This window comes from Gryllotalpicola koreensis (genome assembly GCF_039538185.1).
GTDB classification, from domain to species: Bacteria; Actinomycetota; Actinomycetes; order Actinomycetales; family Microbacteriaceae; genus Gryllotalpicola; species Gryllotalpicola koreensis.
This window is the reverse complement of sequence record NZ_BAABBW010000003.1, coordinates 566,705-615,969: the sequence shown is the minus strand read 5'-3', so window position 1 is coordinate 615,969 and position 49,265 is coordinate 566,705. Positions and strand designations below refer to the sequence as shown.

The 49,265-nt window shown below is 70.0% G+C and carries 46 protein-coding genes (1 of these 46 cut by a window edge); 25 read left to right on the top strand and 21 right to left on the bottom strand.

Annotation, left to right across the window (positions count from 1 at the left end; translation table 11 throughout):
• Window positions 1-131 (top strand): integrase core domain-containing protein (locus tag ABD708_RS11555; RefSeq protein ID WP_344754540.1); only part of this gene is annotated, 131 nt, incomplete at its 5' end.
• A gap of 7 nt (window positions 132-138) precedes the next feature.
• Here ABD708_RS11555 and ABD708_RS11550 read toward each other — a convergent pair.
• Complete coding sequence (locus ABD708_RS11550) at window positions 139-1,623, bottom strand: amidase (RefSeq protein ID WP_344754500.1); 1,485 nt, start codon at window positions 1,621-1,623, stop codon at window positions 139-141.
• A gap of 149 nt (window positions 1,624-1,772) precedes the next feature.
• Entirely contained in the window at window positions 1,773-2,531 is a 759-nt protein-coding gene (locus tag ABD708_RS11545; protein WP_344754498.1) for an SDR family NAD(P)-dependent oxidoreductase, read from the bottom strand.
• A gap of 146 nt (window positions 2,532-2,677) precedes the next feature.
• Here ABD708_RS11545 and ABD708_RS11540 point away from each other — a divergent pair, with 146 nt between their 5' ends.
• Window positions 2,678-3,556 carry an AraC family transcriptional regulator gene (locus ABD708_RS11540; RefSeq protein WP_344754496.1) on the top strand — a complete coding sequence of 293 codons (879 nt, stop codon included), beginning with the start codon at window positions 2,678-2,680 and terminating at the stop codon, window positions 3,554-3,556.
• Between the two features lie 2 nt (window positions 3,557-3,558).
• Here the strand turns inward: ABD708_RS11540 and ABD708_RS11535 are convergent, their stop codons facing one another.
• Entirely contained in the window at window positions 3,559-5,289 is a 1,731-nt protein-coding gene (locus ABD708_RS11535; RefSeq protein WP_344754494.1) for a cation:proton antiporter, read from the bottom strand.
• 165 nt (window positions 5,290-5,454) lie between these two features.
• On the opposite strand from ABD708_RS11535, the gene ABD708_RS11530 reads away from it, so the two are divergent.
• The 3 genes from ABD708_RS11530 to ABD708_RS11520 are packed head-to-tail and all read left to right on the top strand — an operon-like array spanning window position 5,455 to window position 10,885.
• Complete coding sequence (locus tag ABD708_RS11530) at window positions 5,455-6,759, top strand: MFS transporter (RefSeq protein ID WP_344754492.1); 1,305 nt, start codon at window positions 5,455-5,457, stop codon at window positions 6,757-6,759.
• 23 nt (window positions 6,760-6,782) lie between these two features.
• On the top strand, window positions 6,783-9,053 hold the full coding sequence (locus tag ABD708_RS11525) for a beta-glucosidase family protein (protein ID WP_344754490.1): 2,271 nt from the start codon (window positions 6,783-6,785) through the stop codon (window positions 9,051-9,053).
• Window positions 9,050-10,885, top strand: coding sequence for a glycoside hydrolase family 3 protein (locus ABD708_RS11520; protein ID WP_344754488.1), 1,836 nt, complete (start codon window positions 9,050-9,052; stop codon window positions 10,883-10,885). Before ABD708_RS11525 ends, ABD708_RS11520 begins: the two co-directional genes overlap by 4 nt.
• A 25-nt stretch (window positions 10,886-10,910) precedes the next feature.
• On the opposite strand, the gene ABD708_RS11515 is transcribed toward ABD708_RS11520, so the two are convergent.
• Complete coding sequence (locus tag ABD708_RS11515) at window positions 10,911-11,495, bottom strand: TetR/AcrR family transcriptional regulator (protein WP_344754486.1); 585 nt, start codon at window positions 11,493-11,495, stop codon at window positions 10,911-10,913.
• Between the two features lie 99 nt (window positions 11,496-11,594).
• Between ABD708_RS11515 and ABD708_RS11510 the strand changes: the two genes are divergently transcribed.
• Entirely contained in the window at window positions 11,595-12,572 is a 978-nt protein-coding gene (locus ABD708_RS11510; RefSeq protein ID WP_344754538.1) for a zinc-binding dehydrogenase, read from the top strand.
• Window positions 12,573-12,663: 91 nt separating this feature from the next.
• Window positions 12,664-13,362 (top strand): TetR/AcrR family transcriptional regulator, encoded by a 699-nt coding sequence (locus ABD708_RS11505; RefSeq protein ID WP_344754484.1) that lies wholly within the window; start codon window positions 12,664-12,666, stop codon window positions 13,360-13,362.
• Here ABD708_RS11505 and ABD708_RS11500 read toward each other — a convergent pair.
• Genes ABD708_RS11500 through ABD708_RS11485 form a run of 4 tightly spaced genes read right to left on the bottom strand, consistent with a single transcriptional unit; the run spans window position 13,352 to window position 18,216 of the window.
• Window positions 13,352-14,134 (bottom strand): N-acyl homoserine lactonase family protein, encoded by a 783-nt coding sequence (locus ABD708_RS11500; protein ID WP_344754482.1) that lies wholly within the window; start codon window positions 14,132-14,134, stop codon window positions 13,352-13,354. The genes ABD708_RS11505 and ABD708_RS11500 overlap by 11 nt on opposite strands.
• Complete coding sequence (locus ABD708_RS11495) at window positions 14,131-15,477, bottom strand: MFS transporter (RefSeq protein WP_344754480.1); 1,347 nt, start codon at window positions 15,475-15,477, stop codon at window positions 14,131-14,133. Before ABD708_RS11495 ends, ABD708_RS11500 begins: the two co-directional genes overlap by 4 nt.
• A gap of 32 nt (window positions 15,478-15,509) precedes the next feature.
• Window positions 15,510-17,294, bottom strand: coding sequence for a bifunctional sugar phosphate isomerase/epimerase/4-hydroxyphenylpyruvate dioxygenase family protein (locus ABD708_RS11490; protein ID WP_344754478.1), 1,785 nt, complete (start codon window positions 17,292-17,294; stop codon window positions 15,510-15,512).
• Between the two features lie 16 nt (window positions 17,295-17,310).
• Entirely contained in the window at window positions 17,311-18,216 is a 906-nt protein-coding gene (locus tag ABD708_RS11485; RefSeq protein ID WP_344754476.1) for a shikimate dehydrogenase, read from the bottom strand.
• 153 nt (window positions 18,217-18,369) lie between these two features.
• Between ABD708_RS11485 and ABD708_RS11480 the strand changes: the two genes are divergently transcribed.
• From ABD708_RS11480 to ABD708_RS11465, 4 genes are read left to right on the top strand one after another with little or no spacing between them, the layout of a single operon-like run.
• Window positions 18,370-18,765, top strand: a complete 396-nt coding sequence (locus tag ABD708_RS11480) for a GntR family transcriptional regulator (RefSeq protein ID WP_344754474.1) — start codon at window positions 18,370-18,372, stop codon at window positions 18,763-18,765.
• 9 nt (window positions 18,766-18,774) lie between these two features.
• Complete coding sequence (locus tag ABD708_RS11475) at window positions 18,775-19,728, top strand: ABC transporter ATP-binding protein (protein WP_344754472.1); 954 nt, start codon at window positions 18,775-18,777, stop codon at window positions 19,726-19,728.
• Window positions 19,725-20,501 carry a hypothetical protein gene (locus ABD708_RS11470; RefSeq protein ID WP_344754470.1) on the top strand — a complete coding sequence of 259 codons (777 nt, stop codon included), beginning with the start codon at window positions 19,725-19,727 and terminating at the stop codon, window positions 20,499-20,501. Before ABD708_RS11475 ends, ABD708_RS11470 begins: the two co-directional genes overlap by 4 nt.
• A gap of 10 nt (window positions 20,502-20,511) precedes the next feature.
• The gene (locus tag ABD708_RS11465; protein WP_344754468.1) at window positions 20,512-21,276 is read left to right on the top strand and encodes a hypothetical protein; all 765 of its coding nucleotides are present in this window, start codon (window positions 20,512-20,514) and stop codon (window positions 21,274-21,276) included.
• Between the two features lie 167 nt (window positions 21,277-21,443).
• On the opposite strand, the gene ABD708_RS11460 is transcribed toward ABD708_RS11465, so the two are convergent.
• Genes ABD708_RS11460 through ABD708_RS11450 form a run of 3 tightly spaced genes read right to left on the bottom strand, consistent with a single transcriptional unit; the run spans window position 21,444 to window position 23,297 of the window.
• Entirely contained in the window at window positions 21,444-22,028 is a 585-nt protein-coding gene (locus ABD708_RS11460; RefSeq protein ID WP_344754466.1) for a GNAT family N-acetyltransferase, read from the bottom strand.
• Between the two features lie 9 nt (window positions 22,029-22,037).
• Window positions 22,038-22,727, bottom strand: a complete 690-nt coding sequence (locus ABD708_RS11455) for a uracil-DNA glycosylase (RefSeq protein ID WP_344754464.1) — start codon at window positions 22,725-22,727, stop codon at window positions 22,038-22,040.
• A gap of 3 nt (window positions 22,728-22,730) precedes the next feature.
• Window positions 22,731-23,297: a phosphoribosyltransferase gene (locus tag ABD708_RS11450; protein ID WP_344754462.1), complete on the bottom strand. Its 567-nt coding sequence runs from the start codon at window positions 23,295-23,297 to the stop codon at window positions 22,731-22,733.
• A 195-nt stretch (window positions 23,298-23,492) separates the two neighbouring features.
• Here ABD708_RS11450 and ABD708_RS11445 point away from each other — a divergent pair, with 195 nt between their 5' ends.
• From ABD708_RS11445 to ABD708_RS11435, 3 genes are all read left to right on the top strand, one after another.
• Window positions 23,493-24,656 carry an acyl-CoA dehydrogenase family protein gene (locus tag ABD708_RS11445; RefSeq protein ID WP_344754460.1) on the top strand — a complete coding sequence of 388 codons (1,164 nt, stop codon included), beginning with the start codon at window positions 23,493-23,495 and terminating at the stop codon, window positions 24,654-24,656.
• Window positions 24,657-24,741: 85 nt separating this feature from the next.
• Window positions 24,742-26,202: an MFS transporter gene (locus ABD708_RS11440; RefSeq protein WP_344754458.1), complete on the top strand. Its 1,461-nt coding sequence runs from the start codon at window positions 24,742-24,744 to the stop codon at window positions 26,200-26,202.
• 197 nt (window positions 26,203-26,399) lie between these two features.
• Window positions 26,400-27,323, top strand: coding sequence for a hypothetical protein (locus ABD708_RS11435; RefSeq protein ID WP_344754456.1), 924 nt, complete (start codon window positions 26,400-26,402; stop codon window positions 27,321-27,323).
• A 142-nt stretch (window positions 27,324-27,465) separates the two neighbouring features.
• On the opposite strand, the gene ABD708_RS11430 is transcribed toward ABD708_RS11435, so the two are convergent.
• Window positions 27,466-28,245, bottom strand: coding sequence for an SDR family oxidoreductase (locus ABD708_RS11430; RefSeq protein WP_344754454.1), 780 nt, complete (start codon window positions 28,243-28,245; stop codon window positions 27,466-27,468).
• Between the two features lie 47 nt (window positions 28,246-28,292).
• On the opposite strand from ABD708_RS11430, the gene ABD708_RS11425 reads away from it, so the two are divergent.
• From ABD708_RS11425 to ABD708_RS11400, 6 genes are all read left to right on the top strand, one after another.
• On the top strand, window positions 28,293-29,369 hold the full coding sequence (locus ABD708_RS11425; RefSeq protein WP_344754452.1) for an acyltransferase family protein: 1,077 nt from the start codon (window positions 28,293-28,295) through the stop codon (window positions 29,367-29,369).
• A gap of 129 nt (window positions 29,370-29,498) precedes the next feature.
• On the top strand, window positions 29,499-30,827 hold the full coding sequence (locus ABD708_RS11420; protein ID WP_344754448.1) for a bifunctional o-acetylhomoserine/o-acetylserine sulfhydrylase: 1,329 nt from the start codon (window positions 29,499-29,501) through the stop codon (window positions 30,825-30,827).
• A gap of 49 nt (window positions 30,828-30,876) precedes the next feature.
• Window positions 30,877-32,082, top strand: coding sequence for a homoserine O-acetyltransferase MetX (gene metX / locus ABD708_RS11415; protein ID WP_344754444.1), 1,206 nt, complete (start codon window positions 30,877-30,879; stop codon window positions 32,080-32,082).
• A gap of 16 nt (window positions 32,083-32,098) precedes the next feature.
• On the top strand, window positions 32,099-33,265 hold the full coding sequence (locus tag ABD708_RS11410; protein WP_344754442.1) for a sensor histidine kinase: 1,167 nt from the start codon (window positions 32,099-32,101) through the stop codon (window positions 33,263-33,265).
• A complete protein-coding gene (locus tag ABD708_RS11405) occupies window positions 33,262-34,428 on the top strand; it encodes a hypothetical protein (protein WP_344754440.1) in 1,167 nt (388 codons plus the stop codon). The genes ABD708_RS11410 and ABD708_RS11405 overlap by 4 nt, the downstream gene beginning before the upstream one ends.
• A 22-nt stretch (window positions 34,429-34,450) precedes the next feature.
• The gene (locus ABD708_RS11400; RefSeq protein WP_344754438.1) at window positions 34,451-35,098 is read left to right on the top strand and encodes a response regulator; all 648 of its coding nucleotides are present in this window, start codon (window positions 34,451-34,453) and stop codon (window positions 35,096-35,098) included.
• A gap of 2 nt (window positions 35,099-35,100) precedes the next feature.
• Here ABD708_RS11400 and ABD708_RS11395 read toward each other — a convergent pair whose 3' ends face one another.
• The 4 genes from ABD708_RS11395 to ABD708_RS11380 are packed head-to-tail and all read right to left on the bottom strand — an operon-like array spanning window position 35,101 to window position 38,628.
• On the bottom strand, window positions 35,101-35,739 hold the full coding sequence (locus tag ABD708_RS11395; protein WP_344754436.1) for a DUF2510 domain-containing protein: 639 nt from the start codon (window positions 35,737-35,739) through the stop codon (window positions 35,101-35,103).
• 51 nt (window positions 35,740-35,790) lie between these two features.
• Window positions 35,791-37,065, bottom strand: a complete 1,275-nt coding sequence (locus ABD708_RS11390; RefSeq protein ID WP_344754434.1) for an MFS transporter — start codon at window positions 37,063-37,065, stop codon at window positions 35,791-35,793.
• A 40-nt stretch (window positions 37,066-37,105) separates the two neighbouring features.
• On the bottom strand, window positions 37,106-37,420 hold the full coding sequence (locus tag ABD708_RS11385; protein WP_344754432.1) for a thiamine-binding protein: 315 nt from the start codon (window positions 37,418-37,420) through the stop codon (window positions 37,106-37,108).
• Entirely contained in the window at window positions 37,417-38,628 is a 1,212-nt protein-coding gene (locus tag ABD708_RS11380; RefSeq protein WP_344754430.1) for a glycosyltransferase 87 family protein, read from the bottom strand. The genes ABD708_RS11385 and ABD708_RS11380 overlap by 4 nt, the downstream gene beginning before the upstream one ends.
• Before the next feature lie 282 nt (window positions 38,629-38,910).
• Between ABD708_RS11380 and ABD708_RS11375 the strand changes: the two genes are divergently transcribed.
• The gene (locus ABD708_RS11375) at window positions 38,911-39,765 is read left to right on the top strand and encodes an endonuclease domain-containing protein (protein WP_344754428.1); all 855 of its coding nucleotides are present in this window, start codon (window positions 38,911-38,913) and stop codon (window positions 39,763-39,765) included.
• Window positions 39,766-39,838: 73 nt separating this feature from the next.
• Here ABD708_RS11375 and ABD708_RS11370 read toward each other — a convergent pair whose 3' ends face one another.
• The 3 genes from ABD708_RS11370 to ABD708_RS11360 are packed head-to-tail and all read right to left on the bottom strand — an operon-like array spanning window position 39,839 to window position 43,863.
• On the bottom strand, window positions 39,839-40,330 hold the full coding sequence (locus ABD708_RS11370) for a hypothetical protein (RefSeq protein ID WP_344754426.1): 492 nt from the start codon (window positions 40,328-40,330) through the stop codon (window positions 39,839-39,841).
• Window positions 40,317-42,398, bottom strand: coding sequence for a primary-amine oxidase (locus tag ABD708_RS11365; RefSeq protein WP_425553283.1), 2,082 nt, complete (start codon window positions 42,396-42,398; stop codon window positions 40,317-40,319). The genes ABD708_RS11370 and ABD708_RS11365 overlap by 14 nt, the downstream gene beginning before the upstream one ends.
• Entirely contained in the window at window positions 42,352-43,863 is a 1,512-nt protein-coding gene (locus tag ABD708_RS11360; RefSeq protein WP_344754422.1) for an APC family permease, read from the bottom strand. Before ABD708_RS11360 ends, ABD708_RS11365 begins: the two co-directional genes overlap by 47 nt.
• Before the next feature lie 171 nt (window positions 43,864-44,034).
• On the opposite strand from ABD708_RS11360, the gene ABD708_RS11355 reads away from it, so the two are divergent.
• Together ABD708_RS11355 and ABD708_RS11350 are read left to right on the top strand one after the other, a co-directional pair.
• Entirely contained in the window at window positions 44,035-45,534 is a 1,500-nt protein-coding gene (locus ABD708_RS11355; RefSeq protein ID WP_344754420.1) for an APC family permease, read from the top strand.
• Window positions 45,531-46,193, top strand: a complete 663-nt coding sequence (locus tag ABD708_RS11350; protein WP_344754418.1) for a helix-turn-helix domain-containing protein — start codon at window positions 45,531-45,533, stop codon at window positions 46,191-46,193. Before ABD708_RS11355 ends, ABD708_RS11350 begins: the two co-directional genes overlap by 4 nt.
• 95 nt (window positions 46,194-46,288) lie before the next feature.
• Here ABD708_RS11350 and ABD708_RS11345 read toward each other — a convergent pair whose 3' ends face one another.
• Entirely contained in the window at window positions 46,289-47,152 is an 864-nt protein-coding gene (locus ABD708_RS11345) for an ADP-dependent NAD(P)H-hydrate dehydratase (RefSeq protein WP_344754416.1), read from the bottom strand.
• Between the two features lie 23 nt (window positions 47,153-47,175).
• Between ABD708_RS11345 and ABD708_RS11340 the strand changes: the two genes are divergently transcribed.
• Complete coding sequence (locus ABD708_RS11340) at window positions 47,176-47,802, top strand: HAD family hydrolase (protein ID WP_344754414.1); 627 nt, start codon at window positions 47,176-47,178, stop codon at window positions 47,800-47,802.
• Window positions 47,803-47,848: 46 nt separating this feature from the next.
• The gene (locus ABD708_RS11335; protein ID WP_344754412.1) at window positions 47,849-48,928 is read left to right on the top strand and encodes an NADH:flavin oxidoreductase/NADH oxidase; all 1,080 of its coding nucleotides are present in this window, start codon (window positions 47,849-47,851) and stop codon (window positions 48,926-48,928) included.
• A gap of 94 nt (window positions 48,929-49,022) precedes the next feature.
• Here ABD708_RS11335 and ABD708_RS11330 read toward each other — a convergent pair whose 3' ends face one another.
• Window positions 49,023-49,265 carry the end of a hemolysin family protein gene (locus tag ABD708_RS11330; protein ID WP_344754410.1) on the bottom strand. 795 nt of this gene lie beyond the right edge of the window, so the window shows 243 of its 1,038 coding nt (coding positions 796-1,038); the start codon falls outside the window, past its right edge; it ends in the stop codon at window positions 49,023-49,025.

Here is a 49,265-nt window from a genome sequence, read left to right as displayed (position 1 = left end):
ACTCGACCACGCAACGCGACGAGGCGCTACCGGCCTGGCTGCACTTCTACAATCACCACAGAGCCCACTCCGCCCTCGGAGGCAAGCCACCAGTCACCAGACTGACCAACCTCCCCGGACACCACACCTAGCGGAGCCTCACCACACCGGCGGACGGCGGAAGCGCCAGCGGAACGTCCGTTCCAGCTGCGCGCTGAGCGCCAGCAGGGTGCGCTCACCGCCCGGCCGCCCGATGAGCTGAACGCCCATGGGCAGGCCGGCCGGCGCATCCGCCGTCGGCTCGGTCTGGTGGACGGGCACGGTGATGGCGGGCAGTCCTGAGACGTTCACCATCGAGGTGAACGGCGTGTAGCGGCACTGCTGCTCGAAGTTGCGCGCCGGGTCGTTCTGGTCGTACCAGCCGTTCGGCCGCGGCGTCATCGCCAGCGTCGGAGTGACGATCGCGTCGAAGGCGGCGAAGCGCGCGATGAAGCTCCGTTCGAACGCCCGCAGCGCACGCAGGCCTTCGGCCAGCCGCCGCGCCGAGAGGGCGCGGCCCTCCGCGACGAGCCACTGGGTGAGCGGCTCGGTGAGCGCGAGCTGCTCGTCGCCGAGCGGCAGCGCCGCCGCACCGCCCTGCCACACGTCGCGGAACGCGGGCGCGTACGTCGGGTCGGGCGGCAGCTCGGTCTGCTCGATGCCGTGGCCGAGCTCCGCGAGCGCCGTCACGGCGGCCTCGAGGGCGGCGGATGCCTCGGGTGAGACCTCGATACCCGCATATTCGTACGTCCACGCCGAACTCGTCATGACCCCCAGCTGGAACCGCTTCGTGCCGTCGTCGAGCTCGCCGCGCACGGCGGCGGAGAGGAACGGCCCATCGCCGCCGGCGGCGCGCACCGCGTAGTGATGGTCGATGACGCCGTCGGGGCGGCGCCCGATCATGCCTTCGAGCAGCAGCGCGGCATCCGCCGTCGTCCGCGCGATCGGTCCGTTGACGACGAGTCCGTCCGGCGAGGCGAGCCCGCTGCCGGCCGGCACCAGCCCGCGGCCCGGCTTCAGCCCGACGAGGCCGCATGCCGCCGCGGGAATGCGTATGGAGCCGCCGCCGTCGGACCCCGGTGCGAACGGCAGCAGGCCGGCGGCCACGGCGGCCGCCGCGCCCCCGCTGGAGCCGCCCGCGTTGAGATCGAGCTGCCACGGGTTGCGCGCCGGTCCGGCCGTCAGCGTCTCGGTGTAGCTCGGCATGCCGAACTCCGGCGCCGCGGTCTTGCCGAGGCTGATGCCGCCCGCCGCGTCGAGCTGCGCGACCTGCTCGTCATCGACGTCGGGCACGTAGCCCGCCATTGCGCGGGAGCCGTAGCCGGTCGGCGCCCCGGCCCGGTTCCAGAGGTCCTTGTCGCCGAAGGGCAGCCCCCACAGCGGTGCCGTCTTCGGCACGGAGGTCTCGACGAACCGGGCTCGCTCGAGCGCCGCCTCGCCGGTGACGGTGACGAACGCCCCCAGCCGGTCGTTCGCCGCCTCGATGCGCTCGAGGTACGCCTCGGTCAGCTCGACCGGGCTCACCTGCCCGCTCTGCAGCAGCTGCCACTGTTCGAGGGCGGTGTACTCATGCAGCTCGGAGAAGTCGCCGGAATCGTCGCTCACTCCCCCACTCTCGCACCGAGCCCGCATGATCGTTGTGCCCGCGCGTTCGGCCGCGCACGTGCGCTATCGAAATCCGCTTTGCGCGCCTCGGATCCGCGAAGCGCACTGCGGATCCGAGTAGCGCAACCAGCGGCGCCGGTGACGGCGCGTCAGAGGTCCCAGCCGCCGGACGCCTCGATGTCCTGCCCAGTAATCCAGCGTGCCTGATCGGTCGTGAGGAAGGCGATGACGTCGCCGACGTCCGCCGGCTCGCCGATGCGGCCGAGCGCCGTGCGCGCGGCCTGCGGGGCGATCAGCTCGGGGTACTTCTCGAACGCGTCGCCGCCGAGCCGGGTGCGCGTCACGCCGGGTGAGACGGAGTTCACACGGATGCCGCGCGGCGCGAGCTCCTTGGCGAGGTACCGCGTGAGCACGACGAGGCCGCCCTTCATCGCTGCGTAGACCGAGTAGCCGGGCGTCGCGCCCGTCGCGTGCGTCGAGCTGCTCGTGGTGTTGACGATCGCCGCCCCGTCGGGGATCAGCGGCAGCAGTGCCTGCGTCAGGAGCAGCGGCCCCTTGAGCAGCACCCGGCTCAGTCGGTCGTAGTGCTCGTCGGTGATCTCACCCAGCAGCGCGACCTCGCCGATGCCGGCGTTGTTCACGAGTGCGTCGATGCGGTCGGTCTGCCAGGTCTCGGCTAGCACGGCGCGCACGCGCTCGGCGAACGCCGGGAATGACGCGGAGTCGCCGACGTCGAACGGCAGCGCGACCGCCTGCCCGCCTTCCGCCTCGATCGACGCGACCGCCTCTGCGGCGCCTTCCGGATGCCCGCGGTAAGTGAGGATCACCCCGCGTCCCTGGCGTGCGAGCGCGACTGCCGCCGCTTGCCCGATTCCCGCGCTTCCCCCGATGACGATGGCAACACTCATCTTCTTGACTCCCTGTCTGCACATTGCTGATGACATACGAAGTCAACGCGAGCACGGTTCCATCGCGTAGAACGATCGCGTCGGATTCTTGCCTGATTCTGCTTTCATTGCAATGAATGAGGCAGACGGATGCTTCACTATCGACTATGGACCTCACACGTCTCGGCGCGCTGATCGTCCGCCATGCTCCGCGCGGCCAGACATGGATCGGCGACGCCGCCGTCATCTCCGCCACGAGCCAGGCGGGGCCGCCGGAGTTCGACATGACGGGCACCGTGTTCGTACTGCTCGCGCGCGGCGGCAAGCGACTCGCGGTCGGCGACCGGGTACACGAGTACCGGCCAGGCCAGTCACTCGTCGCATCGATCGATCTGCCCGCCGTAGGCAGCTTCTTCGATGCGACCCCCGAGGAACCGGCATTGGGCTTCGCTCTCACGCTCAAGCCGGCGCTGGTCGCCGAGTTGCTGCTGCACTCCGCCGCGGCAGCCGTGCGCCAGGGCTCCCGCGGCGCGGCATCCGCCGTCGATGTCGCCCCTCTGAGCGACGACGTGCTCGATGCGGTCTCGCGCATGGTCTCGCTCCTCGACCGCCCGACCGACCTCCCCGTGCTCGCTCCGCTGATCGAGCGCGAGCTCACCTGGCTGCTGCTGCGCGGACCGCACGGACCCGCCGTCAGCCAACTCGGCCTCGCCGACAGCAGCCTCAACCGCGTCGGGCACGCGGTCGCCTACCTCCGCGAGCGCTACGCGGAAAGCATCCGTATCGATGACCTCGCCGCCCTCGCCCGCATGAGCCCGTCCGCGTTCCACCGCAGCTTCCACGCCGTCACGGCGACGAGCCCTATCCAGTTCCAGAAGCAGCTGCGCCTGCAGGAGGCGCGCGTGCGGCTGCTCGCCGACCGCAGCGATGTCGCCGGCGTCGCCTATGCCGTCGGCTACGAAAGCCCGTCGCAGTTCAGCCGCGACTACAAGCGCCAGTTCGGCGTGAGCCCGCGCGAGCACGCGAGCGCCGCGCGGCGGCCGTGAGCTCAGTGCCCGGCGCGCGGTGGGCGCAGCCTCGTGTCCTCGAGGTCGAGCATCGTCTGCACCGACGCCAGCGCCCGCGTCGAATACCGGCCGAGCCGCTGTTCCTCGACCAGCTTCTCGCGCTCGGCATCCACGACGAGCCGGCGCAGCGCCATGAACAGCTGGTGCGGGCGCTGCTCGAGCGGCACGTCTGAGGCCCGCACGCGCTCCCAGGCAACCTCGGAGCGCAGGAAGGTGCTCTGGCGCACCCGCTCGAGCACCTCTGGGTCGATCTCGCCCTCGATGCCGAGCGCCTCGTGCGGATCGTCGAGTGCCTTGAGCCCCGCGTCGCTGACCTCGTCGAGCAAGCGGGCGACATCGCGCCCGTCGGCGTCGCTGTCCACTCCCGGAATCCGCAGCAGCTTGATCAGCCATGGCAGGGTGCCGCCCTGCAGCACGAGGCTCGCAACCGCGACGGTGAAGGCGATCAGGATGAGCTGTGAGCGGTACGGGATGCTGTTCGGCAGCGACTGGGCCGCCGCCAGGGTGACGACCCCGCGCATGCCCGACCAGCCGAGCGCGATGCCCCCGCGCCAATCGATCTGACTCTCGCGGTCATGGTCGAGGTCCGCGCGGCGACGCGCATAGTCATGCTCGGCGCGTTGCTTCCGCCGCGCATCACGAGGTCTCGCGACCGGGTGGGTGCGGAAATACGCGAGCCACAGCCACTGCCGCAGCAGTCGTCTCTCGCGCCGGGCGACGCCACGTCGCATGCCCGCCAGCAGCGGCACGATCCAGGCGAAGCGGATGACGATGAGCGCGGCGGTGGCGAGCAGCCCGATGCCGACGGATGCCCCGATGCTCAGCACCGACTGATTGACGTGGTCCACCAGGAAGCGGATCTGCAGCCCGATCGCGAGGAACACCGCGTTCTCGAGAAGGAACTGCACCGTGCCCCAGTTGATGCGCTCGTTGATGCGGGCCTGTGCGGAGAGGCGGCGAGGCCCCACACCCCCGACGTACAGCCCGGCCACTACCACGGCGAGGACACCCGAGGCATTCAGCGCCTCGGCGGGCATGAACGCGACGAAGGGGACGACAAGCGAGATGGCGGTGTCGAGCGTGGCATCCGTGAAGCGCGAGCGCACCCACGTCGTCACGATGCCCGCCGCCAGCCCGATGGCCACCGCGACCACGACGGCGTAGCCGAAGTCCGTCGCCACGTGCCACGGCGTGCCGATGCCGCCCGCGACCACGGCGAGCGCCGAGCGCAGCAGCACCAGGGCGGTCGCGTCGTTGACGAGCCCCTCGCCCTCGAGCAGCGTGAGCAGCCGAGGCGGGAGGCCGAGGCGCCGCCCGATCGAGGTCGCCGCGACGGCGTCCGGCGGGGAGATGATCGCGCCGAGCGCGATGCCCGCCGCAAGGCTGAGGTGGGGCAGCAGCGCATACAGCAGGAACCCCGAGCCGAGCGCGGTGATGGCCACCAGAACGACCGAGAGGCTCGCAATGGGGGCGAGATTCCGCCGGAAATCGGTGATCGGCACGGTCAGCGCAGCCGCGTACAGCACGGGCGGCAGCACCGCGTCGAGGATCACCTCGTACGGCACCTCGACCTCGGGCACCCCCGGCAGGAACGAGATGCCGACGCCGACGAGCACGAGGATGATGGGCGCCGCGACGCCGAGGCGGCGCGAGAACGCCGCGACAGCCACGATGACCCCCACGCCGATGATCGCGTAGACGCCCAGTTCCATACCCTTCAGCCTATGAGGAAGCTGAGCGTTCCACTGCGGCGGCGGCAGGGACCGCTTCGGGATGCCGCGGCCGAGGCATCCCGAATATTTACCATTCGGTCAGTTATCGGTGTTAACCTCGTCCCAGCGCGGCCAGAGTGGGCCGCCGGACAGAGGAGTTCAGTGATGAACGTGCAAGTTGGCCAGGCGACTGCGCCTGGCCCGTCTGCACACAAGGAAGCGCGCTCGGCTTCGGCCAGCACCGGCGTCCTCGTGATGTATGTCGTCGGTTTCTTCATGATGTACATCGCCGTCATGACACCGGTCGTCAGCACCCTCGCGGTCAAGGTCTCGACGTTGACCGACGACGCGCACCGCGTCGGAGCGCTGAGCGTGGTGACCGGCGTCGGGGCGTTCTTCGCCTTCGTGGCGAACCCGATCGCAGGGGCGCTCTCCGACCGCACGACCTCGCGATTCGGGATGCGCAAGCCGTGGCTCCTCGTCGGCGTCGTCGGCGGTGTCCTCGGACTCGTGATCATCGCCTTCGCCGGCGCGATCTGGCAGGTCGTCGTCGGGTGGGCGCTGGCGCAGACCGCGTTCAACGCTGCGCAGGCCGCGTTCCAGGCGGTCCTGCCCGATCAGGTGGACGAGGCGCGGCGCGCCAAGGTCTCCGGCTGGGTCGGCACGGGCCAGAACGTCTCGGCCCTGGTCGGCATCGGCATCGCGACGGTGCTCGCGGGCGCCGGCATCAACACGGCCTGGATGATCATCATCCCCGCGGCGCTCGGCCTCATCGGCGTCGTGCTCTTCTCCCTCGTGCTGCGCGACCGCGTGCTCGACAAGGCGAGCGCCGAGCCGTTCCACCTGGGCCGCTTCTTCGCCGGCTTCTGGGTCAGCCCCCGCAAGTTCCCCGACTTCGGCTGGGCATGGCTGGGGCGCTTCCTGATGCTGTTCGGCTTCGCCTCGTACAACAACTACCAGCTCTACTATCTGCAGGACCGGTTCGGATTCGACACCGCGACCGCCCTGTCGTGGCAGCTGCGCCTGATGGTCCTGCAGGCGATCCTGCTCACCGTCTCGGCTGCCCTCGGCGGCTGGCTGTCCGACCGGCTGCGCCGACGCAAGGTCTTCGTCGTCATCGCGACGGTGCTCGCCGGCGCCGCCCTCGCCGTCTTCGCGCTGGCCGGCCACCCCAGCCTCCTCTACGTCGCCTCCGGGCTGTTCGGCCTCGGCTTCGGCGCCTACATGGCCGTCGACCTGGCCCTGGTCACCGATGTGCTGCCGAACCGCGAGACCGAGGCCGCGAAGAACATGGGCGTCTTCAACATCGCCAACGCGCTGCCGCAGTCCCTCGCCCCCGCGATCGCCCCGGCGCTGCTCGCCATCGGCGCCGGCGGCGGCGACGCGAACTACACCTCCCTCTTCCTCATCGGCGCGGTGATCATCGTGATCGGCGCGGTGAGCACCATGTTCATCCGCGGCGCACGCTGATCCGACACGAAAGCACAGCAGACATGACTGACACCACCTCCCGCCTCGACGTGACGCGTCTTCTCGCCGAGCTGAGCCTCGAAGAGAAGGCGGCCCTGCTCGACGGCTCGGACTTCTGGCACACCCAGGGCGACGAGAGCCGCGGCATCCCCGCGATCATGCTCACGGACGGCCCGCACGGCCTGCGCAAGCAGGCAGAGGGCGCTGACCACCTGGGCCTCAACGCCTCGGTTCCCGCCACCTGCTTCCCCCCGGCTGCCGGCCTCGCCTCCAGCTGGGACCCGGCGCTCATGCAGCGCGTCGGCGCCGCGCTCGGCGACGAGTGCCGCGCCGCCGACGTCGCGGTCCTCCTCGGCCCGGGCGTCAACATGAAGCGCTCGCCGCTGTGCGGCCGCAACTTCGAGTACTTCTCGGAGGACCCGCTGCTGGCGGGCTCTCTCGCCACCGGCCTCGTCACCGGAATCCAGAACAAGCAGGTCGGAACGTCACTGAAGCACTTCGCGGCCAACAATCAGGAGACCGATCGCATGACGATCGACGCGCAGGTCGACGAGCGCACGCTGCGCGAGATCTACCTTCCCGCATTCGAGAAGGTCGTCACCGAGGCGCAGCCCTGGACCGTGATGTGCTCATACAACAAGGTCAACGGCGTCTACGCGTCCGAGAACCACTGGCTGCTGACCGAGGTGCTGCGCGAGGACTGGGGCTACGACGGCCTCGTCGTCTCCGACTGGGGCGCCGTCAACGAGCGCGACAAGGCGGTCGCGGCCGGCCTCGACCTTGAGATGCCGTCGTCCGCGGGCGTCGGGCAGCGCCGCATCCTGGACGCGGTCGCCGCGGGCACGCTCAGCGAGGAATCCGTCGACGCCGCCGTCGCCAATGTGCTCGGCCTGGTCGCCAAGTCGCAGAGCCGCGAGCCGCTCGAGGCGTTCGACGTCGACGCGCACCACGCCCTGGCGCAGGAAGCCGCACTGGAGAGCGCGGTGCTGCTGAAGAACGACGGCGGCATTCTGCCCATTGCCACGCAGGGAGGAGCGGTGGCGGTGATCGGCGAGTTCGCCCGCACGCCGCGGTTCCAGGGCGCGGGCTCGTCCCAGGTCAACCCGACCCGCGTCGACTCCGCGCTGGACGCGCTCGAGATCGCCCTGCTCGGTAAGCGCGAGCTGCGCTTCGCTCCCGGCTTCGAGATCGAGGCGGATGCCGCGGACGAGGCGCTCGTCGCCGAGGCCGTCGAGGCCGCCCGCGGCGCCGACGTCGCCCTCCTGTTCCTCGGCCTGCCGCCCTCGTACGAGTCCGAGGGCTACGACCGCGAGCACATGGAGCTGCCCGCGCAGCAGCTCGCCTTGCTCGAGGCCGTCGCCGCCGTGAACGAAAACGTGGTCGTCGTGCTGTCGAACGGGTCGGCCGTCACGGTCTCGGGCTGGCAGCACCGCGCCACGGCGATTCTCGAGGGCTGGCTGCTCGGCCAGGCCGGCGGGTCGGCCACCGCGGCGCTGCTGCTGGGCGACGCGAACCCGTCGGGCAAGCTCGCCGAGACCATCCCGGTGCGCTTCGAGGACAACCCCGCCGTCGGCAACTTCCCCGGCGAGAACGGCGTCGTGCGCTATGGCGAGGGCCTGCTCATCGGCTACCGCTGGTACGACGCGCACGCGCTGCCGGTCTCGTACCCGTTCGGTCACGGCCTCTCGTACACGAGCTTCGCCTACTCGGACCTCGCGGTCGAGGTCCTCGACGACGGCGCCTCGCCCCGGGTCAGGGTCGGTCTCACGGTCACGAACACGGGACGGGTCGCGGGTGCCGAGATCGTGCAGGTCTATGTGACGGATGCCGAGGCATCCGTCTACCGCCCGGAACAGGAGCTTCGCGGATTCGCGCGCGTGCAGCTCGAGCCCGGGCAGTCGCAGGCCGTCGCCGTCGAGCTAGACGCCCGCGCCTTCGCGTTCTGGAGCACGGCCGCACACGCCTGGGTCGTCGAGGGCGGCCGCTTCGGCATCCGGGTCGGGGCGTCCAGCCGTGACATCCGCCTCACCGACACCATCACGCTCACGGGTGCCGAGATCACGCCGCCCCTCAGCGTCGACTCGACTGCCGAGCAGTTCCTCGCCCACCCGCAGGGCGGAGCATGGCTGCGCGAGACGCTCGCGGAGACCGAGATGGGCGCGATGCTCTTCGACGAGACCCACGGGCGGATGATGCGGGCCATCCCGCTCGTGCGCCTGTCCCGGTTCCCCGGCGCCCCCTTCGACGAGGCCGCCCTCGCCGAGGCCGCCGCACAGTCATCGGCGCAGGCGTGAGCGCGGAGGAGGCGGGCGGAGCCCGTTATCTGGACCCGAGCGCCCCGGTCGCGGAGCGGGTCGCCGACCTGCTCTCGCGCATGACGCTCGAGGAGAAGGCGGGGCAGCTGTTCCAGACCATGGTGCAGCTCGGCCCCGACGGCACGCTCGTCGAGGACACCGGGCGCTTCGGTCTGCCCGGCACGAGCGAGCTCGTTCTCGAGCGCGGCCTGACGCACCTCAACGCGCTGGGCGCCCCCGGCACCGCGCGCGAGTTCGCGCTCTGGCACAACCGGCTGCAGGAGCTCGCCGCGAGCACCCGCCTCGGCATTCCCGTCACGGTGGCCACCGACCCGCGGCACTCCTTCACCGACAACCCCGGAACGGGCCTGCTCGCCGGGCCGTTCTCGCAGTGGCCCGAGACGCTCGGCCTCGCCGCGACCCGCGATGAGCAGCTGGTCGAGGAGTATGCGGACACGGTGCGCCGCGAGTACCTCGCGGTCGGCCTGCGCTCCGCCCTGCACCCGCAGATCGACCTCGCCACCGAGCCGCGCTGGGCGCGCGCAGCCGGAACCTTCGGTGAGAGCGCCGAGCTCACCGGGCAGCTCGGCGCCGCCTATGTGCACGGTCTGCAGGCGACGGGCGAGGTCGCCCGGCAGCGCGGCGGGGACGGCCGCTTCGGCGGCGACAGCGTCTCCGCGATGACGAAGCACTTCCCCGGCGGCGGCCCGCAGAAGGACGGCGAGGATCCGCACTTCCCCTACGGCCGCGAGCAGGTCTACCCGGGCGGCAGATTCGACGAGCACCTCGCCCCGTTCCGCGAGCTCATCGCGGCGGGAACGCGGCAGATGATGCCGTACTACGGCATGCCGGTCGGCCTTGTGGTCGATGGCGAGCCCATCGAGGAGGTCGGCTTCGGCTTCAACCGCCAGATCCTCACGGGGCTGCTGCGCGACGAGCTGGGATTCGAGGGCGTGATCTGCACCGACTGGGGCCTGATCACCGACGCCGAGTTCGACGGCTTGCCGTTCCCGGCCCGCGCGTGGGGCGTCGAGCATCTCACGCCGCTCGAGCGTGCGGCGAAGGTGCTGGATGCCGGGGCCGATCAGTTCGGCGGCGAGGCGTGCCCCGAGCTGGTCGTCGAGCTCGTGCGCAGCGGGCGCGTCTCGGAGGAGCGCATCGACGCTTCTGTGCGCCGGCTTCTCGTCGAGAAGTTCCTGCTCGGCCTGTTCGACGAGCGCCGCTACGTCGACGTCGAGGCGGCGGACGCGCTCGTCGGCGCACCGGATGCCCGAGCCGCGGGGCTGCGGGCCCAGTCGCGCTCGGTGACCGTGCTCGAGGCCGCCACGACAGGCCGCTCGGCGCTGCCGCTCGCGGCAGGGACGCGCGTCTTCATCGAGGGCGCGATTGCGAGCGGGATCACGCACGACCGCGTCGAGTTCGTCGACTCCCCCGACGGCGCCGACATCGCCATCGTCCGCCTCACGGCGCCGTTCGAGCAGCGCGGCCCGGGCTTCGAGTCCTTCTTCCACGCGGGCTCGCTCGAGTTCCCCGCCGATGAGGTGGACAGGGTCCTCGCCCTTGCCGCGCGCGTGCCGACCATCGTCGACGTCTACCTCGATCGCCCGGCCGTGCTGACCCCGTTCGCCGGGCGCGTCGCCGGTCTCGTGGTCAACTACGGAGCGTCCACCCGCGCACTGCTTGACGCCCTGAGCGGTGTGGTTCCGCCCGAGGGCAGGCTGCCCTTCGACCTGCCGCGCTCGATGGCCGCCGTCGAGGCGTCGCGACCCGACGTCCCCTTCGACACGGCGGACCCGCTGTTCCGGTTCGGGCACGGGCTCGAGCTGGGCTGAGCTGCTTCGCGCTCGACGCGGTGCGCTACCGAATCGCACGCACCGCGTCGAGCGCGGCATCCAGCATCTCCCCCGCGGCGGCCGGGTCGGCGCGCACCAGGGCCATGGCCGAGAGCACGAACGAGGTGCAGCTCGTCGTCAGGGCGCCGGATCGCGCCGGGCCAAGACGGGGGTGGCGCGCCGCGACCCCCGCCGCGACCGCGGCGCGCAGCTCGGCGTAGTACTGGGTCACGATGCCCTGAAGCGCCGCGTCCTGTCCGAGAGGGCCGCCGGCGGCGGCGAGCAGCAGGCATCCGTTCGCCGCCCGCGCGCTGGGGTGGTCGATCATCGCCTCACGCAGGCCGCTGAGGTAGTCCTCGAGCGCGCCCGGCTCGACGGCGACGGCCCGAAGCGGCGCGAGCCTCGGCCGGAACACCTCGTCCAGATAGCTCTCCACCGCCGCGTCGAACAGCCCGCGCTTGCTGCCGAAGGCCTGGTAGAGGCTCGAGCGGTTCAGACCGGTGGCACGCTCCAGCTCGGGCACGGATGCCTCGGCGAAGCCGAGATCCCAGAAGACGCCGCGCGCCGCCTCGACCACTTCGCCCGCGTCGAACGTCCTGGTGCGTCCCATGTGCTCGCCCTCTCCTCGCTTTTGTGAACCGGCCGTTCCAGTATATAGTGGAATGGTCGTTTCAATATTTGTGAAGGATGCCCCGTCATGACTTCTTCGATGCGCGCGCTCGTGCATGAGACCTTCGGCGAACCCCACGAGGTGCTGAAGGTCGAATCGCTTCCCCTTCCGGAGCCTGGCCCCGGCCAGGTGCGGGTGCGGACCCTGCTCAGCCCCATCCACAACCACGATCTGTGGACCGTGCGCGGCACGTATGGCGTGAAGCCCGCACTGCCGGCGCAGTCAGGCACGGAGGCGGTCGGCGTGGTCGACGCCCTCGGCGAGGGTGTCGAGTCGCTGTCGATCGGCCAGCGCGTCGCCACCGGCGGAACCTTCGGCGTCTGGGCGGAGTACTTCGTCACACCCGCCGCGGGTCTCATCCCCGTGCCCGACGGCCTGAGCGACGAGACCGCCGCGCAGCTCGTCTCGATGCCGTTCAGCGCGATCGCGCTGCTCGAGACGCTGCAGCTCGAGCCCGGGCAGTGGCTCGTGCAGAACGCGGCCAACGGAGCCGTCGGCCGGCTGCTCGCACAGCTCGCGGCCGCGCGCGGCATCCATGTCCTGGGCCTGGTGCGCCGGGCGGAGGGCGTCGCCGAGCTCGAGGCGCAGGGCATCACCGGAGTCGTCGCGACCGACGCCCCCGACTGGCGCGAGCAGGCCGCCGCGCTCACGGGCGGCGCGCCGATCGCGGTGGGCGTCGACTCGGTCGGCGGCGCCGCCAGCGGCGACGTGCTCTCGCTGCTCGCCGAGAACGGCCGGCTGGTGGTGTTCGGCGCGATGGCCTCGCCGATCATGAACCTCGCCTCGGGCGACGTGATCTTCAAGAACCTCACCGTCACCGGGTTCTGGGGCCTCAAGGTCAGCGCGGCGATGCCCGCGGCCCAGCGCGGAGCCCTGCTCGGCGAGCTGGTGACGCGCATCCGCGAGGGTGCGCTCACGCTGCCGGTCTCGGCCACCTATGCGTTCGACGACATCGCCCAGGCGAGCCGGGCCAACTTCGAGCCCGGCCGCGTCGGAAAGGTGCTGCTGCGGCCGTAGGCAGACGTCCGCCGACGCCCTGCCGTCTCGACCGCTGTGGTCGCTGATATTGTCGGTAGACCCGAGGGCAGCCTTCGGGTCGGAGGGGCATGTGACGAGTCAGGGCTCGAAGCGGGAAACCGCTTCTCGGGATCGTGAGCGCACTCGCACGGAGATCATCCTCGTCGCGACGCAGGAGTTCGCGCGGCACGGGTTCAGCGGCGGCCGGGTCGACGAGATCGCGGCGAGAACGCGCACCACAAAGCGGATGATCTATTACTACTTCGGCTCAAAACGAGGGCTGTATCTGAGCGTGCTCGAGGCGGCATACGAGGGAATCCGCTCCGCGGAGAAGAAGCTCGACGTCACCGGTCTGGCCCCAGTGGATGCGCTTCGAGCGATCGCCGAAAGCACGTACGAGCACCACACGACGCACCGTGACTTCATTCGCCTCGTCGCGACAGAGAACATCCATCAGGCCGAGAACATCCGGGAGTCAGAGGAGCTGGCCCGGCTCAACGAGGGCGCGGTGAACATCCTCGAGGAAGTGCTGCAGCGCGGGATCGCCAGCGGTCAGTTCCGGAAGGACGTCGATGCGCTCGACCTGCACATGCTGATCAGCTCCTACTGTGTATTCGGAGTCGCGAACCGTTACACCTTCCGCACGATCTTCGGGCGCGACATGCTCGCGGTCGAGCGGCACGAACGGTACCGAGCGCTCGTCGGCGCGATGGCGGTCGCCTTCATGACCGACCTGGGCGGCCCTGAGTTGCCTCAGGTCTCGGACCCCCCCGCGCTCATCACGGAGTGATCCGCACCGTGTGCGGAGCGGTGCTCACGACGCGGTGCCGCCGAGAGAGATCGGGATCGTGGCCGGGGGCGATGCCGTTCCCCGTCGTGTCGAGCGCGGCGAGGGTGTCGAAGGCGAAATACACCGCAGGCAGATCGAGGAACAGGCGCCCGGGTTTGTCTCCCTCGACGTTCTCGAAGAAGTGGCTCGCGTCGGAGGCGATCACGACGGGCCCGGATTCCGTAGCGACGGTCACGGCCTGCATGCCCGGCGTGTGGCCGCCGAGGCGGTCGACACGGATGCCCGGCTCGAGCTCGACGCTGCCGTCCAGCTCTTCGAGTCTCCCCTGAGCCGCGGCCTCCTCCAGCTCCCGAAGATCGCGCGGATCGACGAGCCATCGCTGCGAGACGACCCGTTCCGCCACCGGACCGGACCAGTACGCGCGCTCCGCGCGCTGGATCGCCACGCGCGCGTGCGGGAAGTAGCGAGCACCGCCGGCATGGTCGTAGTGCAGATGACTGAGAATCACCCGGTCGACGGATTCCGGGGCGATGCCCGCCGCTGCCAGCAGCTCGTGGGCCGGGCCCGCCCAGTCGAGCCCGGCGAGGCCTGCGGCGCGCTCCGTGGACATGCCCGCGTCGATCAGGACCGTGCGGGCTCCGCGTCGTGCAGCCCAGAACCAGTAGGCCGTCTCGTGCGGCTCGTCCCACGCGCCGGGCTCCAGAAAGTGCTCACCACGCGTGCCGCGCCGCAGGCCGGCTCGTATGGCGAGCACTCGCCAGTGCACCGTCATGACGTCGGCGAAGCGAGGCCCGCTGTGCGATCGACCGCCGGAGTGGTCAGCCCGAGCGACTCGGTCGGCACCCGGTAGGTCTCCCGCCCCGTCGCGACGGCCGCGATGTTGATGAGGCAGACGAGCGCCACGATGCCCGAGACGATGAGCCACGCCAGGGAGCTGTCGCCGGCGACCGCCGCCGCGATGGTGGGGATGAAGCCCGACACCGCGAATCCGATCTGTGTTCCGAATGCGACTCCGGAGAGCCGGACGGATGCCGGGAACATCTCGTTGTAGAACGACGGCCACACCGCAGAGGTCGCGGTGTACACGACACCGAACATCAGGATGCCGCTCACGAAGATCAGGACATAGTTGCCGGTCGAGATCGACCAGAGATAGCCGAGCATCGCGAACGCGATGCCGATAGACCCGCCGATGAACACCGGCTTGCGGCCTACACGGTCGGAGAGCCGGCCCCACAGCGGGATGCTGAACAGCGCCGCGACATTCGCGAGAACACCGACCCAGAGCAGCGCGGACGAACTCAGACCGACCTGATTCACCCCATATGAGAGCGCATAGACGGTGAACACGGTGCTCGGTGTCGAGATCAGCGCAGCGAACATCACACGCACGACGGCTCGCCAGTGCCCCCGGAACAGCTCACCGAGCGGCGCCCGACGGATGAGTCCCCGTTCTGCCTCCCGTTGGAAAACGGGAGTCTCTTCCGTCTTGCTCCGGATGACGAGCGCGACCACCACCACGACGGCGGACAGCCAGAACGGAATCCGCCACCCCCAGGAAAGCAGTGACTCCGACGGCAACGCTGCAATCGGCAGGAACACGGCTGTGGCAAGGATCTGACCGCCCTGCGTGCCGACCAGGGTGAAACTCGTGAAGAAGGCGCGGCGATTGGCTGGGGCGTGCTCGAGCGTGAGCGAGCTGGCGCCTGCCTGCTCTCCGCCGGCAGCGAAGCCCTGGAGGAGACGCAGCAGGACGAGAAGCGCCGGAGCGACCGCTCCGATCTGGGCGTAGCCAGGAAGGCATCCGATCAGGAACGTCGCCGCGCCCATCCCGCCCACAGTCCACAGCAGCACCTGCTTTCGGCCGAGTCGATCGCCGAAGTGGCCGAAGAAAAGAGCGCCGACGGGGCGAGCGAGGTACCCCACGCCATAGGTGGCGATCGCAAGCAAGGTCGCGGTCAAGCCGGAGCTGTTGGAGAAGAAGACCTTCCCGAACACCAGAGCAGCGGACGTGCCATATATGAAGAAGTCGTAGTACTCGAGGGCGCTGCCGACCCAAGCGGCGTTGGCGGCCCGGACGGCGTTGCCGCTCGGCGGCACGGTTGAAGTGCTCATCTTTGAACCTTTCATTCGGTGGGTTGTGTTCGTCACGCCGCTGAAGCGACTCCGCCCGAGGCGAGAAGACGTTGGGCGGCCAGCCGGATGGGGGCGTTCGCCGCTCCGTAGCCGAGGTAGTCGCGATCGCGTTGCACGATCTCGATCACCACGTCATCGATGGGGGCGGTGAACAGCTGAAGGAACTCGCCGCTGTCATCCCGGTCGTAGAGGATGCCGAAGCGACGGAATCGTTCCAGCCGCTCGGGCTCGAGCCGGAACCGCGCATCGAGGTCCGCGTAGTAGTTGTCCGGGACCGGCAAGGTGGCCACTCCGGAATCCGCGAGGCGTTCGGCCAGCCGCAGGACATCGTCTGTGCCGAGCGCGATGTGATCCGCGAAGCCCGGCCGCCCGGCCGCTTCCAGGGGGCGCACATTCAGAGCGACGCGGATGCCGCCCGGACCTTTCAGCGCAAGGCTACGGACGAGCCCGTCAGGACCGGGCACATCGCTCGACGCCTGCACGGAAAGCCCGAGGATGCTTTCGTAGAAGAGTTTGGCCTCATCGATGCGCTGCCAGGACTGCTCCATCACCACGTGATCCACCTCATGGAAGACCTGAGGTCCGTCGTTCGTCAGGGTGAACTCGGCGGCCCAGTCAAACCCGCTCTCCGCGCGCGGCGCGAAATAGATCTCGGCGCCATTCGGCGCGGACACCGCGTTCAAGATGGCCTCGCCGTCCGCATGATCGCGGGGAAGCACTTCGCAGCCGAGTGCCAGCGCTCGATCGGTGGCGGCCGCGACGTCTTCCACCTCGAAGCCGAGTGCCCGGATCCGCGCGCGCGGCCCCGCCTCCGCTCGATTCACGATCAGCCGTGCATTGCCGCTCTCATACAGGTCGACGGCCTTGCGTCGATGCGCGCCGTGGCGCTCGAAGCCGAGTGCGTCGAGTGCGGCTTTCAGCCGGCCGTCCGAATCCGGAGCGAGCTCGATGAATCCCATTCGCTGCGCCCGATCGGGCGGCAGTTCGCCAGAGGTGCTTCCGAGCCGCTCGAATGCCGCCCCTTCCGTAGCAACGAGCGAACGGTACGCATCCATCGCCGTCCGCTCCGGGGAGGTCTGCCGGAAGGTGTCGTTGAACACCTCGAGGGAAAGCGGCCCGCGATAGCCGATCGCGATGACGCGTGCCACGAAGTCGGCCAGGTCCCAGTCGCCCTCGCCGGGGAAGACGCGATGATGACGACTCCAGTTCAGCACGTCCAGCTGCAGCCGAGGGGCATCCGCCAGCTGGCAGAACAGGATCTTCTCGCCGGGGATGTCGTCGAGCACAGCCGGGTCGGTACCCCGAGAGAGGATGTGGAAGCTGTCGACGCACACTCCGAGAGCGGGATGATCGACCTGCCGCACGAGCGCCCATGCGTGATCGACGGTCGAGACGCTGCGGCCCCACGCAAGAGCCTCGTACGCGATGCTGATGCCGCGATCCGCGGCCTCCCGTGCCGCGATGCCGAGCTGGTCGACCGCGCGCGCGTCGCTGTCGTCGACCGCCGTGTCCACATTGGAACACATCAGCAGCGTCGAGACCCCGAGCTCGGCCATCAGATCGAGCTTGCGCCGCAGACGGTGCACATTGGCCCTCAGCTGGTCATCGTCGACCTGCTCGAAATCCCGGAACGGCTGATACAGCTCGATCGAAAGGCCCAGGTCGGCTGCCCTCGACCGGACGTCCGCAGGCGACAGCCAGCTCGTCACGAGATCCGGCTCGAACAGCTCGAAGCCGTCGAATCCGGCCGCGGCGATCGCGGCGAGCTTCTCCTCGAGGGTGCCGCTGAGGCACACCGTGGCGATCGAGCGCTTAATGGCCGCCTCCCCCCACCCGAGCCGCGTCCCGCGCCGCCGCTGTGAGGCCGGCGCGTTGAAAGCGGATGAAGTCCTCGCGCACCCGATCCAGCGACGGTTCCGCTCCCGTGATCTTCTTCAAGCTCGCGACAGCCTGCCCGACCGCCATCCATCCCCCGTCTGCGACAGGCAGGCCGGCGGCACGCGCCGCCCCGATCAGCTCGGTCTCCAGTGGGAAGTACACGGCATCGGCGACCCACGCATCCGCGCGCAGCTGCCGCGGATCGAAGGACATGCCCGGATGACCGTGCATGCCCAACGGCGTGGCGTTCACCGCGCCGTCGACCTTGGCGAGCACCGCCCGCGTCTCCGACGGTTCGACCAGCTCCACTCGTGCGCGGGGGAACGCCGAGCCGAGCCGAGCGGCGAGCAGCTCGGCTCGGCTGCGATCGGGCTCCACCAAGGCGAGCCGTTCCGCCCCCAGGCCCAGCAGGGCATACGCCACCGCGGCCCCCGCGCCGCCCGCGCCGAACTGGGCCACTGCCGTCGTCGCCGCGCCGGCGAGTTGCCGTTCCATCCCCAGGCGGAAGCCCAGCCAGTCGGTGTTGTCACCGACGCGGCGTCCGCCCTCGAACCTCACGAGGTTGACGGCTCCGATCTGCGAGGCATCCGCCGTCAGATCGGTCAAGAGCGGAATGACCGCCTGCTTCACGGGATGCGTCACGTTGACCGCTGCCAGACCGTCGGCCTCGGCGCGCTGCAGTATCGCGTGGAGATCGTCGGCGCCGGCGTCGAGCGCGTCGAGATCGATCAGACGGTACTCGTAGTCGAGGCCGAGCCTCCTGGCCTCCGCCTCGTGCATCAGCGGCGTCAACGAGCCCCCGATCCCGGAGCCGATCAATCCGACCACGAACCGACTCATAGATCCCGCCCTTCGTCGCACGGCCGTGCACCGCTATGTACGTACCGGTTCGTACATTACGACCGTAACCAAGGCGGAGTCAATCACCGCTCTTGACACCCGCACGCTTCGGTGGTTCATTAGTCGAGTAATTAACCAACCAGCGAGGTGCGCATGATCGATGAGGGCAAGCCGATCTTCCTGCAGATCGCAGAGCAGATCGAGAACGACATCATCGACGGCACCCTGGCCGAAGAATCCCAGGTCCCGTCGACGAACGAGTTCGCCGCCTTCCATCGCATCAACCCCGCCACCGCCGGCAAGGGCGTGAACCTGCTGGTCGACGAGGGCGTCCTCTACAAGAAGAGGGGCATCGGCATGTTCGTCGCCACCGGCGCGCGCGACGCGCTCGTGAAGAAGCGCCGCACGCAGTTCGTCGACGACTACGTGCGCCCCCTGCTCGCCGAGGCCGAGAAGCTCGGCATCGACCCCAGGACCCTGAGCGGACTGATCACGGATACCTCAGCCGAGGCATCCGATCAGAAATCCGCCGCCACCGCACGCAGCTAGGACACCACGATGACCACCCCTGTGATCGAGGTCCGCGACCTCACCAAGCGCTTCGGCTCCATGACGGCGCTCGAGCAGATCAGCCTCACGATCCCGACCGACTCCATCACCGGCCTGCTCGGTCGCAACGGCGCCGGCAAGACCACGCTCATGCACGTGCTCACCGGGCAGGACTTCCCGACGAGCGGCGAGGTCCGCGTGTTCGGGCAGACTCCTGCCGAGAACGCGGCCGTGCTGCAGCACGTGGCCTTCATCAAGGAGAGCCAGAAATACCCAGACGACTTCAAGCCGTCGCACGTCTTCCGCAGCGCCCCCTGGTTCTTCGAGAACTGGGACGCCGACTTCGCGGCGCAACTCGTCGAGGACTTCCGGCTGCCCCTGAACCGCCGCATCAAGAAGCTCAGCCGGGGGCAGCTCAGCGCGGTCGGTGTGATCGTGGGCCTGGCATCCCGCGCTCCACTCACCTTCTTCGACGAGCCGTACCTCGGCCTCGACGCGGTCGCCCGACAGATCTTCTACGACCGCCTGCTCGCCGACTATGCCGAGTTCCCGCGCACGATCGTGCTGTCGACGCACCTGATCGACGAGGTCGCGAACCTGCTCGAGCACGTCGTGGTCATCGACCAGGGGCGCATCATCCTCGACGCGCCGGCCGACGAGCTGCGCGGCCGGGCCGCCTCGATCGTCGGAGCGAAGGCCGACGTCGACGCCTTCGTCGTGCGCCGCGGCCTCGACATACTGAAGCGGGACGAGCTCGGGGGCACGGCATCCGTGCTCGTCGACGGGGTGGACGAGGTCGTGCGCGCCGACGCCCTGAACTCCGGTCTGCAGCTCACCCCCGTCTCGCTGCAGCAGCTCATCGTGCGTCGCACGGGCGGAGCGCTGGCGCAGACGGATGCTGAGGCCGGGCACTCCCCCGAGACGCGCACCCCGCGCCGCGCCCGACAGGGGGCGTCACGATGACCGCCGTCGTGCTCGCCGAGCCCGGCACCCGCGATGCGAGCTTGCAGCCGCCGAGCCGCTTCGCCCGCGTCTGGCGCATCGTGCGGCTGCACTACGCGAACGGCGTCAACTCGATCTTCGTGCCGCTTAACATCGCGTTCCTGATCTTCCTGGTCTGGCTCGCGGTGCAGGGCATCTACGACTACTCGACGGGCACGAACACCGCCTCCGGCCAGAGCTACTCGACCGCGCTCGTGTACTTCCTGCCGTATCAGGTCGTCTTCGCCGTGCAGGCGATGAACCTGACCTTCGCCTACGCGCTCGGGCTGTCGTCGACGCGCCGCGACTTCTCCTACGGCACGTGGCTGATGTTCCTGATCCAGTCGGCGGGGTTCGCGGTGATCTTCACCGCGATGTCCTACCTCGAGCAGTGGACAGCCGGGTGGGGATTGCACGCCGAGGTCTTCCAAAGCGTCGCCTATGGCACGGGAGGTGTCGGCCAGCGCCTCGTCACCTTCTTCGCCGGGGTGCTGGTCTGCCAGTGCATCGGCTCGGTGTTCGGCGCCGCGTTCGTGCGCTGGCGGACCATGGGGATGTACGTGATCAGCGCCGCGTTCCTCGTCGCGATCCTCGGCGCGGTCGCGCTCATCACCATCACCCAGGCGTGGCCGGCCGTCGGCCGCTGGTTCGTCGAGGTCGGGCCGGCCGGGTTCTCCGCCTGGCTGCTCGTACCGGCCGCCCTGTTCGCCGTCATCGGGCACCTGGCGCTGCGCCGGGCGACCCCCAAGAGCTGAGGTGAAGACCATGACCACTCTGAGCGCGCTGCCGCAGGCATCCGTTCGCTCCGCATCGTCCTTCGACCGCGTCTGGCGCATCGTGCGCCTGCACTATCTCAGCTGGCGCATGACGCTGCTGCTGCCGTGGGCGATCCTCGTCGGCATCCTCGGCGTCAACATGGCCATCTGGTACCTCGTCGTCATCACGACGCATGCCGACCACATCAGCGGCACGCAGTACACCGGCTCGCTGTCGTACCTGTTCGTCTATCAGGCGATCGTCGCCGTGCAGCTCATGAACCTGAGCTTCGGCTTCGCAATGGGGGTGTCATCGACGCGGCGGGACTTCTACCTCGGCTCCGCCCTGTTCTTCGTCGTGCATGCGGCGCAGTTCACCGCGGGCATCGTGCTGCTGAGCTACGTCGAGCAATGGACCGGCGGCTGGGGCGTCGGCGGGCACATGTTCCAGACCGTCTATCTCGGCACGGGGCCGCTCTGGCAGCGCGTCTTCACCGTGTTCTTCGGCCTGCTCGCCGTGCTCTTCCTCGGCTCGATCTTCGGCTCGGTGTTCGTCAGGTGGCGCGCCTATGGGCTGTATGCCATCTTCGGCATCCTGATCGCGGTGCTGCTCGGAGCGGCCGCGCTCATCACCTTCGCGCACGGATGGCCGGAGGTGGGAGCATGGTTCGCGCGCAACCGCGCGCTCGGGGTGGTCGCCTGGTCGCTGCCCGTCACGGCGCTGTGCGGTGTGATCGGCTACCTGGCGCTGCGCCGCGCGGTGCCGCGCTCCTGACCCGCCCCGGCATCCCTCGCCCGTCCCGCGGCCCCGGCCCGCGGCCTTCGCCACCCGGCCCGCCGGCAGGCGCGCTACAGCTACGGGCGCGCGCCACGGCTCTTCCTGGCGCGCCGATCCGTAGCTGTAGCGCAACGGAGGGGCACAGAGGGGCGGCGCGCGGGCCGCTACTTCTTGCGCAGCGACTTCTGCATCGTGACCGTGCCGAGCCAGCGGTCGAACTTGAAGCCGACGCGGCCCATGCGACCCACCTCTGTGAAGCCGAGCTTCTTGTGCATCGCGATCGAGGCGTCGGCGCCCTGGTCGGCGATGACGGCGATGATCTCGCGGATGCCCGCCTCGCGCGCCTTCTCGATGAGCGCCTTGAGCAGCGGGGTTCCGAGTCCCTTGCCCGTGGCAGCCGGCCCGAGATAGATGGAGTTCTCGACCGTGTAGCGGTAGCCCGCCTTCGCCGACCACGGCGAGACGAGCGTGTACCCGAGGATCTGCCCGCTCGGGCTCTCGGCCACGAGGAACGGCATGCCCGCCTTGCGGATGTGCTCGTACTTCGTGCGCCAGGCCCGCAGCGTCATCGGCTTGTCGTCGAAGGTCACCGTCGAGTTGGTGACGTAGTAGTTGTAGATCTCGCGCACGCTGGGCAGGTCCTCGGGCGTGGCGTCGCGGATGCTGTACGAGAAGGGCGCCTCGGGCGCGACCGGTTTGCGGAGGTGCGGCGGCAGCACCCGCCGCGTCTCGTACTCCTCTTCCAGCATGGGGCGAGTCTAGAGCGACCAGTCGACGGGAGCCGCTCCCTGCGCCGCGAGCAGCTCGTTCGCGCGGCTGAAGGGGCGCGAGCCGAAGAACCCGCTCGATGCTGACAGCGGCGACGGGTGCGCGCTCGCGATGATCGGAGTCTGCCCGAGCAGGGGGCGCAGGGTGCCCGCGTCCCTCCCCCACAGGATCGCGACGAGCGGCCCGCCGCGCGCGACCAGCGCCCGGATCGCGTGCTCTGTCACGACCTCCCAGCCTTTGCCGCGGTGCGATGCGGGCGCCCCCGGACGCACGGTCAGCACCCTGTTGAGCAGCATGACCCCGTGCTCGGCCCATGCGGTCAGGTCGCCGTGGTCGGGCACGGCGACGCCGAGGTCCTCGTGCAGCTCGCGGTAGATGTTCTGCAGCGAGCGCGGCACAGGCCGTACGTGCCGCTCGACCGCGAAGGACAGGCCGATCGGATGCCCGGGGGTCGGGTACGGGTCCTGGCCGACGATCAGCACCTTGACCTCTGCCAACGGATACGAGAACGCGCGCAGCACGTTGGGGCCGGCGGGCAGGTAGCCGCGGCCGACGGCGTTCTCGGCGCGCAGCCAGTCCCCCATCGCGGCGATCTGCGGCGCGACCGGCTCGAGGGCGGCGGCCCAGCCGGCGTCCATGGCGCCGTCGGCGGCGAGCTGGGCGAGCGTCTTGCCGGGCATCCGTCAGCCGTTCACGATCGCGCTCGCGTCTGCGGCAGGAACCGCGTTCACCGGCGGCAGTGCCGACCAGGGGAAGGCGATCCAGGCATCCGTCTCTCTCCAGACGTAGTCGGGGCGCAGGATCGTGCGCGGCTTGACGTACAGGCACACGGTGCGCACCTCGGCGCCCATCTCGGTGACGAGCCGCTTCACGAGGTCGAGGGTGCGGCCCGAGTCGCTGACGTCGTCGACGAGCAGCACGCGCTTGCCGGCGAGCGCGCCGGCGTCGAGCATCGGCGGCAGCACGACGGGCTCAGGCAGCGTCTTCTCCATCTCGGTGTAGAACTCGACGTTGAGGGCGCCGCAGGCCTTCACGTCCATCGCATAGGCGATCGCGCCCGCGAGCAGCAGGCCGCCGCGGGCGATCGCGATGACCACCTCCGGCTCGAAGCCCGAGTCGAGCACGTCCTTGCCGAGCACGCGGGCGACGGCGCCGAAATCGGCCCAGCCGAGCACCTCGCGCCCCTGCTCGTCTAAGACCACCTCGGGTTCGTGGACGGCGCCCACGGGGCGCGGCTCAGCTGTCGTCATGCACTCACGCTACCGGGGCGACTGTCGCCATTCGACAGCCGAGACGGCCCGCGTGCCCGGAACGATTCGTCGAATCCACAGCGTTCACCGCCCACTGGGCGGCGGGCGAATAGCGTCTCAGCCATCCGGCTGAACGAGCTGAGCAATCTGAGCGATCTGTCCGGCAGATCTGTACGACAGAAAGGACCCCTCGCAATGGAGCGGGACATCTACGACGACGACCACGAGGCCTTCCGCGGAATCGTGAAGGACTTCGTCAAGCGCCACGTCACCAACGAGGCCATCCAGCGCTGGGACTCCGAGGGCGAGATCGACCGCGCGACCATGAAGGCGGCGGCAGAGGCCGGGCTGCTCGGCCTCTCGGTTCCCGAGGAGTTCGGGGGCGCCGGCATGCTGCAGGACTACCGTTTCCGCACCGTCGTGAACGAAGAGGTCATCGCCGCGGGCGCGGGCTCGCTCGCCGGCGCCTTCGGCATCCAGGACGACCTCGCGGTGCCGTACATCGTGCACATGGGCACCGACGAGCAGAAGGCCAAGTGGCTGCCGAAGATGGCCACGGCCGAGGTGATCGGCGCCCTCGCGATGACCGAACCGGGCGCCGGCTCCGATCTGCGCGGCATCTCGACCAGCGCCAAGAAGGTCGAAGGCGGCTACGTCGTCAACGGCGCCAAGACCTTCATCTCCAGCGGCAAGACCGCCGATCTCGTCGTCACCTTCGTGAAGACCGGGGAGGGGAACCGGCCCGACGCGTTCAGCATCGTGCTGATCGAGAACGGCATGGAGGGCTTCGAGCACGGCAAGAAGCTCAACAAGCTGGGCTCACACGGGCACGATACGGCCGAGCTGTCGTTCACCGACGTCTTCGTGCCCGAGGAGAACCTGCTCGGCGGCGAAGAGGGCAGGGGCTTCATCCAGCTGATGATGAACCTGCCGCTCGAGCGACTCTCGATCGGCGTCGCCGGTGCCGCTGCGGCGCAGGCCGCCCTCGGCTGGACCCTCGAGCATACGAAGAGCCGCGAGGCCTTCGGCCAGCGCATCATCGACTTCCAGAACACGCGCTTCAAGCTCGCTGACGTCGCCGTCACCGTCGACGTGCTGTGGGCCTACATCGACCGCGCGCTGCTCGCCTACAAGGACGGCAAGCTGACCGCCGAGGAAGCCGCCAAGGTCAAGTTCTGGGCGAGCGAGCGCGAGTGGGAGGTGCTCGACACCTGCCTGCAGCTGCACGGCGGCTACGGCTACATGAACGAGTACAACATCACCCGCGCCTTCGCCGACGCCCGTGTGCACCGCATCTACGGCGGAACGAACGAGATCATGCGCGACATCGTGAGCCGCCAGCTCGCCGGGAAGCGGTGACCTCGCGAGCACAGCTCACTCGGCGTCCGGCGCGAGGCGGCCCACCGGGCCGCCTCCGCTGAGCGCCGAACGCTACCATCCCCCTATGACAACCGCGGCGCCGCCGGCGCGCACATCACTGGGCGTGTCGGCGTCGCTCATCGGCTGGCTGTTCTGCGTCGAACTGACGAGCGGCATCCTGCAGGGCTACTACGTGCCGCTGATCAGCGACATCGTGAAGCACCTCGGCATCCACGACGCCGACTACAACTGGTTCGAAGCCGCTCAGCTGCTCGGATCGGCGATCGTCGTGCCGATCCTCGCGAAGCTCGGCGACATGTACGGCCACAAGCGCGTGCTGCTGATCGCGACGGCGCTGACCGCGGGCGCCACGTGGTGGCTCGCCTTCGCCGGCAGCTTCACGACCTACCTCATCGCGTTCGCGCTGCAGTGCTTCTACGTCGTGTGGCTGCCCCTCGAGGTGGCGCTCATCTTCGAGCGAGGCAGGCGATCGGATGCCGGGGTGTCGCAGACCCGCAGGGCGGCAGGCCTCCTCGTGGTGGCCCTCGAGACGGGCGCCATCGCGGGGGCGCTGCTTTCCGGCATCCTGTTCTCCGCCACCGGGTCGCTGCCCGCGACCCTCGCGCTGCCCGCCGTGTGCGTGACGCTCGTGTTCTTCGCGATCCTGTTCGGGGTGCCCGAGTCGGAGCCGCTGCCCGGCCGGAAGCTCGACTCGACCGGCTTCGCGGTGCTCGCCGTCGCGCTGCTGCTCGTCACGGGCGGCCTCACGCTGATGCGCGCGCAGGGGCCGGGCAGCGTGTGGGTGTGGCTGCTCATCGCGCTCGGGGTGCTCGCCTTCCTGCCGTTCGGGCTGATCGAGCTGCGCAAGGCGGACCCCGCGATCGATCTGCGCGTGATGCGGAAGCCCGCCATGTGGCCGGTCATCACGACCGCCGGCCTCATCGGCATCAGCCTGCTCGGCGCGCAGGCGCCCCTGTCGACCTTCGCCGGAACCGACCCCGCCAACGGGTACGGGCTGGGGCTCGCGGCATCCGCCCGCTCGCTGCTGATCGGCGTCTACCTGATCTCGATGATCATCGGCGCACTGCTCTTCCCGCTCGTCTCGAACTGGACGACCCCGCGCTGGGCTCTCATCATCGCCTCGGTGCTCGTCGGTGTCGGGTATCTGCTGTTCCTGCCGTTCCACGCGCAGACGCTGCAGGTGCTCGTCAACATGATGATCGCGGGGCTCGGGTCGGGGGCGCTCGTCGGTGCACTGCCCGCCGCGGCCGCCGCCGCCGCACCGCGCGGGCAGACCGGGGTCGCGACCGGAATGACCAACACCACGAAGACCGTGGGCGGGTCGATCGCCTCGGCGGTGTTCGGCGTGGTGCTGCTCACGGGGGCGTCCGAGACGGTGACCTCGACCGCCGCGAGCCTCACGGGCTACATCGCGGTGTGGCTGATCTGCGCGCTGGGCGCCTTCGCAGCGACGGCGCTGCTCTTCTTCGTGCCGCGCGCCGCGTTCGCGGACGTTCCCGCGGAGCCCGCTCCCGCCGCACCCTGAGTCTCTGCGCATCTCCGCCCGCGCGCGGCGACATTCGATGTGGCAATCCGCGCCCCATTCCCACCTCCGTTGTCGCCCGCCGCGGCGCGCCAGACAGCTAGCTCTTGCCCGGCACAGGCAGAACTTCGCCCCAGCCGTCCCCAGATCAGAGTCCGCGGCTGGGCGGCGCGCTCTCGCGATCGGCCATCCTCTCCGGCATGCGCCATCCAGAGCCTTTTCCCGCCGACCTCACGGCGGCCCCGTTCGCCGTGCGCGACGCCGATCGCCGCAACATCTCGCGCAACCGCCTTCGCGCCCGCGACCTGACCAGCCCGTTTCGCGGAGTGCGCGTTCCCCTCGCGCTTGTCGCCAACGCGAAGCCCGAGAAGAAGTTCGCTGCACTCTGCGATGCGTACCAGACGAAGCTCCCGCCGCGGTGGTTCTTCAGCGGCCCGACGGCCGCGCGGATCATGGGCATCCCCGTGCCGCACCGCCTCGAGCGCATGGAGGTCCACGTCAGCTCACTCGTCCCACATGAGCGGCCGCGGGGGCGCTGGGTGCGGGGGCACTCTGCGCCCGGGGCTACCGTCGGCACCTTCCGAGGGCGGCCGGTGCGGGAACCCGCCGAGGTGTGGTGTGAACTGGCATCCGTGCTCGATATCGACGAGTTGATCCAAGCCGGCGATCGTCTTCTCTCCGACAAGCCCTTCAGGCTGGCCACTCGTGAACAGCTCGAGGCAGCAGTGGCACGTCATGCCGGGCGTGCCGGCGCGAAGAAGCTGAGGGAAGCGCTGCCCCAGCTGCGAGAGCGCGTCTGGTCGCCGAAGGAGACGACCGTGCGCCTCACGATGGTCCGCGCCGGGATGCCTGAGCCCGAGAACAACAAGCCGATCTACGACGAGAACGGGAAGCTTGTGGCCATCGGCGACCTCGTCCTCGAAGAGTTCATGACGGTCGTCGAATACGAGGGCGAGCGCTGGCACGCCGATGACCGCTCGATCATCGACGTCGACCGGTTCAACGCGCTGTCGGCTCTGCTCTGGACTATCGTCCGAGTCCGCAAGCACCACACCCGCGCCGACATCGAACGGATGGTCGAGAAAGCTCTTCGCGCGAACGGCTGGACGCCCGAGCATCCGTGACTGCCGCTCGCGGCGACAGTCGATGTGGGAAAACGGCGAGTTTTCCGACATCGTTTGTCGCCGCGCGAAGCCGATCGCACATCTATTGTCGCCGGGCGGGGGCGGGGGCGGGGGCGGGGGCAGTGCTTCGAGCGCGTAGGGATCAGGCCTTCGGCGCGAGGGGGCCGCGGTGCACCGCGAACTGGGCGGCCTGCGCGATGGGGCGCAGCACGATGAGGTCCTGGTTGACGTGCCAGGGCTGCTCGAGGGCAGAGACGATGACGGATGCCACATCGTCGGCCACGAGCGGGTGGTCGACCCCCTCGTAGATGGCGGCGGCCTTCGCGGCGTCGCCGAGGCGGTTCAGCGCGAACTCCTCGGTCTGCACCATTCCGGGGGCGACCTCGATGACGCGGATCGGCTCACCCGCGAGGTCGAGGCGCAGCGCCCCGATGAGGCCGTGCACGGCGAACTTCGCGGCGTTGTACCCACCCCCGCCCGCGTAGGCCTGCAGCCCCGCCGTCGACGAGACCGTCACGATGTCGGCGGAGCCGTCCGAAGCAGCGGCCGCGCGCAGCAGCGGCAGCAGCGCCTGGGTGACCCGGGCGACTCCGACGACGTTCACCTCGAGCATCCACCGCAGGTCGTCGAGCGACAGCGTGTCGACAGGGTCGGAGCCGCGCGCTCCGCCGGCGTTGTTGACGAGAGCGTGCACGGGGCCGGTCTCGGCGAGGTATGCGGCGAGCGCAGCGACGTCGTCGGAGCTCGTCACATCGGCGGCGAAGGTCTCGATCTCGGGCGACGACGACGCCAGCGCGGCCAGCCGCTCGGCCCGACGCGCCACCCCGACGACCTTCCAGCCGCACGCGGCGAACAGCCGCGCCGTCGCCTCCCCGATGCCGGAACTGGCCCCTGTGACGACTACGCGCTTGACCTCGCTCATAGCTCAATTGTGGTGGCTCCAAACGGGGCACCGTACCGTTGATGACGATGACGGCAGCGGAGACGACCCGGCACACGCCCCCCAAGACGAAGCGCACGCCCTTCTGGGACAACGCGCGATGGATCGCGGTGACGCTGGTCATCATGGGCCACGCGACGCTGAAGCTGATCGCCGCCAGCGACGTGGCCTACGCGTTCTATCTCTTCGTCTACACCTTCCAGGTCCCGGTGCTGGTGCTGGTCAGCGGGTACTTCGCGAAGGCCGATCCGCCGAGCGGGCGGCAGCTCAAGCGGCTGCTCACCGACGTCGTCATCCCGTACCTGATCTTCCAGTCGATCTGGATCGTCATCCAGTGGGCGGTTGAGCCGAAGCATCCGTTCACGCTCGACTACACGAGCGCCAAGTGGACGCTCTGGTTCCTCATCGCCCTCGCGATCTGGCGCATGGTGCTGCCGTATCTCGCGATGCTCAAGTTCCCGTTCCTGATCAGCGTGCTCATCTCCTTCGTCTCCGGCTACGCGAGCAGCGCCGATGATACGCTGTCGCTCGCGCGGGTCGCGGCCCTGCTGCCGTTCTTCGTGCTCGGCTGGGAGCTGCGGCGGCGCAGCCAGTACGCCCGCTGGTGGATCGCCGCGCGCCAGGGTGTCGTCTGGCCGGTGCGGGCGGTCGCCGCCGCGATCCTGGTGACGGCCGGCGTCACGATGTACTTCGGCATCGACGCGTGGCGCGACCTGCTGGTGCGCCGGTTCCTGCTTTTCGACGAGGAGTACTCGAGCTTCGGCTACGACCAGTGGTGGGCCGGATTCCTGCGGCTGCTCGTCATCGCGCTCGCGCTCGTCATGACGTTCTCGGTGCTCGTGCTCGTGCCGAGACGCCACACCTTCTTCACCGAGTGGGGCTCGGCGACGATGTACATCTACCTGCTGCACACCTTCTTCCTCTATCCGATCCGCGAGTCGGGCTGGCTCGAGGACCACTCGAACGTGCCCGTGCTCGCCGGCACCGTGCTGCTGTCGATCGGGATCGCGGTGCTGCTCTCGCAGAGGTTCATCCGGCGCGTGTTCCGGCCCCTCGTCGAGCCGAGGGCGAAGTGGCTGTTCCACCAGCACCGCGCGCCTGCGTAACACGGATGCGCCCGACGTTCATGACGTGATATTGCGTGCGGCGTGACGGCGTGTGTCGACCATATTGCAGGCGGGGATGCCTGCTCCTAGTGTCAGTGCGACACCGCGACCTATCCCACAGGAGAACCGATGACCGCCGATCCCACGACGTGGAAGTTCGAGACCAAGCAGATCCACTCGGGCGCCGCGCCCGACCCGACCACCAACGCGCGCGCGACGCCGATCTACCAGACCACGTCATATGTGTTCAACGACTCCGACCACGCGAAGAACCTCTTCGCGCTCTCGGAGTTCGGCAACATCTACACGCGCATCCAGAACCCGACGCAGAACGTCGTCGAAGAGCGCCTCGCCGCGCTCGAGGGGGGCACCGGCGCCCTGCTCGTCGCGAGCGGCCAGGCGGCCGAGACCTTCGCGGTGCTGAACATCGCGCAGGCAGGCGACCACATCGTCTCGTCGAGCTCGATCTACGGCGGCACCTACAACCTGTTCAAGTACACGCTCGCGAAGCTCGGCATCGAGACGACCTTCGTCGTCGACCAGGACGACCCCGACGAGTGGCGCCGCGCCGTGCGCCCGAACACGAAGCTGTTCTTCGCCGAGACGGTCGGCAACCCGAAGATCAACATCCTCGACATCGAGACCGTGGCCGGCATCGCCCACGCGAACGGCGTGCCCCTGATCGTCGACAACACGATCGGCACCCCCTACCTGCTGCGCCCCTTCGAGCACGGCGCCGACATCGTCATCCACTCGGCGACCAAGTTCCTCGGCGGCCACGGCACGACCATCGGCGGCGTCATCGTCGACGGCGGCCGCTTCCCGTGGTCGGAGCACGCGGACAAGTTCCCCGGCCTCACGACGCCCGACGAGTCGTACCACGGCGTGGTCTACACCGACGCGGTCGGCGACGGCCTCGCCTTCATCATCAAGGCGCGCGTGCAGCTGCTGCGCGACCTCGGCTCGGCGATCGCGCCGCTGTCGGCGTGGCTGCTCATCCAGGGCCTCGAGACCCTGTCGCTGCGCGTCGAGCGGCACGTGCAGAACGCCCAGGAGATCGCGGAGTTCCTCGAGCGGCACCCCGATGTGGCATCCGTCAACTACGCGGGCCTGCCCACGAGCCCGTGGTATGCCGCCGCGAACAAGTACACCCCGAAGGGCGCGGGCGCCGTGCTGTCGTTCGAGCTCAAGGGCGGCGTCGAGGCCGGCAAGGCCTTCGTCGACAGCCTGAACCTGTTCAGCCACCTGGCGAACATCGGCGACGTGCGCTCGCTCGTCATCCACCCGGCGTCGACGACGCACTCGCAGCTGACGCCCGAGCAGCAGCTCACGACGGGCGTCACTCCGGGCCTGGTGCGCCTGTCGGTGGGCCTCGAGAACATCGACGACCTGAAGGCCGACCTCGAGCAGGGTCTCGCGGCCGCCCGCGAGGTCACCCTCGCCGCCCGCCGCGCCTAGAAGGCGTCATATGTGCAGGCGGTCTGCCGCTCCCTGAAAGAATCCCCTTATGGAGTGGCAGACCGCCGAAGACACGGTGCCGTCGAGTTTCATCACCGACGCGCAGATCCGCTCGCTCCTCGGCAAGCCGCCCGCAACGGGCGCCTGGCGCGAGAGCGATCCGCCCGGGAACCGCCGATTCATGGGGATCGGCCCGTTCACGTTCGAGAGCGGTCAGTCGCTGCCCTTCGTGCGCATGGCCTACGAGACTTGGGGCGAGCTCAACGCCGACGCCTCCAACGCGGTGCTCATCGAGCACGCCCTCACCGGCGACAGCCATGCGGTCGGCGAGGCCGGCGACGGGCATCCGACCTCGGGCTGGTGGCAGGGCATCATCGGGCCGGGCAAGGCGATCGACACGGACCGGTGGTTCGTGGTCGTGCCGAACATGCTGGGCGGATGCCAGGGGACGACGGGTCCGGCATCCGCCGCCCCCGACGGCGAGGCGTGGGGCCCGCGCTTCCCGTTCACGACGATCCGCGATCAGGTGACGGCGCAGGCCGTGTTCGCCGACAAGCTCGGCATCGAGAGGTGGGCCGCGGTGATCGGCGGCTCGATGGGCGGCATGAACGCACTCGAATGGGCGGTGAGCTACCCGGATCGCGTCGAGCGGCTCGCGGTGATCGCCGCTCCCCCGGTGACGACCGCCGACCAGGTGGCGCTCAACTCGGTGCAGCTCGAGGCGATCCGCACCGACCCGCTGTTCCACGGCGGCGACTACTACGACGCCGCCGACGGCGAGGGGCCGCACCGCGGGCTGGCGCTCGCCCGCCGCATGGCGCTGCTCAACTACCGCAGCCCCGACGAGCTCAACGCGCGCTTCGCGCGCAGCTGGCAGAGCGACATCAACCCGCTCGGCGCGGGCGGCCGCTTCGCCGTCGAGTCGTACCTCGACTTCCACGGCAACAAGTTCACGCGGCGCTTCGACGCGAACAGCTACATCACGGTCGTGCAGGCGATGAACTCGCACGATGTGGGGCGCGACCGCGGCGGCGTGGCCACGGCGCTCGAGCGCGTCACGGCGCGCACCGTCGTCGTCGGCATCGACACCGACCGGCTCTTCCCGGTGGAGGGGCAGCGCGTGATCGCGGCGGGGATCCGCGGCAACATCGATGCGGGTCACGCCGTTGTCATCCGCTCGGAGTACGGTCATGACGGGTTCCTCATCGAAGACGAGCTCATCGGCGAGCAGTTGACCCGGCTGCTGGCCGAGTGAACGCACGGGTGAGCGGATGAACCGGATCTCCAAGGAGCGCGATCGCCTTCTCGCGGCCGCCGCGCGCGTCTACGGGTCGATGATGACCCTGACCGCGATCGTCTGCTTCGTGCTGCCGCGCGCAGTCGAGCCCACCTGGCTCCAGATCACGGTCGTCGGCCTGCTGCTGATCGCGCTGATCGGATTCCTGTACCTGAGGGTCACGAGCGGCATCGGGTGGATCGTGGCGATCGACGCCGTCTCGGTCGCGGCGCTGATCCTCGCCGGCGCCAGCAGCGAGGGCATCACGAACGCCGCGATCGCCTACGGCATCGGCATCATCGCAGGCGGTTCGATCGCGGGAGCCGGCATCATGCTGGGCACGACCGGCCCGCGCATGGTGCTCTACGTCGTGACGCTCATCACGTCGATCGCCGCGCTCGTCATCCCCGACAGCCGCAGCGAGTTCAAGTTCCACACCATCACGATCGGCGTGGCCGGGTGGGTCTTCTGCACCGTGCTGGCGCTGTGGCTCGGCCGCATCGTGCCGCAGGCGATGCGGCGCATCGCCAACATGAGCGACGCGTACCGCGCCGAACGGGTCGCGAGCGAGACCGAGGCGCGCCGCCGCCAGGGCGCCCGGCTGCTGCACGACACCGTGCTCGCGACGCTCACGCTCCTCGCGCACTCGGGCGTCGGCGTCGGCGAGGCATCGCTGCGCGAGCAGGCGGGCGAGGATGCCGCCCTGCTGCGCCAGCTGCGCATGGGCTTCACGCCGAACCCCGCCGCGAGCGGCGAGTACAAGCTACGCCCCGTCGAGGAGTCCACCCTCGGCAACACCCTCGAATCGGTCAAGCAGCGCTTCCGCCGCATGGGTCTCGAGGTCACCTGGCACGGCAAGGGGCAGGTGCTGCTGCCGAGCGACACGCTCGACGCCTTCCTGCTCGCGCTCTCCGAGAGCCTCGAGAACGTGCGCAGGCACTCCGGCGTCGGCGAGGCGCACGTCACCATCACCGACGACGATCAGAGCGTGCGCGCGATGGTGACGGACGACGGCGTGGGCTTCTCCCTCGACCAGATCGCGCCGGGGCGCCTGGGGTTCAGCGAGTCCATCGTGGCCCGGCTGCGCGACGTCGGCGGCGACGCCCGGCTGTTCTCGGCGCCGGGAAGCGGGACGACCGTCGTTCTGGAGGTCCCCAAGTGAGCCACGTCGCCGCCCCCGCCCCGATCGCGGAATCCGCGCCCAGCGTCGACCGGCTGTCGAGCGGCATCAACCTCGCCGCGAACGTCATCCTCGCGCTGTGCTTCCTGTTCTTCATCGCCGACATCACCTTCGTCACGGCGCTGCCGCTCGACCTCGCCGCCTGGGTCATCCTCATCGTGGTCACGACGCTCACGCAACTGCGCACCTCGCGCCGCGTGCGGCTGCCCTCGAGCTGGTTCATGTGGGCGCGCATCGCCTTCGGCGTCGTGCTCGTGCTCGACGTGTTCGGCGTGCTCGATCAGGTCGGCTCCAACGTGTGGGGGCCGTTCCCGACAGCGGCGATGGCCACGGGCGCAGGGCTCGCGATGTTCGCGACCACCCAGAAGGCGCGCAGCATCCTGATGGCGACCGGCGCGCTCGGCATCCTGCTGGTCGCCGACATCGTGCTCACCGCCAAGACGGCGTACGCCTTCGACGCGGCGCCCGGCATCGTCTCGATCGCGATCGCGATCATCCCGCCGACGCTCGCCGTCGCGATCGTGCAGTCCTTCCGCAACATGGTCGAGTTCCAGTCCGACCTGTCACAGGCGAAGGGCACGACCACGGGCGCCGGCGCGAGCCTCGGCCTGTCGGCCTCTGAACAGCTGGTGCGGCTCGACGCCCAGGCCGAGAAGCTGCTCGACGACGTCGCGAGCGGGCGCACGCCGCTGCCCCTTCCCGAGGAGATCGCGGAGGAGGCATCCGCCATCGCCACCCAGCTGCGCATGAATCTCGTCGCCGGGAAGAGCGAGACCTGGCTGTACCACGCGCTCACCGAGTCGAGCGTGCTCGGCTCGATCTCGACCATCGACGACCCCGACGGGCTCGCAGCGGGGCTCGCACCCGACCAGCGCGACGGCCTGCTCACCGCGATCTGGATGTTCGCTGGCGACGGCGAGCGGGTGGCCCAGTCGCTGACGGTGAGCGTGCGCCGGTCGAGCGGGGCCGCGGGCCAGAACCAGCGGCTCGCGATCATCCTCGAGCTCATCGGTGTGCCGAAACGGCGCATCGACCCGGCGGCATGGCAAGCTATCAGCCGAGTGGGCCGTTATTCGGATTCGTTCCAGACGCCTACTCTGAGAATCGATGTCGATTGCGCTCTCGACGTGGTCGCCGACCGATGAGTTCCCGAAAGAAAGAGACGATGTGACTGGCCAACCCATTCGGATCGCGATCGTCGACGACCATCGCATGATCCTCGGCGCTCTCACCGAGTGGATCCGCAACGCCGCCGACGACATCGAGGTCGTCTCCGCGGTCGCCACCTGGCCCGAGCTGCTCACCAGCCCCGCCTTCCCCGTCGACGTCGTGCTGCTCGACCTCGATCTCAAGGACAACATCCCCGTCTCGGTGAAGCTGTCGGCGCTCAAGACCGCCGGAGCGCGCACCGTGCTGATGAGCGCGTACTCCGACCCCAATGTGGTTCGCGAGGCCCTCGCGGCCGGCGCACTGGGCTACGTCGTCAAGAGCGAGGACGCCGCGATGATCGCGGAGGCCGTGCGCTCGGCCCTCGCCGGTGAGACCTTCGTGTCGGCCGAGCTCGAGGTGCAGCTCAACGAATCCGAGGGCTCGAGCCCCAAGCTGTCCGCTCAGGAGCGCCGCGTCATGGCGCTGTACGGCGCCGGCGAGCCCGTGAAGTCGGTCGCTTACAAGCTCGGCATCAGCGACGAGACGGCGAAGAGCTACCTGAAGCGGATCCGTGAGAAGTACCGGCTCGCCGGCTTCGACGTCGGCACCAAGGTGGCGTTGCGCAAGCGGGCCATCGCCGACGGCATCCTCTTGCATAACGACTGACGTCAGGTGGTCGGCAGGGTGTTCACCAGGTCGCCCAGCTGGTTCAGCATCTGGGCGCTGTAGATCGCGCTCCAGACGACGCTCGAGATGATCACTGCCACGGTGACCCCGATCGCCACCCACATCGGCGCGAGTCCGCGCGGCGCAGCCACCCGGCGCACGATCACGCTTCGGCCGATCACGTAGACGATCGAGCCCAGGAACGCCCACGCCCAGTGGAACGGGCGCTCGACGCCGAGTGCGAGCAGCCGACGGCGGTCAAGCGCAGCGAGCACGATCAGGGCCGCGTAGAGCACGATGCTCACCACCATGTTCACCCAGTAGCCCGGCCCGAACATCGAGAACGGGTCGAATGCGGGCATCGGCCCCGTGCCGTCCCAGCTCTCCAGTCGGCGGAGCTGGTCGATGTACCCGGCGAAGTCGATGCGGATGAACCACACGAGCACTCCGCTGATGACGGGCAGCGCGGCGATGAGCCAGATGAGCAGCCCGTAGATCGGTGCACCGTCGGCGAGCCGCGGCCGCTCGGCCGCCCCGTTGCGCGCGGCCACATGGTCGGTCCATTGGCCGCCGTCCCAGAATCGCTGGGCGCTCGAGTTCCAGGGGTCGGGGTACCAGCCGGGAGGCGTCGTGTTGCTCACCATCGCAGGCTAGCGGGAGATGGATGCCGAGGCATCCGATTGACACATCTGTCAGTGCGTCGCAGGCAGCGTCAGGTCCATCGGCCGCGTGTGGGCGCGCAGGCGGCCCGTGCGGCGCTCGACGAGGAACGACGCCGACGCGATGAGCATGCCGAGCAGGGTGAGCGCGAGGCCGATCCAGATCGGCGCTCGATAGCCGAAGCCGAGCCCGACCACTACGCCGCCCACGTAGGCGCCCAGCGAGTTGCCGAGGTTGAACGCCGAATGGTTGAGCGCCGCGGCGATCGAGTGGGCGTCGTGGGCGACGTCCATGAGCCGCGACTGCACGGCCGGGCCGACGGCCGACGACGCGATGCCCACGAGGAAGATGCCGACGATGAGCAGCGCCGGCGTGCGGGCGAACAGCCCCGTGAACGCGAGCGAGACCATGACGGCGCCGAACGCGGCGAGGATCGTGAGCTTCACCGAGTAGTCGCCCGCCCGGCCGCCGGCGAGGTTGCCGACGAACATGCCGAGGCCGCAGACCACCAGCACGATCGGCACCCACGGCTGCTGCGGCAGGTGGGCGATGTCGGTCACGAGCGGCGCGACGTAGGTGTACAGCGCGAAGAAGCCGCCGAAGCCGATCGCCCCCATGCCGATGGCGAACCAGAGCTGGGGATGCCGGAACGCGCTGAGCTCGCGCCGGAAGGTCTGCTCGGGATTGCCCGGCTGCCACGGTACGGCCGCGGCGATCGCCAGGAAGGTCAGGGCGAACAGGCCGGCGACGACCAGGTAGGCGACGCGCCAGCCGTAGGTCTCGCCGACCCAGGTGATACCGGGCACGCCGACGATGTTCGCGACCGTGAGTCCGGTCATGACGAAGGCGACGGCGCGCACGCGCTTGCCCTCGCCCATCAGGTCGCCGGCGACGAGCGAGGCGATGCCGAAGTACGCACCGTGCGGCAGGCCGCACAGGAAGCGGAAGACGAGCAGGCTCGGGAAGTTGGGCGAGAGCGCGGCGGCCACCGTGGCGACCGTGAAGGCGACGAGCAGCCAGAGCAGCAGCTTCTTGCGGGGCAGCTTCGCGGCGCTCGCGGCGATCGTCGGGGCGCCGACGACGACGCCGAGGGCGTAGGCGCTGACGATCCAGCCGGCCCGCGCGTTGGCATCCTCGTGGTTCGCCGCCCAGAGCCCGGGCAGCATCGCGTGCGCGATGTCGGGCAACAGGCCCATCGCGACGAACTCGGTCGAGCCGATCGCAAAGCCGCCCAGCGCGAGCGCGATCAGGGCGAAGCGGATTCGAGCCGGCGAGAGCACCGCCGACCCGGCGGCGGTGCGGGGCATGCGCTCGATTCTACGCGAGGATCGAAACGATTCGAGCGCCCTAGCCGAGCTTCGAGAGCGCGCCCTCCAGTCGCTCGATCTTGCCGTCGAGCTCACCCGAGTAGCCGGGGCGGATGTCGGCCTTCAGCACAAGCGACGCCCGCGTGCCGAACAGCAGCACGGCCTCGGTGGCGCGCTTCACGACGTCCATCACCTCGTCCCATTCGCCTTCGATCTCTGTGAACATCGAGCTCGTCCTGTTGGGCAGCCCCGACTCGCGCACCACGCGCACGGCAGCGGCGACGGCGTCGTGCACCGAGCCTTCTTCGTTTGCGGCGGCCCCGCCCGATATTCCCACTGAGAACGCGACGATCATCTGCTGCTTCCTTTCGTTGAGGGGGCGCGCCAGAGCGCGACGAGCGCCCAGGCGAAGACGATGAGCTCGAGCGCGTTGCGCGCCGTGAGCACGGCCAGCATGACCGGGTGGAGCGCGAGCAGCGCGTCATAGAACCACGGGTAGATCAGCTGAGTCAGGACGGTGGATGCCAGCACGAGCCACGCTGGCAGCGCGAACCGCCGCGCCGAGACCATCAGCCCGAGCATCACCGGCACGGCGAACCACGCGTGGTACTGCGGCGAGCCCACCTTGTCGAAGGCGCAGAACCCCACGGTGAGGGCGAGCGCGAGCGCCGCCGTCGCGTACCGCGGCTCCGCATTCCGCAGCACCGCGACGAGCCCGACCAGCACGGCGCCTGCGACGGCGATCGGCATGGCCCAGTCCGCGGCATGGGTGAGGGCGGATGCCCCAGGGCCCGACACCTGGAAGGTGTAGATCCCCGTGTCGTAGTAGACCTTGACCCCCGGAATCCGTGCCCAGGCAGCCCAGAGCAGCGGCGTCGCGAACGGGGACTCGACCTGCAGCCCGCGCCCCGACTGCTGCCCGACGAAGCTGAACAGGTAGCGTGCGCCGAGCGCGAACCACGCGAGCGCGATGATGGCGGCGGTCGAAGCGGCTGCGGCAATGAGCACCCGCCAGCGCTCCTTCGCGGCGACGACGACGGCCAGCACGATCGCCGCGGGCCAGAACTTCACCCAGGTGCCGAGCGCGAGCAGCACTCCGGCAAGCCATGGCCGGGTGGCCAGCGCGACCACGCCGAGCACGGCGAGCGCGACCGACACGACATCGAGCCGGCCGAGGGCGACCGGGCCGAGGGCGAGCAGCGCGGCGAGCCAATACCAGGCGGCCCGCACCCGTGGAGCACTGGGGCGGGTGATCAGCACCCCGAACGCGACCGCGTTCAACAGGCTCACCTGCAGCAGCCAGATCGCCCCGTATCCGGCCGAACCGCCGATCAGCGGAATCAGCATCGGCACGAGCGCGACGATCGGGTACACCCACGGCTGGTCGATCGCCGGCCAGCCGAAGCCGTGCACGGCATTCTCTGCCCACACGCGGTAGAAGCCCGTGACGTCGTTGAAGGAGTTCCCGGTCACCCCCGGCGCGAGGTTCGACGCCGCGAGCACGAGGTGCACCACGACGAAGGCGGGCCACAGCACAGAACGACGTCTGAGCAGGGCGCGCATGCGCCCCACCCTACCGGCGGCGCCTGCCCGGCATCCCCGCTCCCGCCTCCGGCTGGGCATCCCTGGCATCCCCCGCTCCCGTGTTTGTCACCTTTCGAACGATTCGTCACCTCGAACTCCCGCGTCGGGGTGACCAATCGTTCGTTCCGTGACGAATCGTCAAGCGCATCAGGGCGGCTCTGCGCCCGCTCTTCCCCAGCACAGCCGCGCAACCCGGGCAGCCATCCCCAAAAGCCGGCCTTGCCGACGAGACAGGTGCCGCGAAGCCGGGAGACTCTCGGCATGCGGCTTGACACTCTTCTCTCGGTGAACCAGGGGTTCGTCTCGCGCGCGCAGCTGCGCCGTGCCGGTCTCACCTCCCACGGCATCCGTGCGCTCATCGCCGACGGCGCCCTCGTCGCGTTCACCCGCGACATCCTCGGTCGGCCGACCGCGAACCCCGTGCTCAGGCGAGCGGTGGCCATGGGCGGTCGCGCCGCCTGCGTGACCGCAGCTCGCGCCATGGGCATCTGGGTGCTCGAGAGCGACGAGTTCCATGTCGTCCCGCGCTCGCACAACGGCCGCTTCCGGTCTGACGGTCTCGCACCAGAGCCGGTGCTGCACTGGACTCCAGCACCCATCGAACCGGATCGCTCTCGCCTGGCCATCGAGTCCGGCCGCAACACGCTCGCCCACATCGCTCGCTGCCAGCCCCTCGATGCCGCCGTCGCCAGCTTCGACTCGGCGGTGCGCCTGGGGATGATCACGCTCGAAGAGCTCGAGCGGCTGGCATTCGTGCACCGAGGCCGGTTCGCCGAGGCGGTCGCGCTCGTGACGGGCGACGCGGACTCCGGGTTGGAGACCCTCACGCGCGTGCGCCTGGGCTGGGCCGGCATCGCCTGCCAGCGGCAGGTGGTCATCGATGGGCACCCTGTCGATCTGCTGATCGGCGAGCGGCTGATCATTCAGCTCGACGGGCTTCAGCACCTGAAGGACCCCGTGCAGCTCGCCCGCGATCGACGCCAGGACAGACGCCTCAAACTCATGGGCTACACGGTGCTGCGCTATGGCTATGCCGAGGTGGTGTTCGGGTGGGAGACCACCTTGGCCGAGATCATGGCCCACCTGGCCGCCGGCGCACACGCCGCGCGGGCATGAGACGCACGATGCGTCACCCGGCAGAGCCGACTTCGTGTGACAGATCGTGCGTTCGGTGACGAATCCTTCGCTGTCAGAAGGCGAAGGCGCACATGAGGGCGACGGATGCCGCGGAGAGCAGCATCTCGACGCGGGCCTCGTGCCGCCGAGCGCGCCACACGGACCACGCCGTGTACGCCGCCCCCGCGGCGAGCGCGAGCGGCGCGACCCCGAGCCCCGCGCCCATGCCCGGCATCGCCATGCCCGACGAAGCGGGCACGGAACCGGCATCCGTCATCGTCCCGGCCATCGCGACGGTGAGCGCCGCCATCACGATGAGCCCGAGCGCGCGGTGCGCGGCGAGCGGGGTGCAGCAGCGGGCGCCGCGCCCCGGCACCGCGACGATGAGAGCGAGTCCCAGCTCGAGCGCCACCCACAGCACCGCCGAAACAAGGTGCAGCCCCGGAACCATGGTGTCGAGCATGCCCGCAACCATGACGGCCATGGCCGCCGGGCCCCGCCAGGCGACTGCCCGCCTGGCGGCCCAGCGGCCGCGCGCCGCGCCGATGAGCTCAGTGGTGGTCATGCCCCGCGTGCTCCGAATGGCCGGCATGGGCGGCAGAACCGGCGTGGCCGGCGTGGCCCGGCGCGCAGTGGTCCGACACGGTGGGCTTCACGTTGAGCGCGGGGTTCCTGTCGAAGAATCCGTAGGGCTTCATCGTGAACTTGACGTAGTCCGTCGGCATGACGGGCCAGTCCTCGGGGCGCGGGAAGTGTGTGAGACCGAAGGTGGTCCACAGCACGATGTCGTCGCCGTCGAGGTTGCGATCGGCGGCCTGCCAGGCCGTGATGCCGTCCACACCAGGATTCTGGTTCACGAACTCCCCCGCCGGGTAGCGTTCGTCGGAAGAATACTGCGTCACCCACAGCGTCTTGGTCGTGTAGGCGGCGCGCTTCGCGATGGACGAGGCCGGGTCGGCGAGCAGCGTCGGCGACTGCTCGACGTGCAGCACATAGCCCGGGTGCTGGCCGAGGCCGTTGGTCTTCTCGGTGTTCGAGATCATCCAGTTGCGGCTCGTGCCGCCGCTCGCGTCGAGCGCGCCCTCAGCCTCCGAGCCGATGCGGCGCACCGACTTCGTGAAGGCGTTGCCGTGCTCGTTGCCCGGCCCGATCGGCACGCGCACGGCGTCGATCTCATCGACGGCGTTGGCGAGCCCGTCGACCATCATGTCGAGCCGCGCGCTGAACAGGTGCTGGTGATACGGGGCACCGACGCCCGGCGCGACGAGCGAGGCGTAGGGGTAGTCGAGGTCTCCGGAGTGCGCGGACGGGAACAGGATGCCCGTGAGCTTCGCCTCGAGCTCGATCGTGCCGTCGAGGTAGAGGTACCAGTAGAAGCCGTAGTCGTAGTTGCCGACGGTCGTGAAGAACGAGATGACGAGACGGCGGGACCGGCGCACCTCGGACTCGCCCGTGAACAGGTCGGTGTGCTTCCACAGCACGCCGAAGTCCTCCTCGTGCATGCAGATCGCGTTCTCGATGACCCGCGGGTTGCCGAGCTCGTCGGCGAGCGTCGCGTCGAAGTACTGGATCTCCCCCAGGCAGTCGCAGCCGAGCGTGAGCGAGTTGGTGTAGCGGCCGAAGACGTACTCGCCCGTGTCGAAGTAGTTCTGCCAGTAGCGCGACGGCGACGGGTCGCCGTAGGGCACGACCATCTCGGCGATCGACCCGCGGTACATCACGGGCCGCACCTCGCCGCCCTTGTCGGGGTCGGCGAAGGCCAGATTGCGCAGGATCAGCCCCTCGCGGGCGTCGAAGCCGAGATCGAGGCTCCAGTTCGCCCACTCGACGTGCTCGCCGGTGACCGCGAAGCTGGGCCCTTCGGGCTGCGTGATCTCGAGCGGCTTGAGCCCCTCGAGGTCGGCGGGTCGGCCCTCGGGCAGGTGGTAGTTGTGCGACTGCTCGGGCACCGGCGCGGCATCCGTCTCGATGATCTGCAGCAGCTCGTGCGAGATCACGTCGACGTACGCGCACAGCCCGTCGACGGGGTGCGCCCACGGGTGGTCGAGCTCGTGGTCCATGCGGAAGGCGAAGACGCGGATGACGCGGCGCCCCTCCTCCCCCGGAATCTCGTAGAAACCCGGCGACAGCGGCACCTGGATGACCTGCTCCGGCGTCACGCCCTTGCGGGCGAGCGCCTCGACCCAGCGCGGGTCGGCGTTCACGATGCCCGCGATGTCCTCGAACTCCTCGTCGAGGATGGGCACTTGCCCGCGGCTGCCGTCGATGGGCACGGAGGAGACGACGGATGCCTGGGCCAGCGACACCGTGACGTCGAGCGATGCCCCGCTCGAGCGGTCGAGCAGCAGGGCGCGCACCTCGCGCGCCGGCGCGGGTCCGGTGCCCGCGGCGAAGGCCAGCACATCGGCCTTGTCGGGCTCGAGCAGCCCGAGGTAGGCGTAGCGCGTGGTCGGGGTCACGAGGCCGGCCCCCGCGATGATCTCGCTCGCCGCGCGGATCTCGGCCGCGGTCAGGCTGGCGAGCGGCGCGGGCGCGGGCGCGGCGTCGTCGTGGTGGGCGTGGCTGTGGTCGGTGATGGTCACGGTCTTACTCCTCGATGGTGCTGATGGTGTCGATGACGTTCTGGTAGGCATCCGGATTCTTCGCCCTGATGACGAGCGCCTGCACGATGCCGAAGACGGGGAAGGCCGCCATGAGGGCGAGGAAGGTGACGGTCAGGGTGCCGAACACGGGGTTGCCCTTCGCGTCGGCGTCGCCGATGAGCAGGGGGAAGTTCTGGGCGATGATCACCGCGACGGCGGCCAGGCCGAGGAATCCGATCACGGGTGCGATCCAGGTCCTCCACGCGCCCGCCTTGATCTTCTTCGCGGCGAAGTAGGTGATCACGGCGAGGCAGGTGAGGCCCATCAGCACGACGATCGCGAAGGTCGAGATGCCGCTGAACCAGGTGAACACCTGCAGCACCGGGTCGAGGTGGAAGAGCGCGAAGGCGATCATCAGCACGGCGGCCGTGATCGTCTGCACGAGCGACGAGGCGTGCGGCGAGCGGTGCTTCGCATGAACCTTGCCGAGCGCTCCGGGCAGCACCGCGGCGTTCGACATCGAGTGCTGGTAGCGCGTGATCACGTTGTGGAACGACAGCACGCAGGCGAACATGCTCGTGATCATCAGGGTGTTGACGACCCAGCCGCCTGCCGCGCCCAGGTACTGCGCGGTGACGGTGCCGATGAACGCCGAGGGGTCCTTGGCGAGCTCGCTCATCAGGTGACTGGGGCCGATGCCGATCACGAGCGCCCACGACGCGAAGGTGTAGAACACGGCGATGATGATGAGCGAGGCGTAGGTCGCGCGCGGGATCGTCTTCTGCGGGTCCTTCGCCTCGTCGCGGTAGATGGCCGTCGACTCGAAGCCGATGAATCCGGCGAGCGCGAACATCAGCGCGAGGGCGGGCGCGCCGCTCATCACGTTCGCGGGGTGGAACGGGGCGGCCGAGAGGCCCTCGGCGCCGCCCGTCGCGACGACGGCGCCGGCGAGCACCAGCACGACGCCGATCTCGCAGATCAGGAACACGCCGAGCACCTTGCCCGAGAGCTCGATGTGGCGGTAGCCGAGCAGCCCGACGATGGCGACCATGGCGAGCGAGTACAGCCACCAGGGCAGCTCGGGGCCGTGCAGTGACACGATGTAGCTGTTCAGCACCGCGCCCACGTAGCCGTACACCGCGACCTGCACCGTCGTGTAGGTGAGGATCGCGAGCCACGCGGCGGCGAGGCCGAGCGGCCGGCCGAGTCCGTAGCCGACGTAGGTGAAGAACGCGCCGGGGCGGGGCACGTAGTTGCTCATCGTCGAGAGGCCGACGGCGAAGAACAGCAGGATCGCGCCGCCGATGAGGTACATGGTCGGGGCGCCGACGCCGTCGCCGAGCAGGGCGCCGACGGGGAAGCCTCCGCCGACGACGGTGAGCGGCGCAGCCGCGGCGATCACCATGAAGACGATCGAGCCGACGCCGAGTCGGCCCGAGAGCTTCCGGGCGGGTCGTGTCGCGGCTGCTGCGGCGCCGGGCGCCGCGGGAAGGGCGGTGGGATCCGCAGTGGTCATGCGAGCCTCCTCGTAAGGGGTCGAAACGGGGGTCGAAGCGGGGTTGCCCCTATCGTCGACGCGGGCCGTTTCGCCGGAATGACCCCGCCGTAACGCTCATCGCACCCCGAATGAGACAGCAGCCCGCGGCCTCGAAACGCGCCTGCAACACGGCGCTGGCACCCTGTGCGCATGACCGCCCAGAACCCGCCGGACCAGCTCGTCGCGCTCGGCCGCGCGATCGCGCGGCCGCCCGTGGTCGCGGGCGTCGCGCAGCACAGCCCCATGGCGGGCCTCGAGCGGCGCACCGTCGGCTTCGTCGACGTGCTCGCGCAGTCGATCGGCGCCGTCGCCCCGGCGGCGGGCACCGCGACGGTGCCCGCGCTCATCGCGGCGCAAGCCGGATCGGGCCTGCTCGTCGCCGTCGCCGCCGCGTGGCTGCTCGCGATCTGCGTCGCCGCGACGCTGAACCAGTTCGCGCTGCGCATCGCCGCCCCCGGCTCGCTGTACACCTTCACCTCGAAGGGGCTGGGGTCGGGGCCCGGGTTCGCCGCGGCGTCCGGTCTGCTCGTCGGCTACGGATTCATCGCCATGTTCGGCGTCGTCGGCGCGGCGTACTTCCTGCAGAGCTTCGTCGGGGTGCTCGCCGGCCCGACGGCCGCGGCGCCGTGGGTGACGGCCGTGCTGCTCGTCGGTGTCGGGGCCGTGTGCTTCGGCGTGCTGCGGCGTGGCATCCGTCTCTCCGCCCGTGTCACGCTCGTGATCGAGCTGACGTCGCTCGTCGTGATCCTCGCGCTGCTCGCCATCGTTCTCAGCCGCCTCGATGCGGCGCAGCTCGCCGCGCCGTTCACCCACCCGCTGCCGTCGATCGGAGGCCTGGTGGCAGGAACAGCCGTCGCGCTCACCGCGTTCGTCGGCTTCGAGTCGGCGGCGTCGCTCGGCCGCGAGGCGGCGCGCCCGTTCCTGACCGTGCCGCGCACGATCCGGTGGACGGTGCTCGGCGTCGGCGCCGTCTACCTGTTGTCCGCCTACACGCAGCTCGCGGGCGCCGGCGCCTTCGGCATCGGCTTCGACGGCGGCCAGGCCGTGGCGCGGCTGGCGAGCGACACCGACGTCGCGGCCGTCGGAACCGTGCTCGATCTCGGTCTCGCGGCGTCCTTCACGGCCTGCGCGATCGCGTCTTTGACCGCCCTCGCCCGAGCGGTCTTCTCGCTGGGTCGCGAGGGCGTGCTGCCGCGCGCCATGAGCCGCATCGAGCCGCTGCGCAAGACGCCGTACCGCGCGCTCGCGCTCGTCGTGCCCGTGACGGTCGCCGTGCCGCTCGTGCTGCACGCCATCGGGTGGTCGCCGTGGCAGTCACTGGAGTTCCTGATCGTCGTCTCCGCTGCGGGCTACATCACCGCGTACGTGCTGGCCACCGCGGCGCTGCCCGCATTCCTCCGGCGCATCGGCGAGTCGAGCAGGCGCACCGACCTCGTCGCCGGCGTCGCCGCGGTCGGACTCGCAGGCGTGCTGATCACCTATCTCGTCGTCATGGTCCCCGGTGAGCCGGTCGCCGTCGCGGTCGTCGGCGGCCTGGCCACCCTCGCCGCGCTCGCCTATGTGTACGTGCGCCGTACGCGCTCGCGAGGTCTCGCCCGGGTCGGGCTCTTCGACCACACCACATCGTCAGACCTGCTGGGCGGCTCATGAGCCAGGCCGGGCGCGACCCCGGATTGACCGGGCGGCAGCCCGGCGCGGTGCACGGCGCGCTCAGCGTTCTCGAGGAGGTCGCGCGCGTCGGTCCCGGCGTGACAGCCCAGCAGATCTCGGCCGCGCTGGGGCTGCCGCGCGCGACGACCTATCGCCTGCTCAACCTGCTCGTGCAGGACGAGTACCTCGTGCGCCTGCCCGACCTCGCGGGTTTCGCGCTCGGCCGCAAGGTCGCGCTGCTGGCGGGGCTCGCTGTCCAGGCCACGCCCGAGGGCGTGCACGACATCCTGCTCGAGGTGCGCCGCCGGGTCCGCGGCGGCGTGCACCTCGCCTCGTATCGCGAGGGGGTGCTCGAGCTCGTCGACGTCGACCCGGACTTCCCGCTCTCCGACGAGCGGCGCCTCCTTTCCGACCTCACCTCGTCCGCGCTCGGCAGGCTGCTGCTCGCCGAGCGGCGCGGCGCGCCCGTGCCGTACGTCGCGGTGCCCAACGGGCCGATGCCGGGGCACGGATGCTTCGCCGCCGCCATCCGCGACCCGCATGGTGCCCTCGTCGCGGGCCTCGCCCTCGCGCTTCCCACCCAGCGGCTCGGCGACCCCGAGGCCCTGCTCGAGCTCACCGCAGCCGACCGGCCGCGGCTCGCCACCGCACTGTGCTGACCAGACCCCAAGCAGCCGACCGGCCGCGGCTCGCCGCGGCGCTGAGCTGATCAGGCCACCGGAGACCGAGCTGCCCTGGCGCGCGACTGATGCCGTCAGCCCGACGCCTCCCCCTCCCGCATCTGCAGCAGGGCGGCCACCACTCCCGGCAGCGCCCGCGCGATGTCGAGCGCCGCGATCGGGCCACCGCCCGAGGCCTTCACGCCCGCGAGGCCGTGCAGTGCCGCTGCCGTCGCGGCGAGCTCGGCGAGGGCGGCGTGCCCGCGCTCGGAGATGTCGGCGGCGTGGCTCGCGAGCAGCGCGCCGAGGATGCCCCCCAGCACGTCGCCGCTGCCCGCCGTCGCGAGCCAGGTGGTGCCGAGCGAGACCGAGATGGGCTCGCCGCCCGGCAATGCGATATGCGTCGTCGCGCCCTTCAGCAGCACCGTCACGCCGAGCGCCTCTGCCGCGCGGGCGGCCGCGGCCGCGGCATCCGTCTGGATCTCCTCAAGACTGAGCGGGGCGGACGTGCGCTCGAGCGTGCGCTCCAGCTCGCGGTAGTGCGGCGTGATCACCGCGGGCGAGGTCACCGTCTGAAGGCGATCGAGCGCACCCGCGTCGATGACGAGCGGCACGCCTGCCATGAGCGCGGCGCCGATGTGGGTGTTGTCGTCCATGGTGCGCTCGATGGCACCGGGGATGCCGGAGCCGACGAGCCACGCCTGCACCCTGCCGGTGCCTGTGACCACCTCGGGTCGGCGGTGCAGCACGAGTCCGGTCGGGGTGGGCGGTCCGTAGTAGCGCACCATGCCGACCCCCGTGCGCACGGCGGCCTCGACGCCGAGCACCGCGGCCCCCGGGAACGCCTCGGAGCCGGTCGCGACGCCAAGCACCCCCCGGCTGTACTTGTCGTCGCCGCGCGCGGGTGCTCGCAGCATCCGCGCTGTGTCCTCCGGTGTCCACACCCGCTCAGCCGTCATGTCACCACGATAGGTTCGACGGCATGAGCTCGCCCATCTCTCTTCCCGGCCGCACCGTCGTCTTCGACTACGGCGAGGTGATCTCGCTGACGCCGACGGATGCCGATCGGGCCGCCATCCTCGCCCTCGCGGGGGTGCCGGCCGAGCCCTTCTGGCGCGCGTACTTCGCCCACCGCGACGGGCTCGACCAGGGCACGGCGGGCGTGCGCGCCTACTGGCAGGCGATCGCCGGCGAACTCGGCGTCGCGTGGTCGGACGCGCGGATCCACGAGCTCTGGGCCGCGGACTTCCGCTCGTGGCTGTCGGTGAACCCCGGCACGATCGAGGTGCTCGCCGATCTCAAGGCGGGCGGCACGAAGCTCGCCCTGCTGTCGAACGCCGGGCCGGACTTCGGGTCGTACTTCCGGCATGGGCCGCTGTCGGACTGGTTCGACGCCTTCTACGTCTCGGGCGAGCTGAAGCTGCTGAAGCCAGAGGCCGCGATCTACGAGCACGTTCTCGCCGACCTCGGAATCACCGCGGCCGAGATGGTGTTCACCGACAACAGGGCGGACAACGTCGCGGGCGCCGAGGCGCTCGGCATCACGGGCCACGTGTTCACCGACGCCGCCTCGCTCCGCGCCTTCCTCCTCACGCTTTCCGCTGGTTGAGGAGCGCGCAGCGCGTCTCGAAGCCAGCGCCCGCAAGAAAGCCCTCATGCCCTCCCAGCTCTTCACCCCGATCACCCTCGGCCCCGTCACCTTCGCGAACCGCGTCTTCATCGCGCCGATGTGCCAGTACTCGGTGCTCGCGCAGGACGGCGTGCCGACGGATTGGCACCTCGTGCACCTCGGCTCGCTCGCCTCGGGCGGTGCCTCGCTCGTCATCACCGAGGCGACGGCGGTGAGCCCCGAGGGCCGCATCTCGCCGCAGGACACCGGCATCTGGAACGGCGAGCAGCAGGAGGCCTGGGCGCGCATCGTCGGCTTCATCCACGAGCGCGGGGCGAAGGCCGGCATCCAGCTGCAGCATGCGGGGCGCAAGGCGTCGACGTATGCCCCGTGGGGCACAGATCGCCGCGGCACCGTTCCCGCCGCCGACGGCGGCTGGATCGCCCTCGCCCCCTCGTCCGTCGCGTTCCCCGGCTATGACACTCCGGAAGCGCTCGACGCCGCGGGCCTCGACAAGGTGGTCGCCGATTTCGGGGCATCCGCTCACCGCGCCATCGACGCCGGATTCGACGTGCTCGAGCTGCACGCCGCGCACGGCTACCTGCTCCACCAGTTCCTCTCGCCGCTGTCGAACCGGCGCGACGACGAGTACGGCGGCTCGCTCGAGAACCGCGCGCGCCTGCTCATGCGGGTGCTGGACGCGGTGACGGATGCCGCGGCCGGCCGCGCCGCCGTCTTCGTGCGCTTCTCGGCCACCGACTGGGTCGACGGCGGCTGGAACGAGTCCGACACCGCGACGGTCGCCCGTTGGGCGCACGACGCCGGCGCCGACTTCTTCGATGTGTCGACCGGCGGCAACGCGCAGGCCGACATCCCGATCGGGCCGGGTTACCAGGTGCGCTTCGCGCACTACGTGCGCTCGCTCGGCGAGGTACCGGTCGGCGCGGTCGGCATCATCACCGACGGCGCGCAGGCCGAGCAGATCGTGGCGAGCGGTCAGGCGGATGCCGTGCTCATCGCCCGCGAGGCGCTGCGCGACCCGCACGCCCCGCAGCGCTGGGCCCGCGAGCTCGGCGCCGACTCCCCCGCCCTCTGGCAGCCGCAGTACATTCGCGCCCGCCGGTAACCGGCGTGATGGACCCAGCCACAGCGACGCGGCGGTCGCGTCCGGCGCGTCGCGCAGCGACCCGCGCCGGGCGAGGACCGGCGCGGCAATGAACTCAGTCGCGCCGCGTCGCGTCGTGCACCTCGCCGACGAGCTCCTCGATGATGTCCTCGAGGAACAGCACGCCGATGGCCTCGCCTGAGGCATCCGTCGTCCGTGCGATGTGCGTGCCGGAGCGCCGCAGCACGGCGAGCACCGACTCGATCTCGGCGTCGGCCGCGACATCGACGAGCGGCCGCACCGACCCCGTCGGAATCGGCGCGTCGAAGGCCGAGCCCTCGAGGTCGAGCACGTCCTT

Bases quoted from the DNA above. Each gene is read 5' to 3' on its own strand.
- ABD708_RS11545 (WP_344754498.1), bottom strand. From the start codon at position 2,531: ATGAGTGTTGCCATCGTCATCGGGGGAAGCGCGGGAATCGGGCAAGCG.
- ABD708_RS11540 (WP_344754496.1), top strand. From the start codon at position 2,678: ATGGACCTCACACGTCTCGGCGCGCTGATCGTCCGCCATGCTCCGCGC.
- ABD708_RS11535 (WP_344754494.1), bottom strand. From the start codon at position 5,289: ATGGAACTGGGCGTCTACGCGATCATCGGCGTGGGGGTCATCGTGGCT.
- ABD708_RS11530 (WP_344754492.1), top strand. From the start codon at position 5,455: ATGAACGTGCAAGTTGGCCAGGCGACTGCGCCTGGCCCGTCTGCACAC.
- ABD708_RS11525 (WP_344754490.1), top strand. From the start codon at position 6,783: ATGACTGACACCACCTCCCGCCTCGACGTGACGCGTCTTCTCGCCGAG.
- ABD708_RS11515 (WP_344754486.1), bottom strand. From the start codon at position 11,495: ATGGGACGCACCAGGACGTTCGACGCGGGCGAAGTGGTCGAGGCGGCG.
- ABD708_RS11510 (WP_344754538.1), top strand. From the start codon at position 11,595: ATGCGCGCGCTCGTGCATGAGACCTTCGGCGAACCCCACGAGGTGCTG.
- ABD708_RS11500 (WP_344754482.1), bottom strand. From the start codon at position 14,134: ATGACGGTGCACTGGCGAGTGCTCGCCATACGAGCCGGCCTGCGGCGC.
- ABD708_RS11495 (WP_344754480.1), bottom strand. From the start codon at position 15,477: ATGAGCACTTCAACCGTGCCGCCGAGCGGCAACGCCGTCCGGGCCGCC.
- ABD708_RS11485 (WP_344754476.1), bottom strand. From the start codon at position 18,216: ATGAGTCGGTTCGTGGTCGGATTGATCGGCTCCGGGATCGGGGGCTCG.
- ABD708_RS11480 (WP_344754474.1), top strand. From the start codon at position 18,370: ATGATCGATGAGGGCAAGCCGATCTTCCTGCAGATCGCAGAGCAGATC.
- ABD708_RS11475 (WP_344754472.1), top strand. From the start codon at position 18,775: ATGACCACCCCTGTGATCGAGGTCCGCGACCTCACCAAGCGCTTCGGC.
- ABD708_RS11470 (WP_344754470.1), top strand. From the start codon at position 19,725: ATGACCGCCGTCGTGCTCGCCGAGCCCGGCACCCGCGATGCGAGCTTG.
- ABD708_RS11465 (WP_344754468.1), top strand. From the start codon at position 20,512: ATGACCACTCTGAGCGCGCTGCCGCAGGCATCCGTTCGCTCCGCATCG.
- ABD708_RS11460 (WP_344754466.1), bottom strand. From the start codon at position 22,028: ATGCTGGAAGAGGAGTACGAGACGCGGCGGGTGCTGCCGCCGCACCTC.
- ABD708_RS11455 (WP_344754464.1), bottom strand. From the start codon at position 22,727: ATGCCCGGCAAGACGCTCGCCCAGCTCGCCGCCGACGGCGCCATGGAC.
- ABD708_RS11450 (WP_344754462.1), bottom strand. From the start codon at position 23,297: ATGACGACAGCTGAGCCGCGCCCCGTGGGCGCCGTCCACGAACCCGAG.
- ABD708_RS11445 (WP_344754460.1), top strand. From the start codon at position 23,493: ATGGAGCGGGACATCTACGACGACGACCACGAGGCCTTCCGCGGAATC.
- ABD708_RS11440 (WP_344754458.1), top strand. From the start codon at position 24,742: ATGACAACCGCGGCGCCGCCGGCGCGCACATCACTGGGCGTGTCGGCG.
- ABD708_RS11435 (WP_344754456.1), top strand. From the start codon at position 26,400: ATGCGCCATCCAGAGCCTTTTCCCGCCGACCTCACGGCGGCCCCGTTC.
- ABD708_RS11430 (WP_344754454.1), bottom strand. From the start codon at position 28,245: ATGAGCGAGGTCAAGCGCGTAGTCGTCACAGGGGCCAGTTCCGGCATC.
- ABD708_RS11425 (WP_344754452.1), top strand. From the start codon at position 28,293: ATGACGGCAGCGGAGACGACCCGGCACACGCCCCCCAAGACGAAGCGC.
- ABD708_RS11420 (WP_344754448.1), top strand. From the start codon at position 29,499: ATGACCGCCGATCCCACGACGTGGAAGTTCGAGACCAAGCAGATCCAC.
- metX (WP_344754444.1), top strand. From the start codon at position 30,877: ATGGAGTGGCAGACCGCCGAAGACACGGTGCCGTCGAGTTTCATCACC.
- ABD708_RS11410 (WP_344754442.1), top strand. From the start codon at position 32,099: ATGAACCGGATCTCCAAGGAGCGCGATCGCCTTCTCGCGGCCGCCGCG.
- ABD708_RS11390 (WP_344754434.1), bottom strand. From the start codon at position 37,065: ATGCCCCGCACCGCCGCCGGGTCGGCGGTGCTCTCGCCGGCTCGAATC.
- ABD708_RS11385 (WP_344754432.1), bottom strand. From the start codon at position 37,420: ATGATCGTCGCGTTCTCAGTGGGAATATCGGGCGGGGCCGCCGCAAAC.
- ABD708_RS11380 (WP_344754430.1), bottom strand. From the start codon at position 38,628: ATGCGCGCCCTGCTCAGACGTCGTTCTGTGCTGTGGCCCGCCTTCGTC.
- ABD708_RS11375 (WP_344754428.1), top strand. From the start codon at position 38,911: ATGCGGCTTGACACTCTTCTCTCGGTGAACCAGGGGTTCGTCTCGCGC.
- ABD708_RS11370 (WP_344754426.1), bottom strand. From the start codon at position 40,330: ATGACCACCACTGAGCTCATCGGCGCGGCGCGCGGCCGCTGGGCCGCC.
- ABD708_RS11365 (WP_425553283.1), bottom strand. From the start codon at position 42,398: ATGCCTACCAGAACGTCATCGACACCATCAGCACCATCGAGGAGTAAG.
- ABD708_RS11360 (WP_344754422.1), bottom strand. From the start codon at position 43,863: ATGACCACTGCGGATCCCACCGCCCTTCCCGCGGCGCCCGGCGCCGCA.
- ABD708_RS11355 (WP_344754420.1), top strand. From the start codon at position 44,035: ATGACCGCCCAGAACCCGCCGGACCAGCTCGTCGCGCTCGGCCGCGCG.
- ABD708_RS11350 (WP_344754418.1), top strand. From the start codon at position 45,531: ATGAGCCAGGCCGGGCGCGACCCCGGATTGACCGGGCGGCAGCCCGGC.
- ABD708_RS11345 (WP_344754416.1), bottom strand. From the start codon at position 47,152: ATGACGGCTGAGCGGGTGTGGACACCGGAGGACACAGCGCGGATGCTG.
- ABD708_RS11340 (WP_344754414.1), top strand. From the start codon at position 47,176: ATGAGCTCGCCCATCTCTCTTCCCGGCCGCACCGTCGTCTTCGACTAC.
- ABD708_RS11335 (WP_344754412.1), top strand. From the start codon at position 47,849: ATGCCCTCCCAGCTCTTCACCCCGATCACCCTCGGCCCCGTCACCTTC.